Below are 56,000 nucleotides of genomic sequence, written 5' to 3'. Positions count from 1 at the left end.
TCGCTTTTGATATGGTGTATTCGTTAGATTGGCAAGTGCCTGTTGTAATTTCAGTGATCATTGGTATTGTGTTCCCTGTGCTGTTTTCGTTATTTCCGATCTATCATGCAGGGAAAACGTCTGTGCTACTGACTTTAAAATCCACTACCCAAACTTCTACACTGAAAAAACAATCGGTCATTAGAGCGGTGATAGGGATAGGCTTGCTTTCATTTGTATGGGTGGATCATCCGGCTGCTTATCTTGGCATTTTAGCCAGCATGGTTCTGTTATTCCCATTTTTTCTGCTCTTTTTGAACCGGTTGTTGGCGCCTCTTTTGAAGTTTGTCTTTGGTTACCCGGGCCATCTATCCTCGCAGCATGTCACGCAGCAACTGAATCGAAATGCCAATACGGCGGCGATTCTAGCTGTTGGGATTGCTGTGATCTTGCTTTTAAGTGCGGTCATTGAATCGGCTCCAGATGGCTATGAAAAAGAGATCCGTCAAACGTACGGCGGTGATCTCAGGGTTACCTCTGAAGCGCCATGGACGAAAGCGGATCAAGAAAAGCTGTCATCCTATGAGTCTGTTGAGCGGGTGGAACCGATGATGGAAGCGGCTCCTTTGACATGGGAAACGGCCCATGGAGAGAAAAGACAATTTTCTATCATCGGTGTGGATGAGAAAGGACCTTCTTTTATAGAAGGTGACAATAAAGGCGATTTGTATCAACGATTATCAGAAACGCCTTCTATCGTGTTAGGAGAGCGTGCTTTTGATGAATGGGGTGGGCGTATTGGAGAGAGTGTGTATCTCAATGCACCTTCTGGCCGGCAACAGTTACAAGTCATTGATGTGGTCAAAACTTCTCATCATTCGGGTTATGTGGCATTTGTCGATCAGACATTTTTACAAGAGGATTTAGGGTGGGCGCAGCCTCTTGATATCCTGCTTACGTTAAAAGACAAAGGTGCCGGTGAGTCTTTACGAGATCAGCTATGGGAAGACTTTGGACAGCGGCTTTCAAAGGTGAAAACAGTAGAGGATGAGATTAAATCAACGACATCGGCTTTCACTGGTATGAATGAGTTAATTTCTATGATGCTCATTTTCATTATGGGGCTCGCGAGCATTGGAACAGCCAATACACTGCTGATGAACACGCTTGAACGAACATCTGAGATTGGCACCATGCGGGCGCTGGGGCTGACAAAGCAGCAGGTGAGAAAAATGATCGTCGGAGAAGGTGTGCTCATTGGGTTAACAGGTGTGATTGGCGGCATTTTATTTGGTGTGATTCTTCTATATATTTCAAGCCAATCTGATTGGCTCGGTGGATTTGTTTCATTCCAATTGCCGTTTGTGCATCTAATGCTGGCAGTGATCGCAGGAATTGCACTCAGTTTAGCGGCTTCGTGGATTTCTAGTGCGACAGCGAGTAAAATAGAGATGATATCATCTCTCAAAGAAGGTTAAATCATATGTCAGTGAAATACGGAATTTTAACATCGCTCTGTCAGCAGCAACATCATGGATATGAATTAAAGCTAGAGCTCGAGTCATTGCTCGGAATAAAAGGAAAAATCAACCCGGGTCAAATCTACACGACGCTTGATCGGTTAATTCGTGATCAATTGGTGACAGCAGTGGGAATAGATGACCAAGATCGAAAGCTGTACGACGTGACGGAAGAAGGCAGACAAGAGCTGGAATCATGGCTGTTGGCACCTGTTCCATATCATGCTGCAAAGGATGATTTTCACTTTAAATGGGGCTGTGCACGGAAAATCAGATTTCATCAAGAAAAAGAAATGCTTCAGCAGCAGAAAGCCGTCATTATGAAAGATGTGATGGAACTCACGAAGCTAAAAACGGAATGTCTTGTGCAAGGTGATGAGAGTCGGTACTTATTGATTTCTGGCACACTGCTTCATTTAGAGGCGGATTTGAATTGGATTCATCAAATTGAGCATCGGAGCGGGTCATCATTTTAGAGAGGTCTTTCTTATGAAGAAAGGTCTTTTTTTTGCTTCGTTTGGAGCATATGTAGATAGGATGGGAAGAAAGTTTGGTATGATAGGTGTAAGTTGATTGTATTTTCAGAAAAGGGGTTTGATCAATGAAAACATCACGTAATCCTGAGACCATTCATGCGCCAGTTGCACCGTACATCCATCAAATAGAGACAACAGGGCCGCAGCGGTGGTTAACCTTATCAGGGCAAGTGGGGATGGAAGTCGATGGGACCATCCCAGAGAGCCCGATGGAACAGCTCGAGCTAGCGTTAGAGAATGTAAAACGCAATGTAGAAGCGGCAGATATGAAAGTGGAAGATATAACGAAGCTTGTGTTCTATTTAGTAGGGGAGTTTGATGCTGAGAGTAGAAAACGAATCATGGGTCAGTTTTTAGGAGATCACCTGCCTTGTATGACGATGATTTATGTGGTGGCTTTGGCTTCACCTGCTTTAAAGGTCGAGGTGGATGCATGGGCTTGTCGGGATATGGATTCGGTTTGAATTGGTTTGTTTAATAGATAAAAGGTTGGGATTATTGATGCCCAATCTTTTTTGTTTGTTTCTTTTAGTATTTTAAATGATTATAATCCTCTTACCCTTTTATACCTCATATGGTAATATTATGGTAAACAATGAGTGGGTCTAATTACATTTACATTCCATTGTAAAAACACCATAGATCAGCATACATCACTCTAATAAAAGGGAGAGATTTGATGCCATTTATGGAGGTTCAGAATGTAAGCAAACGATATAGCAATGGTGATGGGATAGAGGGCCTTTCATTTTCTATTGAAGCAGGGGAGGTTGTGGCACTGCTTGGTCCTAATGGTGCGGGGAAGACGACAACCATTCGATGTTTAACAGGTCTCTATCAACCTGATCAAGGGGAAATACTCATAGAGGGATTTCCTCCTGGTCATTCCCATGTCCAAAAACAAGTAGCTCTTATTCCAGATCAGCCATATTTGTACCCAGATTTAACGGTTGCTGAACATGTTCAATTCCGTGCAAGAGGCTATCATAAAGGTTTAAAACAGATCAAAGAAAAGGTATTTGAGGCGTTGAAAGAAGTACATATCGAAATGAAGATGAACGAATTGTGCGGAAGGCTTTCAAGAGGTCAAAAACAACGTGTCGTCTTAGCAGGGGCCATTGTGCAAGATGCTTCCCTTTTTATTTTAGATGAGCCGACTGTTGGGTTAGACATCCCTTCGAAACAATGGCTGTCAGATTGGCTGATACAGAAGAGTCTTCAAGGTGGTTCGGTTCTTGTGTCCACTCATAGTCTAGAGTTTGTTCTTGATACGGCTAGTAGGGTGATATTGATTCGAGACGGTGCCATCATGAAAAGTATCGCTGTTCCTAAGCGGCAGGAAGAACAAATGAAGTGGCGGGCAGAAGTCATTCAACTTCTAGGGGAGTGGTCTAGTGAATAACACGCTTTCCCTTTTATGGATGAAATCCCAAAGGCGCTTGATCAGTAAAAATCAAGAAAAGAAAATGCCCTTTCTGATCTTGCTACTTATGATGGCTGCCATCGGTTTTCAGCTGAGCGCAGTCTCAAGTATGGGCGATTGGAATGCAAGTACAGCTGGATGGATCATTGTCGTTTTATTTGTTCTTTATACTGGCTTTGGCTTGTTTTCGAATCGATTGCCTAGTCAGATGTACGATATCATGTGGTTGTATGGAAGTGGTGCTTCTTTATGGACAGTTGTGATGAGTGTATGGGTATATCACATTTTTTGGCGATGTGCTCTTCTCATTGTTTCTGCTGTGATAGCTGATATCCTCCTTCTTTGTTTAACGCAGCAGTACTTTTTTCTACTTGGTAAATCACTCCTGTTAACAGCGCTGTTATGTATGATCGAAACATGGATGATTGCAGTATCTTGTGCAAGAACCATTCAAGTATATAAGCGAGTGCTCTTCATTGGTTTTATACTGATGTTTGGTTGTCTTTCATTGCTTATTATGAATCAATTGATATTGAAACAGTCGTCAATGATGGAGATATCTGCTTCTTTGATGTATCAAGTCGGACACATGATAGTGGAGTTTTCATTCATTTCTGTATTGATATTACTTGGAGTGATGATTTTATCTTTCATGATGATGTACAGGTCGAGTCATCGTATAGAGATGATGGAGTCGTTAGTCAAAGAGGCGGCATTTTGGGAGGAATTTGAGGGGAAACAGGTTCATGTAAATCCAATAAGTCCAAAGAAAAGCAAGACGTGGTGGGGGCTTTCATCATTAACGGGCATCTGGGCTTTCCTTTGGCTAGAAATATTGATGATCAAAAAGTATGCTACCTTCCACCTGTTATCCACCATGCTGTTGATCGGTACTTACTATGTCGTTAGTTCTTATTTTTCAGATTGGTTGACTCTATTCTTTCTGGTCATTGGTGCATCTGTCCTGCTCAGTTCATATTACGCGGGGATTGTAAGACACGGGCAAACGGGAATGCTGTATCTTTTTCCGGGTGCTTTATATCAAAAAATTCTTCTGTTGGAAGTGTTTCAAACCCTTTGGTTGTATGGTGTCTACTTAATTTCTCTTATCTTGTTAGAGATTCATGATGTATTGTATTGGGCCATTTATGGCGTAGGGGTATATATTTGGTTTTTGACTATACGGCTCTTTGCCTTTACGCAGCCTTTGAGACGAGAAGCGAGTCTTTCTTTGGGCATCTATTATCGATCATTGCTCATCGGATCTGTCATAAGTGCTGCGGTCATCATTGGGATTCATCTATTCACTAATGGCTGGTTTACAACGATGACATGTGTATTTGCTGGATGTGTATGTTATGTGACTTGTTATCGATGCCGTGGGACTCATTAAAAAGAGGAGTTGATTGTCATGAAACCAGAAGATAAGCTATCCCAATCGGTTCAACGTTTAGTCAATACCAATGAAGTAACGATCGTTCAAGCCATGGGGGAGTTAAAGAAATCAGGAAAAGAGGCAGTGCCAGTGCTTGTTGAAGCCTTAAAAGAAGAGGGTTCTTTGCGGAATATTGCAGCAGCGGTTCTTGGTGAATTTGGAGCAGATGCAGGGGATGCAGCAGAAGCTCTTGCTAAACTGCTAGAAAGTGAAGAAGAGGAGACAAGAATGGCGGCTGCGATCTCACTCATGAGAATTGGTCAGCCTAGTTTGCCATTTCTTCTGTCTTTGGCAAAGCGTTATGAGGGTCCTACTTGTTTTTGGGCATCGTGGTGTATCTCTTGGATTGACCCATCAAAAATCGAAAAAAATATGTACGAGTGCCTAAAACAGGAACAAGAGAATCCATCAGGAAATGTGGCCCCTTTTGCCGCAGAAGAGGCACTAGGAAAAATCATCGCTTTTCAATTAAAAGAAAAGGGGGATGAGTAGTGGAAACGCAAATACTTAAATGGTCTGAGCACCTTCCTTGGATTCATTCTTCACATCAGCGGTGTTTACCTGAAGGGCATACTCAGCTTCTTTATTTTTGGTCAGTTAACTGTCCGCATTGTGAAGAATTAACCGACCACATTCTACATAGTGTGGATCAGTTGAGTATCCATTTAACCTGTGTCCATGTTCCATATACGGAAGAAGAAAAATCGATAGAGGTTGTTTCGAAATATGCGGAGGAAAAGAATCTCATTGCTCCCATTGTGTTGGATCAAGATTATGAGATTGTCACAAAATATAAAATTCAAGGATTGCCAAGTTTTTGCCTCATAGATAAAGAGGGACAATTAATTGATCGGAAAATGGGAGATACCGGCTGGGAAAAGATATTAAAAAAACTAGAAAAACGATCATAATTAGAGTTATGGAGGGGAGCGTTTTGTTTCAATCAAACCAAGAATTGAAAAAAACGGTGGTCTTTTATGCAGGTGTGGGAGCTGTTTTGCTGATTCTCATGATGTTGAAGTGGCTGCCGATTTCCGCAGACTGGGAGTTGCCGTTGATTTTGTTTGGATTGGGGATTTTGTTTTATATGAAGCGTGTGCTTTGGAAGGATGAAAAAGGTAAGGGCTAAAATGTTTAGCCCTTTTTTACGTAATCAAAGTTTCAACTTAAGTCATTGCCTGAATTTGATTTAAATTATGTTGGTTTCTGAACAGTAAATAGATTTAATGAATGATCATTAGGTATGTTGATAGAAGTTTGTTCTGCTATTCCTTTTGAATACCAATCATAATAATTTTCGGCTATTTCTTTTGGTAAATCATGCATGATAGTTGTTTTTGTTGGTTTTGCTCTGTTAACTATTTTAATTGAAGCCAACCCTAATTTCCTTTGGATAAGTGTTTCTGAGATTATTAATCTTTCTATATTATATTTGTGTGTTATGAGAAGTCTATCTGTAAGGCCGCCTTTTTTTATTTGCAAATAATGATCATTACAACTGTAGGAGCTGTACAAACTGCTAAACAATTGAATGAGTAAAAATACAACACTTATGAATATTGAAATATACCATAAGTCATTTCTGAAAAATAAAAGAAGAGCTGGCGTTAAACACCAAAATATGAATGATCTAAATAATTTAGGTATGATTGAATACCATGGTATTCTCTTCATATTGGTCTCTAGTCTAATGTTAGGAAAGATATCTGAAATTAATTTATTTGCCAAATTTTTATTTATAAAAGGAAATAATATATTTGGTGATTTTACATTTTCGTCATTAACTTCAGTCGAACTGATGATTTTTACTTTCACAATAGAAAGTAATTTTTGTATAAAACTGCTAGTGAAGTATAACGCTTCAATCTTTTCTTTTGGGATAGAGAAGTCAGTAATATTCAATTTACCTTTTTCGATGTACAGTCTAGTTTTGTCCGAAGATAATTTAAATCCTCCATATTGCAAGTATGTCTTTAAAATTCCATATAGAATAGACAATATAATAAGTAAAAAAACACTCAGAATAATTGTCATTGGAGAGGATTTTACAAATGAAATCAAACTATCTATATACTTTTCTAAAGACAAAAATTGATTGATTTCTGAGTAAGCAGAATAGAGAAGAAGTAGAAAGAAAAGTAATCTTAAAGATGTAAGGGAAGCAATAAATATCTCCTTCATTTGGATTTCATAATGAAGTTTCTGAGCACTTTGTTGTATAGGTCTTTCAAATTCACTTTCTACATTAGCATTGATACTGCCTTTTTCTGTAAGGTGCTTTTTTATGCTCAAAGCTTCTGAAGTTGTAATCATATGTAATTTTACTACGTGGTCATTATTGCTTGATCCTACATCAATTAACAAAGAGGTAAGGTCAAAAAAACGATGAAAAAAAGTAGATGTTTGATTCACGCCTTGAATACTGTTAATTGGAAAATGTCTTTTTACAGTAATGAACCTACCCTTTTCTAAATATAACTCCTCTTCGCTTAGGTCATAACCAAAATGTTTCCACTCTAATAATATAGTAATGACCTTGTAAATTATAAAAATAACAATAATTAAAAAACCTAATTTAGAGAATATTGATATGGATGAAAAACCAAATAATACTGATAAAAAAATACAGAAGAAGATGAAACCTTTAATCGATTTTAATAATTCAAATAGCATCCATAATGGATGTAATCTTTTTAGGCGACTATTAGTTTCCATTTATAGAGAGCTTTCCTTTCTAATCTCATTCTTTTTGGTTTGATTATCAGTAATATGCGCTATATAATCACGAATATCTGAAGCTTCTTTTTCTGGAATGCAAGGTATTTCATGTACATAGCCAATCGTACCAATCTTAATAGAAGATAATTTATATTTTTTTAATAAGGGACCTTGATATGTATCTACAAAATATACTTTATTCATAGGAATTATTAGGTGTTTCCTTCTGAAAATTCCTCCATGCTTTAATTGAATCATATTTATATCTATTTCATAACGCCAAGTTTTTTGTTTGTAAATAGGGACTAACATGAGTTCTACAATAGCTGATATAATTAAAATACCCATAAGGCTATAAATAAGCCAAACAATCCATTCTGACCAACTATAATAGTTGTGTAGAACTAAAAGGACAACTAAAACGCTAGTTGATATAATAAAATTTATAAAGTCGACAATCCGCCAAACCTTAATCGCATCTTTAGAAATTTTTTTTGAGGGCTCCTTCAATTGATACAAATATAATCCTCCTTATCCTTTGTAGATTTAGTACCACTTGGATACTAAATCTACTTTTTATAGGATTCTTAATTATTATCTCCAATATTAAGAAATATTTCTTCTAATGATGGCTCATCGACTTCTATTCTAAATACATCAATGTTTTTAGAAATAAAAAGCTTGTTGATTAATGGTATAGATGATTCATCTTCAATGGTTATTTGAGATGATAGTTCACTGATTTCATTTTTTATAGAAAGACTCTTAAGGTCTACTTTTAATGACTCAATCTGTGCAATTGAAGCAACACTATGCTTTATATAAACCGTCATATTCTTTTTGTATGCTGTTCTTAACTCTTTCATACTTCCTTTAATTTGAATGACACCTTTGTTCATAATAGCAACTTCATCACATAATTTCTCAACTTCATCTAAATTGTGTGAGGTTAGAAATACGGTAGTACCGTTTGTGGCGATTTCTTTAATAATAGAATGGATATTTAATACTGAATTTGCATCTACCCCTGAAGTCGGTTCATCTAAAAAAATTAAATCAGGTTTATTTAATAATGCTTGGGCGATCCCTAGTTTTTTTTTCATTCCAAATGAAAAATTTTTAGTCTTTAACTTAGCTGCATCTTTTAACTCAACTTTATCTAGAAGTTCAATTAAATCTTCTTGTTTTAAATCTAATTTCAATATTTGACTAAAGTATTTTAAATGATCTAGTGCGGTCATGTTTTCATAGAATGTAGAATAATCAGGGAGAACCCCTATTTTACCCCAGATTGATTTTTGTTGATTCTTTTTATAGCCCAATACTTCATAAAGTCCTTCAGTTGGTTCAATTATACCTGTAATCATATTTATAAATGTTGATTTACCGGCACCGTTCTTCCCTAGAAAACCAAATATTGTGCCTTTATCGATTGATAAGTTCATTTTATCAACAACAATTTTATTTCCATATCTCTTTGTTAGATTGGTCGTTTTGAGTGCATACACTATAAATCCCTCTTTCTAAAAAGCATTAAACTTACAATTATAAATAAAATTGGGAAAAGGATGACTATATATGTAAAAGCAGTCTGCTCTTGAGTGAAATAATAATAGGGTGTGATATAACTAATCATTTTAATGATAATATTATTTGACCCAATGCTAATCATACCGATAACAGGTAAAATAATCGACAATGTAATACCTAGAAACATTGTAATAGATGGGTTTGAAATGATAGTGGATAGTAATAGAGTTAACCCTAAGAAGTAAGAAATAAATACAATACATTGTATTAATTCTAGAAAATAAAAAGTGTTTGAAAACGGGATAATTAATATTAAGGAAATTGTTAAACATACAATCCAAAAAAGAAGATTACCTAAAAACTTTCCTAATAATATGTTATTTCTAGATGTTTTCGTCACCAAAAATCGAACAGTACGAGAGTATACCTCTTTATTGATTACATTATGGGCTAGACTGGTGACAAATAGTGGGGCAGCAATGAAAAGTAATACCATTAATCCACCCACATATGCATTATCACCTAGACCTAAAGATTTCAATTGGTCACTAAATTGGCTAAGGATTTTTGCCGTACCGGTTGTAATTCCAATTAGGACAATAATAATTAGGATAGAGCGTATACTTTTAAACAGTGCTTTGAATTCATTCAAACCAATTGCAAACATAGTTTCACCTCTTTTAGAATGACTGATCTGTCCCGTTTCTTGCTTTTTTATCTTTCACAATTATAGTAATTCCAGCAATTAGATACGCAATGCCGCCAAGTATGCCTAAAAAGATTGTTAATAAGGAGCCTAAAATAGAGGTAGTTATTAATAGAATACCGGCAGAGCGTGCTCTGTTTTTTAATAATATTAATGAAAAAATTCCTGCTAGTATGCTCAATATCGTTATTGCGATCATATATAAAGAACCATTGGCAAGGATGTTAATTACTTGTTCCGGTGTGATATCTTGTACGTTTTCTTCATCAATAAAGTCTTGGATTAGTTTGTTAGTATCATTGTTATTTTTTGTTCCTTCATAAAACATAAAGCTTCCAATAAGTAAGGCTGTGAATAAAATAACACCTATAATAGTAAAAGTCTTTTCTAAAGTACGTTTCATGCTTAACCTCCACAAAATACAATTTATTGGTTAAATAACCTAAACTTACAATAACATATTTTGGATAGATTTTTCCACATAAATTTTAAAAAAGTTTAAAAAAAATAAACATTATTCATTTTTTTATTCATTTTTTGATTACATTTATTATTTCTGTGTTATAATAATAAAAAAGCGGGGTGGCTGATATATGGAGAAAGATATTCCAACATGGATTTTATCTGTAGATTCTGAGGACAGAGAATTTATAAGAAAATTTATACTTAGTTCAGGTTCATTAAAACAAATGGCGAAAGATTATGATGTTTCTTATCCAACAGTTAGAACCCGATTAGACAGAATCATTCAATTGATTAGATTAAATGAAACTTTAGAGCAAGAAACTCTAATTAAATATGTAAAGAAACTCGCGATTGAGGAAAAAATTAGTTTAGAAGTTGCCAAAAACATTATTGAAAAATATAAAGCAGAAAGGGATGGAGATTAAATGAATGAATTAATGTATTTTATTTTAGTAGTTGTCGTTTTTGCAGTTCAGTATTTCCTTTCAACAAGAAACAACCTTTTGTGGGGAGCTTTAATCCCGATCGTCTTTATCGCTGGAATGTCATGGTTTTATTTCGAAAATAAAGCAAGTAATAATATAGGTTTTCTTATTATTGCGCTAGTTGGATTAGCTCTTTTAATTGAAGAGTGGAACCGCGGTCGTAGAATGCTCCACAAAAAAAGAGTCAAAGAAATTGAAAAGATGAAAACACAAGACATCACTATAAAAAAATAATCACAAAAATTATGATTTTTAGGTTTTAAATGTTTGATTTTTGGCTATAATAAAACAATAGGGATAGAGTGTTTCCACTATCCCTATTGGGCTAACGAACAACTAGCCATTGATGATGCTGTCAATTTTATCGCTGATCCATTGGAACGTTGCACCGTTCTTGATCCAGTTGATAACAGTTGATTTGTTAGCCCAAGCCCATTTAGCGGCTTTAGTACCAAGTTGAGCAACAAGTCTTAAGAAAGCTACCATTATTTATTTCACCTCCTGAATTCGTTTAGCCTGCTAAAGCTCGGATAATTTGGTTTGAAATCCATTTAAAAGAAAAGCCTTGTCCTATCCATTCAAGTACCTTTTTTTTGTTAGCCCAAGCCCAAATCGCCTGTTTAGCTGTAAGTTGAGCAACAAGTTGTAAGAAAGTTGCCATTCTTTTCACCTCCACCAAACTACTTGGAAAGATAATCTCAGAATTAGCCATTGATAATGCTGTCAATCTTATCACTGATCCATTGGAACGTTGCACCGTTCTTGATCCAGTTGATAACAGTTGATTTGTTGTCCCAAGCCCATTTAGCTGCTTTAGTACCAAGTTGAGCAACAAGTTTTAAGAAAGCTACCATATTCTTTTCACCTCCCAAATTCCACTTTTAAAAAATTCAGAATTAGCCATTGATAATGCTGTCAATTTTATCACTGATCCATTGGAACGTTGCACCGTTCTTGATCCAGTTAATAACAGTTGATTTGTTGTCCCAAGCCCATTTAGCGGCTTTAGTACCAAGCTGAGCAACAAGTCTTAAGAAAGCTACCATTGTTTTCACCTCCTGCTAATTTATGTATTAAATATTAAAACAAAATAAGTTTAAACACAACAATATTTTCATATTTTTTCATATTTTACATTAAATTGAAACTAACGAACTATAATTTCTGGGTTTTTCAATATAATTCACCTTCATATAGTAAAAAGGACTTTGTTTTATAGAAATGCGAGTAAGAACTTTAAATTATGTATATTAATTAATCTAATGGTTGTTTAAATTTTAAGGTATATAATTATTTCTAGTCTACAGATTCGATAAACAATGAATTTAGGGTTTTATAACATTCAGGATTATATAACTTTTCTTATATAAATGAGTTATTATATATAGATGTATTTATACTTTCCGAAGGAGCGGTCGTGTTGAAGGGATCTAGGGTTGAGTTTATTGATAGTTTACGTGGTTTTAGTTTATTAGGTATTTTGATTGTGAATATGCTTAATTTTCAATATGATTATGATTTTGAGAAGATGTTTGATCCGAGCATATGGGGACAGGAGTTTGGGGTATATGTGACGGAGATCTTGTTCCAGGGGTCATTTTATCCGATTTTCTCCTTTTTGTTTGGGTATTCTTTTATCAAACTGATTGAATCCACTAAGGCCAAGGGGCTGAATACGAATGCCATCGTCGTTCGCCGCGGCTTTGGTCTTATTGTGCTTGGGATGCTGCATTACATATTCATTTGGAATGGTGATATTCTCTTATATTATGGAGCATGTACGTTTTTCTTGATGATGTTTTTGAGCAGCCGGATCAAAACAGTGTTTATATGGTCGGGTATTTTAGGTGCCGTATCTTTAGTGATTTATCCAACTCTAATGAATTTTATTTATGGAAATTCTGAATTATTAACAAATGTATATGGGACTGGTACATATGGCGATATTGTGTTGAGCCGGATTACAATTGAAGATGATATGGTCATCGTCTCCATCATTATGGCAATTGTAACACTTACTCTGACACCAATTTTAAGTCTTCTCTATGCTCCTATCATGATCGGTCCATTTGCACTGCTTGGCATGGCGATCGGGAAAAAAGGTCATCTGACAGAAGAAGATCGAGGCATGGCTTATCGTAAAGGCTGGGTTTGGATGATTATCATCGGGCTCGCTTTAAAATGTGCGACGTTCAGTGATGCTCCTTGGAGTGAAATGGTGCTGACGTTAGGAGCCTATGTCCTGACGATCGGTTATATTCAAGCTTTTATTGTCTTTTACTATTCAAAGGCTGCACAAGGGTTGAAACGTCTGCTTGCAGGACTTGGCCGATTGTCTTTATCAAACTATTTAGCACAATCTATTATTTGTACAACGATTTTCTATTCTTACGGACTTGGGTTATTCGGACAAATGGGCTCAATGTTTGGACTGCTACTTGCTGTTGGACTTTACACAGCACAGCTGTTCATCAGCTATCTCTATTTGAAAAAGTGGAGAAGAGGGCCTGTGGAATGGCTTATGGGAAAATGGGTATATTGGAGATAAATTGATTTGTTGAGGAACCGCATGGCTGAAGAGCTGTGCGGTTTTTTAGTTGCATTCAAAAAAGTTCATAAAAGGAGTTGAATATTTTTTTAGTGTGTATATAATGTATATATAGTGTATATACAATATTTCATTGCGAATACCAGTACAGAAAAAAGAGGTTTTTATATGCAAATTACGATTTCTAACCATTCTAAGGAGCCTATCTATGAGCAAATTACGACGCAAATCAAATCGTTGATCTTAACGGGTGAGCTTGCAGAAGGTGCGGCCCTGCCGTCTATCCGAAAGCTAGCGAAGGATTTACAAATTAGCGTCATCACAACAAAACGTGCATATGAAGAGTTAGAGAAGGCAGGATTTATTTATTCGATTGTCGGGAAGGGTTCATTTGTTGCCGAGCAAAACCTAGAGGTCATGAGAGAGAAAAAATTGAAGGTGATTGAGGAACAGCTTGGAGCGGTTGTTACAAACGGCAAGGAATTAGGCTTATCTTTTGATGAATTGCAGCAGTTATTAAAGTTCTTGTATGAGGAGTGAGATGAGTGGAGCATGTGATTGAATTCAAAGGAGTATCAAAACGGTTCAAAGATTTTTCTGTGCAGAATCTTGATTTACAGGTCAAAAAGGGCTTTGTTACTGGGTTTATTGGAGAAAATGGAGCCGGTAAGTCGACCACGATTAAAATGATCATGAATTTGTTAAAACCAGATTCTGGTGAGGTTGAAATTTTTGGATTAGATTATTGCACCCATGAAAAAGAGATTAAGGAACGAATTGGCTTTGTTTACGATGCTAACGTTTTTTTCCCAGGATTGAATTTAAAAGACATCAAACGAATTGTGGCACCTGCCTATAAACGCTGGGATGACCAGCTTTTTTATCAATATATTGAACAGTTTGGCCTACCGCTGAATAAAGCGATTAAAACATTTTCAAAAGGGATGCAGATGAAGGCATCGCTTGCGATTGCGCTGTCGCACCATGCAGAGCTGATTATTATGGATGAACCAACTGCTGGTTTAGATCCGGTCTTTAGAAGAGAGCTGCTCGGCACGTTACAAGAATTGATGATTGATGGAAATCGAACGATTTTTTTCTCAACGCATATGACGACTGATTTAGACCGGATTGCGGATTATATTGCGTTTATACAAAATGGAAGATTGGTCTTTCAACAGTCGATTCATGAGGTGGCGGAGAATTATGCGCTGGTGAAGGGGAGCCTTGATTTGCTGGATCGAGACACAGAAAAGGCGTTTATCCATATTCAGCGTACGGCAGCCGGATTTGAAGCATTAACAGATCGGATTGATGAGGTGAAACTTATTTTTGGGGATGCTGTTGTGATTGAACCGGCGTCGCTTGAGGATATCATGTTTTATTTGAAAGGCGGGATTGCGCATGTTTCATTTAATTAAGCGTGATGTGATTTTGCAAAAGAAGCAGTTACTTATTTTTATTCCGTTTATCTTATTTTTCATTTTCATGGATGTCCATCCAGTATTAACGTTTCTAGTCGCTAGTGTCTTCATTCCATTTAACACATATGCTTATGATGAGAAGGCAGAAACGAATATTCTATTAAATTCCTTGCCCTATACACGTAAAGAAATTATCGCATCACGTTATCTTGGCGCCATTTTCTATATGAGTATTGCGATCGTGCTGACAAGTGCTGCATTATTTGTGTTTGGGAAGCTGTTTTCGCTGTCAGATATTGCGATTGGCAGCGGGTTGTTTTTATTGTTCGCAGCATGTACGTTTCCATTGTTTTATATCTTAAAGCCTGGTTATATCACAACGGCAGTGATCATTGGCTTTATCGTATTATCTGCTATGGGACCGCCTGTTGTTTTCTATTTAGCAGAGCAATTCAGTGGGATCACTGATTTTATCATGAATTTATCGATCCCTATTGTATATACGGGATCAACTGTACTGATTATGCTCATCTACTTGCTATCTTGGGGACTTTCTACTGCGATTTACCAGAGGAAAGTGTTTTAAATCAGATGATCACATCATTTATAGAGAATCATTCATTTTGAGGTAGGCCTTTCAAAATGGATGATTCTTTTTTGCATCCGGTGAAATTGACATACAGAAGAAAAGAGGTTATTGTTAATTAACATAATGTTAATTATTTTTAACATATTGTTAAATAAATCATCCTTTAAGAAAGGAATTTGAAATGGAAATTAAAAATAGAATGAAAGTATTACGGGCAGAAAAAGACTGGACACAAAAGGATTTGGCAGAGAAGTTAGGTGTGACTCGTCAAACTGTGGCAGCGATTGAAAATGGTAAATATTCTTTGTCTTTAAAACTAGCATTTCAAATTGCGAGAACATTTGAAGTTGATTTATATGACGTTTTTCAAGAGGTCGACAAGGAGGAACAACAGCGATGATGACAACGATCATACTTTATTCTCTGATTATCCTTTCTATCTTAAGTACGGTCTTTCAATTTAAGAAAAGCCGTGAATATAAACAGGATGAACGGGGCCAATTTATTTTAGCGAAAGCCGGAAGTTTTTCAATTGTAGGTGTGGCATTAGCCTATATATTGGTTGCTGTCATTCAAGCTTTTGTTCATGAATTATCATCTCCAACGGAATGGTTTTATATAGCGATTACGTTTATGTATGTATCAAGTGTTTGCGCAAATACCATTGGCATTATCTATTGTGAAAGAAAATACTAATCTTTTATCTGCGGATGCAAGCTAGGGTACTTCATCATGAAGGGAAGAAGAAATAATGAAAAAATTACTGAAAATAATGCTGATTGCTCTATGTACCATTCTGACTGTCTTGGTTGTATTTGTAGCAAGTGTTTATGTTGTTAATCTAATTAGTAAGGAAAGAGAACAGGGGAAAATAGAAGCTTATGGGCAAAAGGTCTTGGTGGATGGGAAGCAGATGAATGTGCTCATTCAAGGCGATGGGAAAGAAACGATTGTCCTTCTCCCAGGCTATGGAACTGCTTCACCCGTGCTTGATTTTAAACCGTTAGTCAAGGAGTTATCGCCATATTATAGAGTTGTTGTAATTGAACCGTTTGGTTATGGTTTAAGTGACGACACAGATAAAGCAAGGACAAGTCAAAACATTGTGGATGAGATTCATGAATGTTTGCAGAAACTTAACATTAAAAAATATACGCTGATGGGTCATTCGATTGCTGGCATCTATGGATTAGAATATGTGAATCAATACGAAAAAGAAGTCAAAGCCTTTGTCGGCATTGATACAAGTGTTCCTCAACAGGAAACGGAAGAATTGCCGGTTTCTAGCTTGCAGCTGCTCAATCAATCTGGCTTTTACAGATTGTTATTGAAAGTGAATCCAGATCAACTGTTGATGCCTAACGTGGATCAACAAACGAAAGATCAAATCAAAATGCTGACCTTTCGAAATTTCTTGAATGAAAGCCAAGCGAGTGAGGCGGAAAATTTCACAAATAACTTTAAAAATGCAGAGCGTTTACATTTTCCTAAGCGTCTCCCTGTTGTTTTCTACCTAGCGGATCAAACGGAGGAAGAAACACCAAACTGGAAACCAATGCATGAAGAGCTGCTGAAAAATGTAGACCACGGAAAAGTCGTTACTTTCAAAGGCGGCCATTATTTGCATCATACGAAATCAAAAGAAATCGCAGATGATGTGAGGGAGTTTCTATCGAACAACGAGCGCTCACGTTAGCGTTTTTCCTCCTCAGCTGGACAGATGAAACATCGCAATTTTGATCAAAACGAGTGAACTGATTTGTTTTATGATCAAGAAGAGGTGAGGGAGATGATGTATAGTCGGGTGACGCAAGAGGTGATTTCTTATTTGGAGTCGCATTTGATGGATGAGCTGTCGCTGAGACAGGTGCCTGAGAAAGTAGGATATTCACATTTTCATTTGCTGCGTGTGTTTAAACGAGAAACCGGGCTGTCGATGGGGGAATATGTGCGGAAACGAAGATTGGCTACGGCTGCACAGCTTCTTTTGTATACGGATCAGGGGATTTTAGACATCGCTTTTTCGTTACAATTCCAATCGCAGGAAGCCTTTACGCGTGCTTTTAAGCATCTGTATTCCTTACCTCCCGGAATGTACAGGTCGATGATGAGAGACATGCAAATGAAAAAGGAGGAAGATTCGATGACATTACATGAAGCAGTACCTGGCTGGGGTTTGAGTGGTTCACATCCGCATATGTATGAGATGGGTGTTGATACAGCAGAGTTCCATACGGGAAAGCAATCAGGTGTTTTATCATCTAAAGAAGGCGTACAAGAAGGACAGTTTGCGACGATGATGCAAGGGTTTCAAGCAAAAGAGTATGTAGGCAAGCGGTTGAAGCTTTCTGCTTTCTTGAAAACAGAGAATGTATCTTCAGCAGGAATTTGGATGCGGGTAGATGACGGAAAGGGTGATACGGTGCAGTTTGATAATATGCAGAATCGACCTGTGACAGATTCTACGGAATGGAATCAATATGCGATCGTATTAGATGTTCCTACGCGCAGTGAATCCATTCATTTTGGAGTGCTGCTCAGCGGTCATGGAACAGTCTGGGCTGACGGTTTTCGATTTGAGGAAGTGAATGAGAAAACACCTACGACAAATATGGCGGAGGCTTCGGCTTTGCCAGATGTGCCGATGAATTTGCATTTTGAGCTTGAGGAGACCGTGTGAGCGGTCTTTTTTTGTTGTATACAAATCTGCATGAACCGTTTATAATGAAAAATATAAATAAACATACCGTCGGTCGGTATGTAAAAGGGGGCGTTTGAACTGGCGCGAAATAAGTATCCAGAAAAGACGATGCAGCAAATTTTGGACGTGTCGACAAAGTTGTTTCAGGAAAAGGGATTTGAAAAGACAAGTTTGCAAGATATTATCCATGAATTGAATATGTCTAAAGGGGCTATATATCATCATTTTAAATCGAAGGATGATATATTACGCGGCGTGATGGATCGGCAGTTTCGTTATGCAACCGAGAAGCTTGAGGAGTTAATTGAGCATACGGAGGCAGCTCATGCGAAAGAGAAGCTGCAGCTTATCCTGGAGCAACTTGTGGCAGACCCTCAGTCTCATTCGATTGATGGGATCTTGGTTGATCAGATGAAAAATCCGCAATTTGTGATTGAAGGCATGAAGACAGGTGTCAATCAGGATGCTGTGAGAATCAAACAGTTAATCATTGAAGGGATTGAGGATGGTTCGATGGAAACTGCGTTTCCTGGTGAAGTGGCAGAAGTATTTTTGCTTCTTGTGAATATATGGTTGAATCCCACCTTGTTTGTCCGCAATCATGAAGAAACGGTCCAGCGTTTGTGTTTTTTAAAGCAGATGATGAAGGGTCTTGGCGTGGATATTGTGAGTGATCTATTTATTCAAAAGGTGACAGCGCACTATGCTGAAATTGGCGGGTATGATCTGCCCGAAAGATAAAGAATGCCAACTGATAGGAGGATGACGTATGATTCATTTTATGAAGGTTGAGCTAAGAAAAGGCCACATGAAGCAGTATATTCAAGCTAGTTTCATCGCGAGTATTGTGCTGCTAGTATTCATCTATTTTATTGCGTTTGCTGCAAAAATTGAACGCGAACCGGGTTTTCAGCAATATACGAATATTTATTTGTTAACGAGTACAGTATGGATGATCTTTTTTTCTATCATCACAGCTATGCTGTATTGGCGTGTAGGCAAGACTGTTTATCAGGAACGCACATCCAATTCAGTGAGATTCCTTTCTCATATGATATGGATGGTGTGCCTTTCAACGTTTGCGATGATGTGTAGTATCATTCCTTCGTTTGTTGTGTTTAGTGTGACTGAATTGTTTTTCCCTATTGTTCACGATACGCTGACGGCAGGTTCTCTGTTTCAATTGATGAAAACATTCTTTATGTTGATTGTTTGTGTTCAAGCGATTGGCATGATGGCGATGAGAATAGGGTTGAGCAAGAAATCTGTTTTGATGACCGTCCTGACTGCCATTGTTTTATGTGCTGTTTTAGGAAATGTATCGCTCGCCATTTATGGCAATGATCAAATGAACCTCATCCTGTCAGGAGTGATGATTGCAGCAATCCTCATTGTGATCTTGGAATTGTGGAGCCGCATCGGCCGGCTGCAAACGAGGTAATTCATGATGGGAAAAGGGTGGAGACATGTGAAGCATACGGTTCAAATTGAAGAAGCAATAACGGAACTTTCGTTAAACTGGCTGGTGGGAGATGTTCGCCTTTATCACCATGATCATCCTTATTTATTGATGAAGCAGACCACCAATCATGTATTCCCCCATCGGTATTTACTGCATCATCAAGTGCAGGAAGGCAGGCTAGTCATTCAAGATAAAAGAAAACGAGCGATCAGCTTGGGGCTTCATCTTCATCAAACGAATTTGGAGATTTACCTCCCTCAGGCACAGTTACAGTCCTTGTCTATTCATTGTAAAGGAGCAAATCTATTCTTGGATGGACTGAAGGTGAAGGAGGCTGACTGCCAATTGATTTCTGGAAAGTCCATGTTCACGGGAGAAATCAAGCATCTGCGCTTGCAGACAGTGGGTGGACTTATCTCTAGTCAACAGCTCAACACGCAGACATTGAGCCTGCGTACTACTTCGTCAAAAGTGGAGATGGTAGGTGCTTTTTCAGATATTGATCTGAATTTAATAGGCAGAAGGGTACAGATACATTCAAAGGCCATGTTGCATTCGCTCAAATCGACGTCAACTGGATCATCTGTCAAAGTGGCAATTCCGGAAAATGATGGATTTATTTGTTATGTGAAGAAAAGATCAGGTACTTTTCACAATGACTTTCCTTGTGTTGATGATCAGGATAGAATGGTTTATAAAAATGGAGGGAAAAGCTTTGAGGTCGATATAAGGGGAGGTTCTTTTCTATTAAGTGATGGTCATTGAAGCGATGATGATCCTCTGATTCGATATATCAATATAAAATAATTTGAATATCTTTTTATGTCAGAATATTTTGTTAATAGTGTTTTCCTCAAAAAAACAATTGTTTTTTAAGGGTAGATTTATTATGATAATATACATCGAAAGATTGAAGATTTTGAATCAGAATGAAAATTCTGATTTTTTATTTTTTATGTTGTTTGTTGATGAGGGGGAATAGAAGTGGCTCAAAAGGAATTAAAGAGAGGGTTAAGTGCTCGTCATATTCAAATGATTGCGCTTGGCGGCACAATTGGTGTTGGCTTATTTATGGGGTCAGCTAAAGCCATTCAATGGACAGGTCCATCGGTTCTTCTCGCGTACGCAGTGTGTGGTATTTTTATCTTTTTTATTATGCGTGCGATGGGAGAAATGTTGTATCTTGAACCGAGTACGGGATCGTTTGCTACATTTGGGCATCAATATATTCATCCGCTTGCGGGGTATATGACAGCTTGGAGTAACTGGTTCCAGTGGGTCATTGTTGGAATGTCTGAGATTATCGCCGTAGGCGCTTATATGAAATATTGGTTCCCGGAGTTACCGGCGTGGATTCCCGGATTAATCGCCATGATCATTTTAGGTGCGGCCAACTTGATTTCGGTTAAGTCATTCGGTGAGTTTGAATTCTGGTTTGCGATGATCAAGATTGTGACGATTATTTTAATGATCATTGCAGGTTTAGGCATTATTTTCTTTGGGTTTGGCAATGGTGGAACAGCGATTGGTTTGTCTAACCTTTGGGCGCACGGCGGATTCTTTACAGGTGGATTTAGCGGTTTCTTGTTTGCATTATCCCTAGTGATTGCTGCCTATCAAGGGGTAGAGCTCATTGGGATTACTGCAGGTGAGGCGCAAAATCCGCAAAAGACGCTGACAAATGCCATCAAAAGCATCATCTGGCGTATTTTGATTTTCTATATCGGTGCGATCTTTGTCATCGTAACGGTGTATCCGTGGGATCAGCTGAATACGCTCGGCAGTCCATTTGTGGCGACGTTTGCGAAAATTGGAATTACGGCAGCAGCAGGTATTATTAACTTTGTTGTCATTACAGCAGCGATGTCCGGCTGTAATAGTGGAATCTTCAGTGCGGGACGTATGCTTTATACATTAGGTGTGAATGGACAGGCACCTGCTTTCTTCACAAAAATTTCGAAGAATGGTGTACCGTATTTTGGGACATTTGCTGTGCTGATTGGTTTAGCGGTTGGGGTGGTCTTAAATTACGTTTCGCCGCCAAACATTTTCGTTTATGTGTATAGTGCGAGTGTCCTTCCTGGTATGGTGCCTTGGTTTGTCATTTTGATTAGTCATATTGGCTTCAGAAAAGCGAAGGGGGCAGCGCTTGATCAGCATCCATTTAAGATGCCGCTAGCACCAGTTTCTAATTATCTTACGATTGGCTTCTTATTGATGGTTCTTGTGTTTATGCTCATTAATCAGGATACGCGTATTTCTCTTATTGTGGGGATTGTTTTCTTGATTGTTGTAGCGCTTAGCTTCTTCATATTTGGGATTGGAAAGAGAAAACCGATCCAAGCTGCTCCATCTAATCAAACGGTGGAATAATCAAAAGCCTTGCGGAGTGGACCCGCAAGGCTTTTGTCGTTTACAGAGAAGCTTTGACACGCTGAAAGACATCTGGAAAGTTGGTGAAAAGACCGGTGACGCCGTATTGCAGAAGACGTGTCATGTCTGCCTCGCTATTGACTGTATATGGGTGAAGGAGAAGTCCATGGCTTCTGACCTGCTGTACATTTTCAAGTGTCAAAGCTCTAAAATTCGGTCCGATCCCCACTGCATACGATTTGATGAAGTCGAGCTGATCATCTGTAATAGACGTCATTTGCGCTCTATCTAATAGCTGTACTTTTGGAAGCCGAGGGGCGAGTTTCTGCAATTTTAATAGACTTTCTTGGCTGAAAGATTGGATGATGACCTGCCCTTTTCTCGTATGTTTTCCAAGAAGATGATGTTTCTTTAAGACGGCCAATAGCTTTTCTTCCATTTGTGGATAGATGTCTGGTTTTTTGGTTTCAATATAATAATTTTCTCGTTTACCGAAGTAGCGTAATACCTCATCTAATGTGAGGACTTGCTGTCCAATATAGTGGGTATTTTGTTTGTCGGGGTTGGCTTCGTTAAACCATGCACCGGCATCGAGCTGTTTGATTTCGGCAAGTGTGAGGTCTTTGACCCAGCCTGTTCCGTTTGTCGTCCGGTCAACCGTTTCATCGTGCATGACGATGAGGTGTCCATCCTTTGTCATTTGAAGGTCGAGTTCGAGGTAATCTGCATTCATCTTTGTGGCGAGCTTGTAGGAAGCCAGGGTATGCTCTGGGGCATACCCTGATGCTCCGCGGTGTGCAACGGTTAAAATGCGATCTGGAGATAAAAGATGTTCATGTGCCGATATGGTGGTCGGCACCCAACCAAAAGACAGTAAAGCAAAAGAGAGTAACACGAAAGCAAGTAATCTACTTTTCTTCATATTTTATCCTCCTTTTACGGTAACTGCCTCCATCATAAGAAATAGATGTAAAGGGCATGTTGGGCGGAGATGAATCTTTTATGTGATTTTCATTAAGCTTGCTCTACGCGCTTTCCTGTATTCCATGTCATGGCGAGGAACACAATCGCAAGGATACAAGAACCAACTAGTAAAATGAAACCTCCTGTCCAGTCATAGTGATCGACGACGACGCCCATCATGGCATTAGCAAAAGCAGAGCCACCAATATACCCAAAGAATCCTGTCAGCCCGGCAGCAGTGCCAGCGGCTTTTTTCGGAGCGAGATCAATGGCTTGCAGTCCAATGAGCATGACGGGTCCGTAAATTAAAAACCCGATGCTGATGAGGGCAATGTTATCAACCATTGGATTGCCAGCAGGGTTTAACCAGTACACAAGAACCGCAATTAACACGCCAATCATAAAAAGGACGCCAGCAGGTGCGCGGCGGCTTCTAAAGAAGCGGTCACTAATCCACCCGCACAATAATGTACCAGGGATGCCTGCATATTCATAAAGGAAATAAGACCAGCGTGAATGCTCTGGTGAGAATCCTTTTGCTTCTGTTAAATAGGTAGGTGCCCAGTCTACGACCCCGTAACGGACAAAGTACACAAAGACGTTGGCAATGGCGATATACCAAAGGAATTTGTTGTTGAGTACATATTTAAACAAAATCTCTTTTACTGTTAATTCTTTTTCTTGATCTTCATATTGTTGTGCCGGATAGTCATTTCGGTATTCTTCAATTGGCGGAAGACCAGCGGATTGCGGGGTGTCCCGTACGAGAAGAATGATGACGAAGGAGACGATAATGGCAATGATGGCAGGGAAGAAAAAGATACTTTTCCACGTCGCAAACAAAACAATTCCTAATGTAATAAGCGGTGCAAGAATCCCCCCGCCGATATTGTGAGCGACGTTCCAAATCGACATTTTCGTTCCACGTTCACTCACCGAAAACCAATGCGCCATCGTGCGTCCGCATGGCGGCCACCCCATTCCTTGAAACCAGCCGTTTAAGAACATGAATAAAAACATGATCCATACACTGGATGTCACCCATGGAAATGAGACAAATAGAATATTGATAAGAGCTGATAGAAAAAGTCCAGCGGCTAAAAAGTATCTTGGGTTACACCGGTCTGAGATCATCCCCATAATGAATTTACTAAAGCCATAAGCGATTGAAACGGCCGCTAGTACAAAGCCTAATTCACTTTTTGTGAACCCCTCTTCCTGTAAATAAGGGATGGCAAATGCGAAATTTTTGCGCAGCAAATAGTAGCCCGCATATCCGATAAAGATTCCCAAAAAGACTTGCAGCCGCAGCCGTTTATAGGTTTCGTCTGTTTTGGCATCATCGAGCCTGTCGATATGCGGAGCGGGTTTAAACCATTTGAACATAAACATCCTCCTCTTGTAGATATGACTGAAACAAAAGTACGAGGTCTGTCTTTGATCTTGTACTTTTTCAGAGACAAAAGAATTGATAACGCTTTCTTTTGTACTCCCATCATATCGGATGGAGTAGATGTTTATGATGAGGCTTTTGTCATTATTTTGGAAAAACAGTTCATGAAGTGATGAAAAAAATCCGCACAATGGCGGATTTTTAATAGTGGTTAAATCGATACATCAATTTTTGCAGATTTCTTTAGTTGATCAATTTCTTTTTGTACTTCTTTTTGCTTTTCTTGAGATTCTAACTGCTTCTTGATTTGTGATTTGACGTCTTTGAAATCAGGTGCTTTTTGTTTTTGTTTTTTCATTTGTTCGGCGTATTGGTCATAGTACGCTTTGACGTCTTTTTCAGACACAGAGGCTGATTTAATTTCTTTGTCGACATATTGGCTGTATTTGATGCTGTCGGCAATATCACTTTTCAGCTGATCCATTGTCAGTCCGCTCTTTTTGAGTGCTTCTTCAAATTGAGCATTGTCTTTAAATTGTTTCTTTTCTTCTTTTAGCTGCTTATCGACTTGCTTGTCAGAGGCTTTATAGCCCTTCTTCTCAGCATCTTGCAGGATGAGCTCTTGACCTACTAGCGCATCAATGGTTTGCTTTTTGACAGCTTTTGCGCCTTCTTTAGATGTTGGGTCTTGTCCTGACTGCTGAAGCTGACCTTGAATGGTCGATAAGGCGCTATTGTATTCACTTCCTGTGATTTTATCTTTGTTGACGGTAGCAACGACCTTTTGATCATCAATTTTTTGTGCGTCTAATTTCTTTTGCATCTCTTCCATTTGCTTTTGCTGCTCTTTTTGGTCAGCCTGTGTTGTTTCCTTGCTGTTGGCTGAATCGTTTTGCTTATCCTGTTTCGCATCGTTTGATGAGCAGGCTGCAAGCCCCACTGATAACAGACAAGCAATGAGTGTATATGATACTTTTTTCAATTATTTTCTCTCCCTTCGGTATGAGAACATCTAGTGCGCATTCTAACCGTTTTAGAGGAAAAATAAAACCGTACAGACGAATTGTTAGCGGATTGACATTTTTTTTATCTGTTTGTCCTCATTTTGTCTTCTCATAGTCATCATATGACAGCTCAAATTTGAAATAATTGTTCCATCGCTTCGTCGAGATTGGTGATCGGCTGGCGGCAACTGTAGTTCTCACAAATATAGACTGTCGTGCTGTCGTTGATCGTTTTGTAATCTTTTGCAAAAGGTGCGAGCCTTGCTAATTCTTGCCCTGTTTCGGCAGTTAAAATGATATCAAATGGCATGAATCGTTTTTGCAATGCTTGTAGAAGCTGTTCTTTTTGCGGGTCGCCCTTTTTCCCAAGAATAATGATTTCTCGTTTTGCGGCATATTGGCTTAATAGTCCTTGTAAAAAGGCGGTATGTCCGCTTGGATAGGAAGAGACATCGACGTAAAAGGCGCTGAACATCTTCTCTAGTGTTTCGATCCAGTCTTGACGTCCGATCATTCTGCTTAGTTTCAGAAGGTGTTGGAGTGCAGTACTGTTACCAGACGGCATGGCCCCGTCGTATACTTCTTTTTCACGAACGATAAGCGCTTCTGCATCTGAGCCTGAGAAGAAAAAGCCCCCGATTTGCTCATCCCAAAATAGTTCAAACATATTTTCACCAACGGCTCTGGCTTTTGTCAGCCAATCTAGGTCAAAGGTCGCTTCGTATAAAGACATATACGCTGTGAGCATGTGCGCATAATCCTCGATAAAGCCTAGATGCTTTACGTCCCCTTCCCTGTAGCGGACCATGAGCCGTTCCTGCTGGACGAGGTGTGTTTCTAGAAAAGACATTGCCTGTTTTGCTATGCGGATAGCCTCTTTTTCATGAAAGACACTCCCTGCTTTGGCAAGTGCGGAGATCATCAGCGCATTCCACGATGTGAGTACCTTGTCATCGATCAGCGGTGCAGGTCGCTGCTGTCTTACAGTGAGTAAGATGTTTCGAGCGAATTGCAGTTTAGAATAAAGGGTTTGGTCGTCGATTGAATATGCTGCCTTGATGTCATCAAATGAGGTGGAAATGGTATGAGGGATGTTCTGTCCTTCAAAATTTCCTTCCTCTGTGATGTGGTAGACCGCACAAAATAAAGTGCCGAGGTCATCACCTAAATGAGTCATGATCTCCTCTTTTGTCCAAACGTAATATTGCCCTTCCTTTCCTTCCGAATCGGCATCGATTGCCGAATAAAAAGAGCCATCACGATTCATCATGTCTCGTTTGATAAATTGAATGAGGTCTTGGACAAGCTTTTCGTACTCAAGGTGTTGAGTGATTTGATAGGCTTCGGTGTAGGCATCTATCAGCAAGGCGTTATCATACAGCATCTTTTCAAAATGCGGCACAAGCCATTTTTCATCCGTTGAATATCGAGTAAATCCAGAACCAATATGATCATAAATACCGCCGTTTGCCATGCCATTTAATGTTTTTGTGACGGCATATAACGCATTTTCTTGCCCTGTCCATTCAAAATAACGCATGAGAAACGTGAGCATATGAGGTGCGGGAAATTTAGGCGCAGAACCGAAGCCGCCATACAGCGTATCAAAGCTGCTCATGAGCTGATAATAGGCTTTGTGAATCGACTCCTGAGTGAGCGTATTTTCTGTCTGCCCTGCTGCCTTGATCCGTAAATTATTTGTTGCCTTTTCTGCCAATGATTCAATATGATCACGATCGTTGTGATACGCATCCAGCAATTGCGTCAGTGCTTCAATGAAGCCGGGACGGCCGTAAGCACTTCTTTTTGGAAAGTATGTCCCCGCATAAAACGGCTTTTGATCAGGCGTGACAAACACGTTGAGCGGCCAGCCGCCTTGCCCGGTCATCATCTGACAAACGGACATATACATCGAGTCAATATCTGGACGCTCCTCACGATCAACTTTGATTGAAATGAAATGCTCGTTTAGGATGTCAGCGACTTGTTGATCTTCAAAGCTTTCGTGTGCCATGACGTGGCACCAGTGGCAAGTGGCGTAGCCGATGCTGACAAGCACCGGTTTATTTTCACGTTTCGCTTTGTCGAATGCTTCTTGCCCCCACGGGTACCAGTGAACTGGGTTGTGGGCGTGTTGAAGGAGGTAGGGTGATTTTTCCGTGATGAGTGGGTTGGGTGTTTGGTTGTTTGGCATGGGACACCTTCTTTCTAAATGTTTTTTAGTATTTTCTTTTCTCCATTTAATATATCAGATTGCTGAGGCTCGTCATATTTTGTCTGTGAGGTATTCCCATCATGAAAAAAACAAGGGCTATAAACCCTTGTTTTGTCATTATTTCACCTTTTCATCACTTCAATCGTAATGTTTTAACAAGATGGCTGAATTATGTCCTCCAAAACCAAAAGAATTGGATAGCCCATATTTCAATGGAAGCTGTCTCGCTTCCAATACAACATCTAAGTTACAATCTGGATCTTGCTTCTCTACATTAATAGTTGGCGGAATCAATCCTCGTCTCAAACTTTCCACTAAAGCAATCGCTTCTACTCCGCCAGCAGCACCAAACATGTGCCCAGTCATTGACTTGTTCGCCGTTGTTGGAATTTCACCTGAACGATCACCAAATAATTTCTTAATCGCTAGAACTTCTGAACGATCACCTACTTGTGTACTTGTTGCATGAGCACTAATAACATCGATTTCACTTATTGATATATCTGCACTTCTCAATGCTTTCTTCATGGCTAAGTAGGCACCCCTACCTTCTGGGTGTGAAGCGACCATATGATGAGCATCTGAACTAGCTCCGTATCCCACTACTTCACATAATATCGGCGCATCTCTAAGAATTGCGTTGTCTAATGATTCTAATACTAAGATACCTGCGCCTTCACTCATCACAAAGCCATCTCTATCTGTATCGAATGGGCGGCTGGCTCGACTTGGGTCTTGGTTTCTAGTAGATAGTGCGTGTGCGTTTCCAAAACTAGCCAAAGATATCTGGTTGACGGCAGCTTCTGCTCCACCGGCAAATATAATATCTGCTTCATCGTTTCGGATCGCATTGAAAGCTTCACCAATAGAAGTGTTACCGATAGAACAAGCTGTGACTGGTGACAATGATGGCCCTTGTGCGCCTAATTTGATGCTGATTTGGGCCGCAGCTGCATTTGAAATCATCATTGGGACAAGGCTAGGGCTTACTCTCGAGGGACCTCGTTTATCTAATACATTCACCTGATCAACAAGCGATTGTATGCCCCCGATTCCTGAACCAACATATACGCCTAAACGTTCAAGATCTACTTGATCTAACTGTAATTGTGATTGTTCTAATGCTTGTTCGGCTGCTGCTAAGGCAAACTGACTAAAACGATCTAATCGTTTTGCTTCTTTTCTCCCTAATATTTCATCTGCATCGAAATCACGAACGATTCCAGCTATTTTTGTTTTATAATCAGTCGTATCAAAAGAATCAATGTGAGATATTCCCGATTGTCCTTTAATGAGTTGATTCCAAAAGCTATCTATATCATTTCCAAGTGGAGAAATAACTCCCATTCCAGTAATAACAACTCTTTTCATGATCATTCCCTCCTTGTTTTTATTAACTTTAGCCATTGTGTTATCCTATTACAAGTTGTTGTTTATCCTAGTATAATGAATAATATTTTAAAGGGAGATCTGAATGAAACCTGAAACAAGACTTCAAGCATTATCAGAATTTCTAAAAAACCAACGTTCAAAAATTACGCCTCAAATGGTTGGTTTACCTGTAGGAACCCGCCGAAGAACACCAGGGCTCAGAAGAGAAGAAGTAGCTCAACTAGCCGGTGTGAGTCTTACTTGGTATACATGGTTAGAGCAAGGCAGAGATATAAAAGTATCTACTTCGGTATTAGATGCGATTTCTAGTGCGTTACAATTAAATAACGATGAAAGGAGATATTTGTACGCTTTAGCGTTAGAGGAAGGTGTGAAACAATCCTATATCATTGAGAATGAGAAGGAAATCAGTCCGGCTTTAGTGAAAATTTTGCAGGAGCTTCGTTATTGTCCAACGATTATATCTGATAGAAGAAGTCAGATTGTTGGGTGGAATCAAGCAGCAGCTAATGTATTTTTGGACTTTGAACAAATCATCCCGGCAGAAAGAAATATCATCCGCTTACTATTCGCAAGAAAGGAATTTAAAAGTTTAGCCGTGAATTGGGAGCATTTTGTAAGAGGCTATATCGCCATATTTAGAACGTATTATGGACAGTATGTGGCGGATGACTGGTATGAGCAATTTATAGAAGAAATGGAGCAGGCATATCCTGAGTTTCGTAAAATATGGAATGAAAATGAGATCAGCTATGCACCTGAAGTATTAATTGAATTTCGTCATGCTAAGGTAGGGAAAATGTTGTTTAATCTCACTTCATTACAAGTGTATGGGGATACTGATTTAAGATGCAGTGTCTATACTCCAGTTGAGGATACTGAAACGGAGCTTAAGTTAAAACGTTTGATTGAAGGGTAGCTATTGTTTGGAGAGAAGAATAGATTTGAGGTATCCTTCCTTCGTTATAATTTAGATAAATTAAGTATTTATGGTAGAAATTATTTTGTGCTTTTTAAACTTAATCATGACATTTAGCTTCTTCGGGTATCGCTGATTGAGACATGCCGTCTATTCGCTTATCTAGTTCAAATAATATGAAAAAGTTTATGATGTTCTGAAGAGAGGTAATTGAGGAAATTTTGGTTCCTTCAACTACCTCCGTGTTACATTTATATTCGCTTTTCTATTCATAACTTCAATTGATCTTTGCTTAACCAAGGTTACGCTTCTACGATCTCTAATAACACAGCATTTTGATGTAACTTGTCAATTCTCCTCTACCTCTTCACTAGTACATATTGTAAGTTTTCTAATTCAAACATATCAATCAGTTCATCGATCCCTTTAAAATCGATATGTTTTCCAAACCGTTTTTTGCTTAGGTCAATTTCTACATCCAATTGATCGTCCTTTTCTTTCATTTCGAGTTCATTTAGACAAGAATAGATTTCGATGGTTTCTCCTTTTGACAGCTCTTTTTCAATGAATTTAAAAAGTGCACGAAGAGAATGAATGATGTCTAATTCATAAACAAAAGGGTGCGTGAATTTGTTTCTCACCGCTTCATTGACGGGATCTAGATAATCAATGTGAATGCCTTCGAAATCCTCTTCTGTTTCAAATACTTCTATCAAAAGATCTTCTTTTTGATAGATTTTGGGCTTTTTTTGTTTTTTATCAAACATGTTGATATTGAGTTCAGAGAATGGTTTATAGGTAGGATTTTGACCAATGGTACCAAGCGGCAGTTCTTTGTTTGATCCAATATAATGCTGTAAAGTCATGGGTTGCCCTCTTTCCTTGAAATATTCCTTATAGCGTTGATTATTTCCTTTTTACCAATTTAGAGATAAATATGCAATGGCTTGACATATCGGTATTTCTAGATATACAATGTCTGCCATGGAACCTATTGATGTGTTTAAGGCATTATCGAATGAAACAAGGTTGAATATTTTAAAGTGGCTCAAGGAACCAGAGAAGCATTTTCCTAAGCAAGGCGCTCATTTACCGAAGGAGGTTAGTTATAAGGGAGGCGTTTGTGTTGGGGATATTCAAGAAAAGGCGCAAATTTCTCAATCAACGGTCTCTAGCTACTTACATTTGATGCAAAAGGCTGGTCTGCTCGAATCGGTACGGCATGGACAATGGACATACTATAGACGAAATGAAGAATTTATCCAACAGATCGGACAATATATGAAAACAGAGATCTAAAGGATGTGTGATTTCTGTTTTTTTCTATTCTATATATCTGTTTATCTAGATATCTAAATATATGAATCAAAGGAGATTTAATGATGCGTTTAATTTTTTATGTGCTTGCACTATTAGCGGGTGCGGCACTTAGTTTTGAAGGAGCCATCTATGCGGAACTTGGGAAGTCGATCGGACAGTTAGAAACGAGTTTTTATAACTTTTTTGTCGGTTCAATTATCATGGGGCTATTGTGGCTCTTTGTTGGCAAAGGTGACCTTTCCTATACGTTGAAGGCACCGAAATGGTCGCTACTTGGCGGAGCGATGGGGGTTGTGTATTTAACGTCTATTGTGGTGAGTGTTCCATTTGTTGGTGTGGGGGTAACGATGGTTGCTGTCATTATTGGTCAGCTGATGATGAGTATGGTGATTGAGCATTTTGGCTGGCTTGGGAGTCAGAGAACGAGAGTAAACAAAGAGAAGGTATTTGCGGTCATTTCGATGATCATTGCCCTTATTCTTATTCATTAGGAGGAAACTCGATATGGCATTATTGTTAATTTTATTTACTTTCATCGGAGGCATTACGTTAAGTGCGCAATCTTCCATAAACGGTACGTTTAGCAGGAGAGCGGGTACGATTGAAACGACCTTTTTGACCTTTTTAACGGGTACGATGTTTTTGACCATTCTGATTTTATTCTTTGGGAGCGGCCATCTGTTGAATCTCTTGCATGCACCAAAGTGGCAGTTGAGTGCGGCTTTTCTTGGAACGGCTTATTTAATCCTGACAGTGGTCGCTGTTCCGAAAATCGGTGTCATTGCTGCGAATATTGCGGGGATTGCTGGGCAGCTTGTCATTGGAATGGTCATCGATCATTTTGGCTGGTTCCATAGCCTAATGATTTCACTTGATCTCAAACGCATATTGGCATTATTTTTTATGCTGATCGCTCTTTATTTTATTTACAAAGGAAATAAGCGCTCTAGAGAGGAAGCGAGTGCTTAAAGAGAACGGGCTGCTGCGACATTTGCTCTCAGTAGCTCTTTTGTAATGATTCATCATGTTTGACTAAATACCTGTCAGGGTATACTATCTGATCATAGGGAAAAGAGAAAGGAGTGTTAAACGTGGAGTATAATCAGCAGATGAAGAATCGTCTTCGCCGGATTGAAGGGCAGATTAAAGGGGTTCTTGCCATGATGGAGCAGGGAAAGGATTGCCGTGAGGTGGTGACGCAGCTATCTGCATCACGCAATGCCATTGATCGGGCGATGGGTGTGATTGTGAGTACAAACCTTGAACAATGTGTCCGTGAAAGTCTTGAACAAGGCAAGGATACAGAGGGGCTTGTCAAAGAAGCGGTTGAACTCTTGGTGAAAAGCCGGTAAGAAATTCCTCAGCCTTTGGAGGTTGACGAATTTTTTTACTTGTTATAATATACCCTTACCGGTATGTGTATATATTTTTTGTTTTCAATATACCCCCACGGGTAATTTATATATAAGGAGGATCATGATGGAGGAACAGAAAAAACGAACAACAATTGTTTTATTTAGTGGAGATTATGATAAAGCGATGGCCGCTTACATTATTGCAAATGGCGCAGCAGCTTATGATCACGAGGTGACGATTTTTCATACTTTTTGGGGGCTGAATGCCTTGCGTCAGGAAGAGATGGTGCCACTGAAGAAGGGATTTTTAGAAAAAATGTTTGGCAAAATGATGCCGCGTGGCGCTGATCGAATGGGGCTGTCAAAGATGAATTTTGCAGGAATGGGACCGAAGATGATCAAGCATGTGATCAATAAACACAATGCCATGACCCTGCCGCAGCTCATTGATATGGCGAAGGAACAAGAGATCAACCTCGTGGCATGTACGATGACGATGGATCTTTTAGGGCTGCAGGAGAATGAATTACTAGAAGACATTCAATATGCCGGTGTGGCAGCGTATTTAGCAGAGGCAGAAATCGGGAATGTGAACTTATTTATCTAGGGAGGTGTCCATACATGATTCAAACGCTTTTGCTCATTATTGTGATCGCTTTGCTTGTGAGCCGTTTTCTTCCCGTACGGGGTGTGAAACAAATGGACGCAGCTCATCTGAAACCTACATTGCATAGTCGGCATCAACAGCTGATAGACGTGCGATCACCTTTAGAATTTCAAACAAATCATATAAAAGGTTTTCAAAATATCCCCTTACCACAGTTAAGGAATCGAGCGCATGAGCTTGAGAAAGACAAAGAAGTGTATGTGATCTGCCAAAGCGGGATGAGAAGTATGCAGGCGGCTAAATTGTTAAAAAAACAGGGATTTACCCACATTACGAATATCAAGGGTGGCATGAATGCTTGGCAATTATAGGTATCAATAGGCTTTGTAATATACCCCCACCCCTATAAAAGGAGGAAAAACAATGCAGCAACCAACAGCAATTCTAGATACAAAAGGATTGGCATGCCCAATGCCCATTGTCAAAACGAAAAAACAAATGAATGAGCTCTTGCCAGGAGATGTGCTTGAAGTGCAAGCAACTGACAAAGGGTCTACAGCGGATTTAGCAGCTTGGTCAAAAAGCGCCGGTCATGAATTTTTAGGCACAAAAGTAGAAGGACAGGTGCTTCATCATTTGATTCGTAAAGGCGGAGCGAAACAGGAGGAGCAGTCAATGATTTCGGAAATGTCGTTGAACATGTTTCAACAGAAGGTAAAAGAAGATCAGTCATTGTTTATTTTAGATGTACGAGAGCCAGATGAATACGAAGCGGGTCATATTCCAGGAGCTGTTCACATCCCTCTTGGCGAGGTGGAACAACGTGCTGAAGAATTGAACCGAGAGACGCTCATTTACCTCATCTGTCATTCAGGCAGAAGAAGTGAATTAGCCGCACAAAAGTTAAAAGAAAAAGGATTCCATCAATTGATCAATGTAGTGCCAGGCATGAACAGCTGGACAGGAGAGATTGAAAAATAGGAGCTGAATGAACCAATGACTGTAAAAGCAATGACAGCAGAACAGTTAACAAAAAAGATCATCAACAAAGAGCCGATCTTTTTGTTGGATGTACGAAACGAAACAGATGTGCAGGACTGGAAAATTGAAGGGAAAGCCGTTGAATATTTAAATGTGCCTTACTTTGAGCTTCTTGATGGCGTAGAGGATATGGTGGAGAACATACCGGATGACCTAGATGTACTGGTCGTTTGTGCGAAAGAGGGCTCTTCTATTATGGTGGCAGAGATGCTGTCAGAGGCAGGCAGAACGGTCCATTATTTGCAAGGCGGCATGAAGGCATGGAGTGAGCATTTAGAGCCAGTGAAGATCGGTGATTTAACTGGCGGTGGAGAGTTGTACCAATTTGTGCGAATGGGCAAGGGGTGCTTGTCCTATATGATCATGTCGAATAGGGAAGCTGCGATTATTGATGCGGCTAGAATGACGGAGGTCTATACGCAATTTGCCAAAAAACATCAAGTCACAGTGACGCATGTGTTTGATACGCACCTTCATGCGGACCATATATCTGGCGGGAAAAAGCTGTCTGAACTGACTGGTGCTATCTATTGGCTACCGCCAAAAGACGCCGAAGAGGTGACATTTGATTACAATCACCTTGAAGAAGGACAGCGTGTGACGATTGGAGCGACGGAGATTGATATTCATGCCCTTTATTCACCGGGCCATACGATTGGTTCAACCTCTTTTATCGTAGACGGCCGTTATCTCCTTTCAGGTGATATTTTGTTCATTGATTCGATCGGAAGACCTGACCTAGCCGGTATGGCGGAGGACTGGGTAGGTGATTTGAGAGAAACCCTTTATACACGATATACGGCGCTTTCGGCAGAATTGATTGTGCTGCCTGCACATTTTATGATCGTGGATGAGCTGAATGAAGACGGGAGCGTTTGGAAGGAACTAGGCGCTTTGTTTGAAGAAAATCACGGGCTGAACATTGAAGATGAAGACGTATTTAGACAAATGGTCACGCAGCATCTACCTGCACAGCCAAACGCTTATCAAGACATTCGGTCTACCAATATGGGGAAGCTGCATCCAGACGAGGAAGCGCAGCGAGACATGGAAATTGGTCCAAACCGTTGTGCGATTCGATAATGTTCAATAAAATAAAGAAGCGAGGGATGATCAGATGACATCAGATCACATTTTAGACGTAACCGGGCTTGCATGCCCAATGCCGATTATTCGGACGAAGAAAAAAATGAACGACTTGGCAGAAGGCCAAGTATTAGAAATACATGCAACAGATAAAGGGGCCAAAGCTGATTTGGCTGCATGGGCTAAGTCAAGCGGACATGAATTGATCACGCAGACAGATGAAGGGCATGTGCTGAAGTTCTGGGTGAGAAAAGGGTCCTAAAGGGGAGAGGGGTATCTATGAGGGAGCCCCTTTTCCTTTTGCAAAGGAGGAGACCAGCGTGGATTTTGCATTTTTCATTACTTTATTTATCATCGGATTTATTGGTTCCTTCTTATCAGGAATGGTCGGAATAGGAGGATCGGTGATCAACTATCCTATGCTGCTTTATATCCCGCCTCTAGTCGGAGTGATGGCATTATCGGCACACGAGGTTTCAGGGATTGGTGCCATTCAAGTACTATTTTCGACACTCGGCGGTGTGCTGGCGTATCGAAAAAGCGGATTTTTACATCGACCATTGATTTTATATATGGGGAGCAGTATATTGGCAGGGAGTTTATTAGGCAGCTATTTATCACATTTCCTTCTAGAGAAAGGCATCAATGTGGTCTATGGTCTGCTTGCCATTGTCGCTGTCATTTTAATGCTTGTTCCGAAAAAAGGTCAGCAGGCAGAAGCGGATGGAGAGGTGACCTTTCATAAAGGATTGGCGGCTGGTATTGCCTTTGTGATCGGAAGTGTATCCGGTGTATTAGGTGCAGGCGGTGCCTTTATTTTAGTGCCGGTGATGCTATCGATTCTCAAAATCCCTGTGCGGATGACGATTGCCTCGTCTCTGGCGATTACGTTTCTCTCTGCGATCGGCGCATCGGCTGGGAAAGTGCTGACTGGTCAAGTCATGTTCATGCCTGCGCTTGTCTTAATGGTAGCCAGTTTGATGGCCGCGCCGATTGGGGCGAAAATTGGCCAGAAAATCAATGCCGTTTATTTGCAATGGGCGCTTGCCGTGATGATTACAGCCACAGCGATCAAAATCTGGGTGGATTTATTATAAGAAAAAGACCAACAACTGAGAGCAAGGGCTCTTTTCCATGTGTTGGTCTTTTTTATTTCATGTTATCGTGCTCGATATACGTTTCAAGTGCAGGGTGGTACTCTTTTTGATAATGAAGATTTGGGCATGTTTTCACGACTTTGCCTTGCAAGGCATTGGACTTCGAGACATCTAATGCTGTTTTACATTTTGGACAGCGTTCGTTAAAAATTGAGAGCCAGCGCTTCATAGATCACCACTCCAGTTAAAGTCTTAAAAACCGATTATATTAATATGAATTATAGGGGATTGTGTGAAGGAGGTCAATGGATATTTGGCTCTTTTTAACAAAAAAGAAGCATCTTATAAGATGCTTCAGCGTGTAGACAAATCCCTGCATCATTTGTAAAAAATTTGAAATATGATTAGTAGGCTTTTGCCCAGAACACCATATCAGAAGCTGGTTTCCCGCAGCAGACACATGTGTCAGAAACGGATTCTTGTTCAAACGGGATACAGCGTGATGTCGCCCCTGTTCTCTCTTTGATGTCGTTTTCACAGTCTTCATCGCCGCACCACATGGCTTTGATCAACCTGTTTTCTTCGGCAAGAAGCTGCTCGATGTCTTCGATTGTGTGGGCGTTTGATGTTTTTTCATGTAATCGTTCTTTTGCTTTTTCGTACATCGTCTGCTGAATGTCTTCAAGCGTGGACGTGATGGTTTGTTCAAGTGCATCTAATGTGACGGCTTGCTTTTCACCAGTGTCTCGTCTTGCGAGCATCACCTGACCTTTTTCCATATCCTTTGGTCCTACTTCTACGCGTAATGGGATGCCCTGCATTTCGCATTCGTTGAATTTCCAGCCAGGCTGTTTATCACTTGCATCGATGTCAGCGCGTGCGATGCGGGCGAGTCTATCCTTTAATTCATAGGCATGATCGAGGACACCTTCTTTATGGGAAGCAATTGGCACAACACGTACTTGGGTTGGCGCAATGTTTGGCGGCAGGACAAGTCCTCTGTCATCGCCATGCACCATGATCATAGCGCCAATAATTCTTGTGGTGAAGCCCCATGATGTTTGCTGGACATGCTCTAATTTTCCTTCTCGATTTAAAAATTCAATGCCAAACGCCTTGGCAAATCCGCTGCCGAAGAAGTGAGAAGTGGCGGTTTGCAGGGCTTTTCCATCATGCATCAAGCTTTCAACCGTATAGGTGAAGCGGGCGCCAGCGAATTTTTCTTTCTCTGTTTTTCTTCCTTTAATGACAGGGATCGCTAGAAGCTCTTCACAAATAGACGCATAGACATGGAGCATTTTTTCTGTTTCTTCAATCGCTTCTTGCTCTGTCTCATGACAAGTGTGCCCTTCCTGCCAGAGGAATTCAAGGGTTCTAAGGAATGGACGTGTTGTCTTTTCCCAGCGGACGACATTGGCCCATTGGTTATATAGCTTTGGTAAATCACGATAGGAGTGAATGATGTTTTTATAATGCTCAGCGAACAGCACCTCAGATGTTGGTCTGACGCAGAGTCTTTCTTGTAATTCCGAATCACCGCCATGTGTCACCCACGCCACTTCAGGAGCAAAGCCTTCGATATGATCTTTTTCCTGCTGGAGAAGGCTTTCAGGGATAAAGAGCGGCATATAGACATTCTCGTGACCCGTTTCTTTGATTTGACGATCAAGTTCGTCGCGAATATTCTCCCAAATTTTAAAACCGTATGGCTGAATGATCATACTGCCTCTAACGCTTGAATAATCGACGAGACGCGCCTTTGTGACAACATCTGTATACCACTGGGCAAAGTCGTCTTCCATGCTTGTAATTTTCTCAACAAATTGTTTCTTTGACATCGTCTTTTTCCTCCTTTTAAAAAACAAAAAAGCTGTGCTTTAAGTTAGGGACCATTCCTGGTGGTACCACCCTAATTTAAAGCACAGCTTTACACTCGATCATGATAACGGTATGAACCGCTGTATGAAACAGAACTAAATCGGCAGGTTCACTTGAAGATGTCAGTAGGAACTTCTCAGCACCGTTCCCTCTCTGTTAAAGATCGATTCAAGCTACTATTCCAGATCTACGTTGATCCTTGTTCGTTGATTTTTCATCAGTTTACCTGTAAATGGGGGAGAAAGCAAGTTGGTCCGCAAGTTCATTTCATGCCTTTCTAAGGTCGTTTATGTTGCTGAGCCATTGGCAGATATTTTCTATTTTTGCAGCTTGCACGTTATGGAAGGCTATGCTAATATATTTGAAGAAAAAAATAGACTTGTATAACCTCAATAATATGGTTTGAGGGTTTCTACCAGGATCCGATAAATCCTGATTACAAAAGCGCGCTTTCCTTTTTTGTAATCAGGGTTTTTTTGTTTGTCTACACCCTGTATCAAAAGTGAAAGCCATGATATAGAGAAGGGATGTTAGACATGAACTGGAGAGTTTATTTATTAGCTGTTTCTACTTTTGCGGTTGGATTAGTTGAGCTTGTGGTCGGGGGCATTTTGCCAAGTTTAGCAGAGGATCTCAATGTGTCTCTTGCGACAGCTGGGCAGCTGATCACGGTATTTGCGATTGTGTATGCTATTTCAGCACCGGTGCTACTGACCGTCACAGCCAAAATCGAACGAAAGCGTCTTTATTTAATCGCATTATTGGTCTTTACATTAGGCAATGTATTCACATATTTTAGTTCCACCTTTGCCCTTGTCATGATCTCTAGGGTCTTGATTGCCATGAGTACAGCGCTTGTTGTGGTGTTATCACTAACGATTACCGCCAAGCTGGTGGAACCGGCGCATCGAGCGAAAGCATTAGGTCTGATTTTTATAGGGATTAGCTCATCACTTGTTCTCGGTGTACCGATCGGTATTTTTATTACAGAGAGCTTTGGCTGGAGAGTGATGTTTTTAGGAATCAGTATTCTGTCAGCTATATCCATGGTACTCATTTATTTTCTTTTGGAGAAAATGCCTGTTGAAAAAGTCACACCGCTTAAAGAACAAATTCGTTCTTTAGGGCATCCGAAAATTTTCAGTGCACATTTGATTAGCTTGTTCATGCTTGCTGGTCATTATATGCTGTATTCTTATTTCACGCCATTTCTGATGGAAGTTTTGCATATGACTCCGTTTTGGATTAGTATTTGTTATTTGGTCTTCGGACTTGCGTCGATTGGCGGGAATGGGTTTGGTGGCTGGCTGAGTGACAAACTAGGATCAGGAAAAGCCATTTTGCTTGTGACCATGGCGTTTGCCATTGTGATGTTTATCCTTCCTTATACAGCGGGAGTGTTTATGCTCTTTATGGTGATGGTTGTCCTATGGGGTGCTCTTAGCTGGGCACTGACACCTGCTTTGCAGAGCTATTTGATTCAAACAGACCCTGTGACGTCTGATATTCAGCAAAGTTTAAATACATCCGCTTTGCAAATTGGGATTTCCATTGGATCAGCAGTGGGTGGCGTCATGTTTACAATGACCGGTTCATCTGTTGATTTGGCTAAATTCGGTGCTGTTTTTGTGCTGATTGCCTTTAGCTGTGCAGTGATTTCATTAAAGAGACCGCCGCTTTATATGGATCGTCAGCATCATGCTGAATAGAAGGGAATAAGAACGTTTTCGTGTTAGTTAGCTGCCTCATCATAGGCAGCTTTTTATTTTTTGAAAACCACACCTTCACTTTTACCAGTAATGACTTCTTCTCCATGCTGATTGATATACCGGGAAAAAAGGTGGACACGATGGTATTTTTCAAGGGGTTCTACCTTGGTGACGGCCATCTGACAGGTAATGGTGTCACCTGTATAAACAGGGCGTATGAAGGTACATGTCATCTCTTGACCGATAAAATGAAACTGCCCGCCAAGTTTCGTGGCTAGACTTGCTGTGAGAAAGCCGTGTACCATGAGCCTGCCTTGATCATCTAGCTCGGTATGATGTTTGCCAAGATCACCTGTCATCTCGCCAAATTGAATCACATCTTCATGCGTATAGGTTTTGCTTGTTTGAAATTGATCGCCTGGTCGAACCATCTGTTTTTCAGCTCCTTTTTTTAAATGTACCAAAGGAGTGAATGAATGTACATTCATTTTTATGGTGAGATGTTGGAGGCAAAGAAGAGACAGGCTACCTTTCTTTGCCTTTGATACCTCAGGAAAAATATCATCTTCTATTCAAAAATAACCATTTCTCCAATTGGTTGAAATCCGGCACGCTGATAGATATGTTTGCCGTCATTTGAGGCTTGTAACATCACACACTTTTGTTTGTTATCTGTCTGGGTCAGAAGGTAATGAAACATGTCACTGCCAAGTCCTCTTCCGCGGTGTTCTGCCTTTGTGATGACATCATAAATACCGTAGCTGTCTGCTGTTTCAATCAATAAGCCCGTTGTGACTGGTTTGTTGTGTTCATATCCAACGAACATGCGGGTACTCGGGTGTAATCGTTCAATCGAGAAGCGCTGGAAATAGCTGTTTAAAGCGATTGCTTCAGGTGATCCTTCGAAAAGTTCGATAAATAAATGTTGATAATCGAGAAAAGTTTGATCGTCCGTCACTTCCTTGATCGTAAGCGATTGAGAGGTCCTTTGATCGATGTCGTTTGTATGTTCAAGCATCATGATGGTATTGCGTTCCACTTCTTGAAGCCCATATTTCTGCATGGTATTCGACCAATCGGGGTGGAGCAGGCTTTGAGTGATCCATGTGCTGAATGCTAGCTGCTGTTGCTGCATTTGTTCGATGGCAGCTTCCACTTTTTGTTGATCTTGTATGTGCGCTGAAATGGGTAATAATAAATTGAACGTGTCAGTTGATATATGCGTGTTTGATAGAACGAAATCTTCCGCTGATAGGATCGATCCGTTGACAACAGAAGAAAACAAATTTATTTTTTCTTCTAACTGGCGAATGGCCATTTGCTGCTCTGTTTTCACTCTCTCACCTTCTTTTTTTGATTGAGGGGTACCTATCATAAATAATAGCAAAGAAAAGGAAATTGTGTCGTCTCTTGCATTCTAGTAAAAAAGTTCTTTTATTTATCAGGTCTGATGACCCATTCTTTTCATCATCCCCACATTTCTTTTGACTCCTTTATTGATTATTAGTACCATTTTATTAACCAGTTAAGAGTGGAGGTTCAGATGGAAACAAACGAGCAGATTGTCTTAAAAGCGATTCAAGATTTGATTATGCATAGGGAAAAGAAACGGAACGATCCAACAGATCCACTGATTACCACGACTGATACACTCAAGCAAGATTGGACACTTACACAGCTTCATATTTTATCTATGATTCAAGCAAACCCTAACGAATCCAATAATACATTTCTTTCACAACAACTAAAACTATCAAAACCAGCTATTACAAAAGCTGTGAAAAAGCTCATCGAAAAAGGCATGGTCGACTATCGCCACCGGCAAGGTGACAAGAAATCCGTCTATTATTCACTCACAGAGGAAGGCACACAGCTTGCGGCACTGCATGATGAGCTTCATGAACAGGCAGTCTCCTCCTATTTAGAATTCCTCCATGAATTTAATGAAGACGAACTACAGGTTATTGAGCGCTTCTTAAAGGCTTGGAAGGAAAAGATATAAATAACGGACCGAAAGATTTCTATAAACTAGATGCTTTCGGTTTTTTTTATGGTAAAATTAACATATATTGACGTTATTCGTGATGATGATTGAGGAAGGGAGCCGTGTTGGTGAAAGAGATGATGGAAAATTTCAAAAAATATGTATTTATCATGCCGTTCGTCGGATTGTTTGTCAGCTTGCTATTATTTGTTTATTTTTTTGGAGTGACAGGAGTTGAAGGGTCCATGTGGGCGGCTGTTTTGTATTGTGCTCTGCCCTTTCTGATGTACACGATACTCTGTTTGCCTTTATGGATTTATTTTAAAGTCAGCAAAAAACGTTCAATACATAGAAATGAGGAACATACATGATCGTTGTCAGCGCTTGTCTTGCGGGATTAAAGGTCCGTTATAATGGCAGCCATCGATTAGATCAACGTATCGAGGAGCTTGTGCAGGAAGGAAAGGCGGTAACAGTTTGCCCTGAGCTGCTTGGCGGTTTCTCTACACCAAGACCTCCCGCAGAAATTATTGGTGGAGATGGTCATGATGTCTTACGGGGGCAGGCTGCTGTTGTTGATGTTCATGGAACGGATGTGACAGAGATGTATGTAAATGGTGCACAAGCCACGCTTAAGCAGGTTCAGACTCTTGGCGCAACATCCGTCGTGTTAAAAGAGTACAGCCCTTCTTGCGGAAGCCGGATGATCTATCGGGGAGAGTTTAACGGGAAGACAAAGGCTGGGGACGGTGTGACGTCTGCCTTGCTGAAACAGCATGGGATTCAAGTATTCTCTGAGGAGGATGATTGGACCTCGCTGTTTGTATAGGGATAAGTAGAAATCTATTTAATATAAAAACAAATATATTCACATAAAAATTTTGTGTTGTTAGTATGGGACTAAATGAAATTAGATCATAGTAGCCCTTGCATGGTCTATTTTCATGCATGATCTTTCGCACATTCGGGTATAGTGCATGGTAAGCAAAAATGAAGCGGAGGTTTGTTTGATGAGTGGATTAACAGATACAGTCACATTAGCAAACGGAGTGAAAATGCCGAAGCTTGGCTTTGGTGTATGGCAAGTAAAAGATGGGGATGAGGCTGTAAATGCAGTCAAAGACGCACTTGAAGCTGGCTACCGCAGTATAGATACAGCAGCGGCCTATCAAAATGAAGAAGGTGTTGGCAAAGCCATTCAGCAATCAGGCATCTCTCGCGATGAGCTGTTCATTACGACAAAAGTCTGGAATAGTGATCAAGGATATGAGTCAACGCTTGAAGCCTTTGAAACAAGTATGAACAAACTTGGTTTGGATGTATTGGATCTTTATTTAATCCATTGGCCGGTTGAAGGCAAATATAAAGAAACGTGGAAGGCGCTAGAAAAGCTTTATAAGGATGGCCGCGTGAAAGCCATTGGCGTGTGTAACTTCCATCAGCATCATTTAGAAGATTTATTAGAAGAGGCAGAAGTGGTGCCAATGGTCAATCAAATTGAACTGCATCCGAAGCTGACGCAAGAGCCTTTACGTGACTACTGCAAGGCAAAAGGCATTCATGTAGAAGCATGGTCGCCATTAGGCAGCGGGAAACTTCTTAATCATCCGGTGCTTCAAGATATTGCGAAAAAACATGAGAAGTCAGTGGCGCAAGTCATTCTTCGCTGGGACTTGCAGCATGGCATTATCACCATTCCGAAATCTGTGACGAAGAGCCGAATCATCGAAAACACAAACGTATTTGATTTCGAGTTGTCCGCCCATGAAATGAGTGTCATTGATCAGCTCAATGAAGATGAGCGCACGGGTCCAGACCCAGATAACTTCGATTTTTAATAAAAAGAAAGCACGGGCGGGATGCCTGTGCTTTTTTTGCACCTATGTTCAGACCGTCTTTTGAGGCTGATAGGTCTCAATGATTTGAATGGCGTCGACAATTTGCTCTTTCGTATAGTCTCCAATCAAACAAAAGGTTTCATCTTTACGTGCAGCATGGTTTGCCACTGTATGTGCTGCTTCCTCTAGCTGAGCTGTGATGCCAAGCTCACGCATCGTTCTAGGTAATCCGAGTGTTTGATAAAGCTCAAGTAATTCTTCTACTTCCGTCATACGGTTTTCTGCGGCAAGCTGAACGAGAATGCCATAGGCCACTTTTTGTCCATGTAACACATGATGTGTTTCATCAATAAATGTTAATCCATTATGAACAGCATGGGCTCCTGCCATTCTGCCATAACGTCCTCCATAGCCGCCGACTGTTCCCGCTAACGTAATGATCGTATCTGTTACATCTGCAAAGGCTTGAGAAAGCTGACCTGTTTTTAAACTGCTAACGGCTTCTTCACTATGAGTCAGAAGAATGTCACGAACGTACACTGCCTGCTTTAATGCAGCATGTACCATGAGCGGCAAGGTGCCTTTTGTGTTACGAATAATGGCTTCCGCTTCATACCATTTTGCCAGCGTATCCCCAATTCCGCTTTGGAGATAGGAAAGAGGAGATGAAAGCAAAAAAGTATGATCAATTAACGTGAGATAGCTGGACCGCTTATGATAGTCGACCCTCATAAAATTTCCCTTGTCATCATAAATGACGCTGAGCGGTGTAGAAGCCGCACATGTCCCAGGAATCGTCGGCACCATGATCACTTCAATTTGGAGAGCGTCGGCAACAGACTTCGCTGTATCTAAAATCGTGCCGCCACCGATCCCTATGATCACGTCTGAACTCTTGAGTTCTTCCGCAATTCGTGTGATCGCATTTGGTGAACTGTAACCTTTATGCTGAACAACAGGCCACTCGGATGGAAGCTTTGTGTACTGTGAAAAGGCTTGATATGAGTCATATCCTGTCACTATAGCTGGTGACTGAAAGGGAGTAACAAGTGACTCGATTTCATGATAAATCCCCTTTTGAGAAATAAACTGGTTAGGACCGCTTCTGACGATCTCTTCTGGTTGGATCATGGACTTATGCTCCTTTATGAAATCATATAGTTCTTAAATCATCTCATTTTACAGAAAGTTCTGTCAAATAATTGGACAATATGAGACCATAGACCCTTCCGTTTTATGGAATTGAACTACTGACATTGCCTTAAGGTATGTATTTCCTGTATGATATAAAATGGTATGTTTTGATTAAATTTAAGAGGTGTTTATATATATGGAAAAACAATATCGTGTATTACTTTACTATCAATATGTCCCCATTGAGGATCCAGAAACGTTTACAGCAGAGCATCTAGCATTCTGTAAGGAACTTGGTTTGTTAGGTCGTATTCTTGTTTCATCTGAAGGCATAAACGGAACCGTTTCTGGTACCATTGAGCAAACGGACAAGTACATGCAAGCATTGAAAGAAGATCCACGCTTTGCGTCCATGCCAATTAAAATTGACGAAGCAGATGGTCATGCGTTTAAGAAAATGCACGTCCGTCATCGAAATGAATTGGTGAATTTAAGTCTTGAAGATGATGTGAATCCGCTAGAATTAACGGGGAAACATCTCAGCCCAGTTGAATTTTACGAGCAAATGCAATCACCTGATACGGTCGTGATTGATGCACGTAATGATTATGAGTTTGATGTCGGTCACTTCAGAGGTGCTGTGCGCCCTGACATTGAGACATTCCGTGAATTGCCTGAGTGGATTCGTGACAATAAAGAGATTCTTGAAGGGAAAAAAATTCTGACGTATTGCACAGGCGGCGTACGCTGTGAGAAATTCTCAGGATGGTTAAAGCGTGAAGGCTTTGAAGATGTATCCCAGCTTGACGGTGGAATTGTCACGTACGGAAAAGACCCAGAAGTTCAAGGAAAGCTATGGGATGGTCAATGTTATGTGTTTGATAACCGCCTAACGGTTCCAGTCAATCAAACAGAGCACGTTGTGGTAGGAAAAGATTTCTTCACTGGCGAACCTTGCGAGCGTTATGTGAACTGTGCGAACCCTGCATGTAACCGCAAAATGATTGCAACAGAAGAAAGCGAGCATAAATATATGCGCAGCTGCAGCCATGAATGCCGCACAAGCGAACGTAACCTTTATGTGAAACAGCATAATTTGTCTGAGGAAGAAGTTCAAGAAAGACTAGCTGTCATTGAAAAAGAACAAGCAATCTCACAAGGATAAGAGGGTTTCCCTTTTATCCTTTTTTCTTTGGATGATATGTGTTCAGAGGGAAGAGGAAGTCATTTCCTCTTTCTTTTTTGTTTTGTTTTTTTCAAAATAAGGGTAAAGGTAGTTAATCAGTCTAATAGATTGAACAGTTGAAAAAGCGCTTTCTTTTGAAATAAGCATGTTCGACTATTTCAGAAAATGGAGAATTGAGAGATAATATAACAGGCAAAAAAATGAACAAAGATAAAAGTTCAGATCAGAAAATATTTGCCAATGGAATGAAAGGTGAGCTGCTATAAAAGAAAGGCGCTTGCTCGACACATGCTCTGTATTTTAATCGAAAGGTGTTATGAACATGAATCATTTGCATCGTAGGATGGGAACTTTCGCTTTAATGATGGTAGGTCTTGGCTCAATCATTGGTTCAGGATGGCTCTTTGGTGCGTGGCGGGCTGCTCAAATCGCCGGCCCTGCTGCTATTTTGTCATGGTTGATCGGGATGGTTGTTATTTTATTTATCGCATTGTCTTATAGTGAACTCGGGTCGATGTTTCCAGAGGCAGGCGGAATGGTCAAATATACGCAATATTCACATGGCTCTTTTATTGGATTTATCGCCGCTTGGGCAAACTGGATCGCCATTGTCTCAGTGATTCCTGTTGAGGCAGTTGCCTCCGTTCAATACATGAGCTCATGGCCTTGGGAGTGGGCAAAGTGGACAAGCCATTTGGTCACAAAAGGGGTTTTGACGACTGAGGGGCTCATGGTGGCAAGTGTGCTGCTGGTGATTTATTTTCTGCTCAATTATTGGACAGTTGGGTTGTTTTCAAAGGCGAATACATTCATTACGATTTTTAAAATCGTCATTCCAGGATTAACAATTGGTGCGCTCTTATTCGTAGGTTTTCATAGTGAGAATTTTACTTCTGGAACAAGTATTGCGCCGAACGGCTGGGCAAGTGTGCTCACAGCTGTGGCAACATCGGGGATTGTGTTTGCTTTTAATGGCTTCCAAAGCCCGATTAATATGGCAGGAGAAGCGAAAAATCCAGGGCGTTCGATTCCAATCGCCATTGTTGGATCGATTTTGATTGCAACGGTCATTTATGTGCTGCTGCAAATCGCTTTTATTGGCGCTGTCGATCCATCAATGATTGTGAATGGCTGGGGGCATTTGAATTTCAACTCGCCATTTGCTGACCTTGCCATTGCGCTAGGGATCAACTGGCTTGTCCTTATTTTATATGCAGATGCGTTCGTTTCTCCTTCTGGAACAGGGATTACGTATACGGCGACGACGTCTCGTATGATTTATGGGATGGAAAAAAACAAGTACATGCCGAGTGTACTTGGTCGTCTGCACCCAATTTATGGTGTGCCTCGTCCAGCGATGTTTTTTAACTTAGGCGTATCGTTTATCTTTCTGTTTTTGTTTAGAGGATGGGGGGTTCTCGCTGAAATTATCTCTGTGGCGACCCTGATTTCCTATTTGACAGGACCTGTGACAGTGATGACGCTGAGAAAGACGGGCACAGATTTATATCGTCCACTGCGAATTAAAGGACTCAGCATCATTGCTCCGCTTGGTTTTGTCTTTGCATCATTGACACTGTACTGGGCGAGATGGCCACTGACGGGTCAGGTGCTGTTCATTATTCTCATCGGTCTGCCAATCTATTTTTACTATCAAGCAAAAGCGAAGTGGAAGGGCTTTGGCCGTCACTTTAAAGCAGGTGCTTGGATGGTTGTGTATTTGCTTGTGATGATGACGATTTCTTGTCTCGGCAGTGATAAATTTGGCGGGTATAACGTCATTCATTATGGTTGGGATATGGCGCTCATTGCAGTTGTGGCGTTGTTATTTTATATGTGGGCACTCAAAAGTGGATTTGAAACAGAGTTTTTAGAAGATGCGAAAAAAATTAATGATGAACTGCGTGCTTCTCAGAAAGAAGCCGCCTCATCTAAGGAATAACGGAAGGGCTGCCTGAATACGGAGGGCAGCCTTTTTATTTGGATAGATGATGCATGACATGCTGCTTTAGCCAAGTGGTAACGCCGTGTAGAACGGTGGCTGTCACAAGACAGATAAGCGCATATCTCCATAGCTGATCTAAGCCTTGTCCACTAAGCCAAAAAACAATACCTAGAATAAAGAGAGTCAGAATGAACATGAATAAAAAAGATGCTGACCAGAAAAAAGCCTTCATCGAAGGTCACCTCCTCGGGGTATTGTATGCAGGCCGAGGGAGGATCAGACCAGCAAGAAAGAAGTGAAAATATCGTTAAATCTATTTCAAAAGTCAGATAAAAACGCCAAGTGATTTGACAGTTGTGTTAAGATGAGAGCATATTTTGAGTGTAGATGGCTGGTTATAGACGGAGGTGTTTGGAGATGCAGATTCAAAAGGTTCTAAACAATAATGTCATTAGTGTGATAGATGAACAAGGAAAAGAAATCGTCGTCATGGGCAGAGGCATCGCTTTTCAAAGACGTCCCGGCGACCCGGTGGACGAGGCGTTAATTGATAAAGTGTTCCGCCTAGAAGATCATTCCGTACATGAGCGGATGAAAATGTTGCTTCAAGAGGTTCCGTATGATGTCGTCAAGGTGACCGAGGAAATGATCCAATACGCACATACAAAGCTGAACCGAAGATTAAACGAAAGTCTGCATGTATCGCTGGCAGACCATATTCATTACGCCATCGAACGATTAAAGAAAAACCACTTGATTGAGAATTCGCTGATTTGGGAGATTAAACGTTTATACAAAGATGAATTTCTCGTGGCGAAGGAATGCCTTGAGATGATTGAAGATCGTCTTGATATTGAACTGCCCGAAGATGAAGCGGGCTTTATTGCCATGCATATCATTAATGCAGAGCTCAATGAAGACATGAATACAACGGTCAATATCACAAAAGAAGTGAATGCCATACTGACCATTGTGAAATATCACTTGAACATGGAATTTGATGAAGACTCGCTCAACTTTTATCGTTTTCTCACACATTTACGCTTTTTCGTACAGCGTCTCATCAACGAAACGTTACTCGTCAGTGAAGATCAAGATTTATATCAGCTGATTAAAGTGAAATATCCGAAGGCGTACGAATGCGCAAAGAAAATCGCGGAATATGTGTATCAAACATATCATCGCGATCTAACATCAGAGGAGATGCTCTATCTATCGATTCATTTGAATCGACTCATCAAACGAGAAAAATAAAGATAGAATTTTAAAAGAAAGCGTTGACATCATAAAAAGTGAGTGGTACTATTTGCTCATAAACATAAAAGAATACGGTTTCACAATGATCGTCTTAGAGGATTGTGACTGTTCGGCAGGCAAAACCTAAACGTTCACTGAAAAAGCGCAATAGCAAGTTGCGACTATTTTTGGTGCCCGTTTAGGTTTTTATTTTGCCTAAAAACGTATTTTTTTGAAAAAAAGGGGGTTTTTGTATGAGTCATCGTCAATTAGCAGAAGACATTATCAAACATATCGGGACAGAGAAAAATGTTCATTCATTGGTTCACTGTGCCACAAGACTTCGCTTCACATTAAATGACAGATCAAAAGCAGATAAAGCGGCCATTGAAAAATTAAATGGTGTGGTGACTGTCATGGAAAGCGGCGGCCAGTTTCAGGTGGTCATTGGCAACACCGTACCAGAGGTATATCGAGAGATTGGAGAGTTTACGAATCTATTAGAGGATTCCACTTCTTCATCTGCTAGATCAAGTGAAGAAAGTACAAGTCTTTTCGGAAAATTCGTCGACATTGTTTCTGGAATTTTCACACCGCTTCTAGGTGTCATGGCGGGTGCCGGTATTTTAAAAGGACTTCTAGGCATCTGTATCAATGCAAAATGGTTATCTCCTGAAGATACGTCGTATCAAATTTTATTTGCCGCATCAGACAGCTTGTTCTACTTCCTGCCGCTGCTGCTCGCATTCACTTCTGCTAGGAAGTTTAAAGCGAATCCATTTGTCGCTGTGACGATTGCAGGTGCACTGATCTACCCGACTATTCAAGAGCTCACAAAAGGCGGCGGAGATGTGTCGTTCTTCGGTATTCCGGTTGTCTTAATGTCTTATACATCAACGGTTATCCCGATTATTTTGGCAGTGTTTGTGATGGGATATATCGAACGTTTCTTTAACAAAGTCATTCATGAAAGTGTGAAAAACTTTATTACACCACTGATTTTACTGGTCACGGTCGTTCCACTGACACTGATCGTATTTGGACCATTTGGTGTGTATGCAGGGAACGGAATTGCAGCCGTCCTGCTGAAAGTATTCTCCTTTAGCCCTACACTTGCCGGTGCTTTAATTGCGATGGCATGGCAGGTTCTTGTCATCTTCGGTATCCATTGGGGGCTTGTGCCAGTCATTTTAAATAATATTGCGGTCCATGGAAAAGATCATATTAAGCCGGCCACTGCGCCAGCTGTATTTTCACAAGCCGGTGCTTCAATCGGTGTTATGCTGAAAACAAAGAACAAAAAGCTGAAATCATTAGCTGGATCGACAGCGGTTTCTGCTGTATTTGGAATTACAGAGCCTGCTGTATACGGCGTCACACTTCGTTTGAAAAAACCATTTATTGCAGCGGTTATCTCTGCCGGTGTCGGTGGTGCCATTATTGGTTATTCACAAAGTATTGCGATCTCATCAGGTCTTCCGAGTTTACTGACACTTCCGATCTTCTATGGTCAAGGGTTTACAGGATTCTTAATCGGAATTTCCGTTTCATTTGTCCTTTCAATCGTCTTAACCTATTTGATTGGATTCAAAGATCCTGTGGATGAAGAAGATGCTCCTGCAGCTAGTTCTGCACCAGCATCTGAAAATGAACATGGTGTCAAAGCAGCTCATGTGAAAAGTCCTTTATCTGGCGAAGTCATCAAGCTAGAAGAGGTGCAAGATAAAGCCTTCTCATCTGGCGCATTAGGTAAGGGTGCAGCCATTATTCCATCAGAAGGTAAGCTGTTTGCACCAGTAACTGGGGTCGTGACAACGGTATTCCCAACAGGACATGCATACGGTCTCACCTCTGAAAGCGGAGCAGAAGTACTCATTCATATTGGACTGGATACTGTACAACTTGGGGGCCGTCATTTTACGCCGAAGGTTGAGCAGGGCCAAACCATTACAGAAGGTGAACTGCTTGCGGAGTTTGATATTGAGGCCATTCAAGCAGCAGGTCTTTCTGTCACAACACCTGTGATTATTACCAATTCCGGTGAATTTAGCGATATCATTGAGACAGAAGAAAAACAAGTGACACCAGGACAATCATTTTTACACTTAGTTTAAGAAAAGGGAGGACATAATCATGAGATATTCAACACTAGCACCATTTCCAAAAGACTTTTTCTGGGGCGGATCGACTTCCGCCTATCAAGTAGAAGGTGCGTGGAACGAGGATGGCAAGGGACCTTCAGTCATTGATATGAGAGAAAGCTATCCTGAAGGAACAACTGATTTTAAGGTAGCCAGCGATCACTATCATCGATATAAAGAGGACGTGAAGATGTTTGCAGAAATGGGCTTGAAGGCTTATCGTTTCTCTATTGCATGGACACGTATCATTCCAGATGGAGATGGGGAGATCAATCAAAAGGGAATTGACTTCTACCATTCTCTCATTGATGAATTACGCCGCTATGACATTGAACCAATTGTGACGATGTATCACTTTGATTTACCTCATGCGCTTCAAGTGAAAGGCGGCTGGTCAAATCGTTCGACAGTCGATGCGTTTGAACGTTATGCGGAGGTTTTGTTCCAGGAGTATGGCGAGAAGGTAAAATATTGGCTGACGATTAATGAACAAAACATGATGATCTTACATGGATCAGCTCTAGGTACACTGGATCCAAATTTAGAAAATCCGAAAAAAGAACTATATCAGCAGAACCACCATATGCTTGTGGCACAGGCGAAAGCCATGACGCTTTGTCATCGTTTGCTGCCTGAGGCAAAAATCGGACCAGCGCCAAACATCGCCCTTATTTACCCGGCATCTCCCAAACCTGAGGATGTCATTGCTGCGGCTAATTACAATGCAATCCGCAACTGGCTATATCTTGATATGGCGGTATTCGGTCGTTATAACAACCTTGCATGGGCATACATGAAGGAAAAAGACATTCTTCCTGTGATTGAAGAGGGAGATATGGATATTTTGAAAAGTGCAAAACCAGACTTCATTGCCTTTAACTACTACACATCTCAAACGGTTGAAGCGAGTAAAGGAGATGGCAATGATGAATTTGCCCGTGGCGGAGATCAGCATTTAAAATCCGGTGAAGATGGCGTCTACAAAGGCGGCAACAACCCGTTTTTAAGTAAAAATGCATTTGGCTGGGAGATTGACCCTACCGGTTTCCGATCAACGATGCGTGAGATTTACGATCGCTATCAGTTGCCTCTTATTATTACGGAAAACGGGTTAGGCGCTTTTGACAAGTTAGAAGCGGATGGATCGATTCAGGATGATTATCGAATTGATTATTTAGAAAAACATATTGAACAAATCAAATGGGCGATCACTGACGGTGTAGAGGTATTCGGGTACTGCCCGTGGTCAGCCATCGACTTAATCAGTACACACCAAGGCTGCTCAAAACGCTACGGTTTTATCTACGTCAATCGTGATGAATTTGACCTGAAAGACCTGAAGAGAATTCGGAAAAAGAGCTCTTATTGGTATGAAACATTAATCGAGCAAAATGGAGAGAACATCGGGAAGTAACAATTTCACACTAAAAAACCCCTAATTTTTAGGGGTTTTTTTCTCTTCATGACTTGTAACTATATCAACTGGATGTATCAAGTTTTCATCATCATTATCCTCATCAGTGTAAGGCATAATAAGTGAATCCAACTCTTCTTTATCATCAACTAAAGCAACGTAAGTTGTATAATCCTCTAAATCTGATGGAAACAATTCAGCTTGACCAACATTACTTTTCAATGCTTGGTCAATAGCACTCTTTAATTCAATTAAACCCTCACGATTACCAATAATATAAGAATCCATATGCCAACTTTTTTGTGCATATATATGGCAAATCTTATCTCTATCTTTCATTATCTCATTACACCCTTCCTGAAGAATTTAATTGATTATGTGCCAACACGCCAACCACATAAAACGTCAAACGTCTCTTTGGCTTTTATGGCGTCTAACAGCTTTTTATCTCTTTCAAGAAGACTGCTTTGTATGTATGTATGCTTGCTGTTTTTTCAACTTGCTGGAGTTTACCGATCACATCTTACTCTCTACTATCATTATACCCCGAATTTAATCTCATTTATAGACTGTTTTCCGCCCGCATCAGGCCGTATACTGTTATACGCAAGTCAAAAACGATAAGGGATGTGGCTGTATGAATGACAAGAAAGATGTTTTAGATCCTGGGCCGTTTTTTCATGGGACGAAAGCAGAATTGAAGATTGGGGACCTGCTTGAACCGTTGCATTTATCCAATTATCAGGATAAACAATCGAACCACATCTATTTTACTGGAACATTAAACGCAGCCAAATGGGGAGTTGAATTAGCCCGGTCTGATTCCAAAGAGAGAATTTATGTTGTAGAACCGACAGGCGAGTTTGAAGATGATCCGAATTTGACGGATCAAAAGTTTCCAGGGAATCCGACCCGTTCTTATCGATCGACATCCCCTTTGAAAATTGTCGCAGAATTAGGCGCTTGGGAAAGACACTCCAATGAAGAAATTAATCATATGCTGACGTTGTTAAAAAAGTTAAGGGAAGAAGGAAAAAATGTCATATACGATTGATTCGTATGTAAGGAATAGATGAATAAAAGGCCGCCCGATCTCAATTGGGCGGCCTTTAGTGCTATTGAAACAGGACATGCATCAGCTCATCAAATGTCTTTGCATGTGTCAAGGATTGAAGGCGGTCAGGACTGTCTAACAAATCGACAGCTTGTTCAAAAAATTGATTCATGCAGGCAGCGTCATCTTTCTGAATGGCTAATAAGAAAATCAGAGATACTTGATCTCCCTGCCAATCAATCGGCTGTTTCAATCGTGCAATTGCCACGCAGGAGGTGCCTTCATTTGTGATGAGCGGGTGAGGCATCGCAATCCCCTTGCCAAGATAAGTTGATGACATTTGCTCCCGCTCCAGCACGGAGGAACGAAAAGAAGATGAAACAAGCTGATGCGCCTCCAGCCGGCTGCAAAGCGTATCTAATACCTCTTCTTTGCTTGAAAGGTTCACATCCAACAAGGTCAATCGTTCTTGGAAAAAAGCCATCAGCTCCTGCGAAGGGGCACCGTGTCCGTTTAACAGGTGAATGACCTCACTCACACGCTGGACATCATGATGTTCAAAAAAAGCATTCACTTGAATGATTGGTTTCCCCTTTGGTGCGAGAGGTACGGTTGTAATAATCACATCACATGGCAAAGTCGTGCTAAAAGCGTAATCCTGATAAGAATAAAGCTCAACAATCTCAAGCTCATGTTGAAAGGCCGCCTTCAATTTAATTTCAAGTAGCCGTGCCGTTCCTAGTCCAGATCCGCATACAATAATGGCCCTCTTTTTTTGCGAGGTGTCAAGATGGCTTCTTTCAAATGAAGCAGCAATATGTAAGGCAACATATGCCGCTTCATCTTCATTTGGCGTCCGTACCAGCTGTAAGGCATTGAGTCCGCTGACGGCCAAATCAAACGGATAAGGGTAAGATGTTTTGATCTCATGCAAAAGCGGATTTTGTAAAGACACGCCGTATTGAATTCGATTTAATAATGGCTTCATATGCAGCATCAAATCTTGACGCAGGATATCGTCATCTACAAAACGATGACCGCTTGTTTTTTCAATGTGCTGGAGAAATCGTGTCACCGCCTGACGTACTTCTTCTGTTGTTTGGTGCTCATCGATTTCTTTCCACGTTTGATTCGCCAAGAGATGCATCACCAAGTAATCTGTTTCATCCTCTGATAAGGTGACATGAAACGTGTCGCTTATTTGATGCGTGATCTTTTGAGCGATTCTTGTTAACACTGGCGGTCTTTGTGTGTGAGTAGTACTGGTGGGTATCCGCTGTTTTTTTTGCGTTTGTTGAATGGCAATCGCTAAGTGAATCACTAAATTCTTTAGGGCAATATCTTTAATGAGCAGTGATTCTTGATATAGATTTGTCAGCACAATGGATCGAATGGTTTCAAGTGAAATGTCAGGGAAATGAAGCTGTTCCCGCTCAGTTATATGAGATAGGGCGGGTTCTTCTTCAAGCAGTAAGTCTGCGTAGCACGTCCTTTTTTGCAATTCGTCTCCGTCTACTTTTAAGCCAAATCCAGGCTTTGAGACAAGGGTCATACCGTAACGGGCTAACAGCTCCCGTCCTTTTTTTAAATCACTGCTGACCGTCATACGGCTGATGAACAATTCTTCTGCTAATTGATCAATTTTTAAGTAGTCTGATTGAAGCAATAGTTTTCTCATCATAAATCGTATGCGCTCTTCTGGCATGACGGGAACGAGAGAGCGAGCAGGAAGCTTTTGCTGATGAAGCCAAAGCAGGAAAGCGTCTTGGTCACTTGTTAAGAGCGTATACCCTTTCCCGCGGATGGTCTTGATCATGGCTCCAGCTTGCGTTAACAGCTCATTTGCTTCTTTGATTAAATTGCGGATGGAGCGGTCAGATAAGCGAAAAGAGGCAGTGAGCTCCTCCAGCTTCACGAACCCTTTCGTTTCAAATAGCCGCTGAATGAGCTGGTAGGTTCGAGTATCTGCCGTCATCATCATTGCGCCGCTCCTTGTTCCTTTAAGGCATCAGCTCCAAGGGCGATGGCTCCCATTAAACCAGATAATCCGTCAAAGGAAGGCTTTGTGACGATTTCATTTAATGGCTTTGGTAATTGTAAGTAACCATGAAGGCGCTTGTCTGTTTCTTCAAGGATGAGCGGCAGCAAGGCCGGCTGTTTCATGACACCTCCACCAAAAATAATGCGTTCTGGTG

The 56,000-nt window shown here is 40.5% G+C and carries 67 protein-coding genes and 1 riboswitch (2 of these 68 only partly in view); of the genes, 43 read left to right on the top strand and 24 right to left on the bottom strand.

The window, feature by feature from the left end; all coding sequences use genetic code 11:
• The 8 genes from N521_RS07190 to N521_RS07155 all read left to right on the top strand — a co-directional run.
• Window positions 1-1,457 carry the 3' portion of an FtsX-like permease family protein gene (locus N521_RS07190; protein ID WP_035390662.1) on the top strand. It extends 1,009 nt beyond the left edge of the window, so only the last 1,457 of its 2,466 coding nucleotides appear in the window; its start codon lies beyond the left edge, outside the window; its stop codon occupies window positions 1,455-1,457.
• Between the two features lie 5 nt (window positions 1,458-1,462).
• Complete coding sequence (locus N521_RS07185; protein ID WP_007498534.1) at window positions 1,463-1,975, top strand: PadR family transcriptional regulator; 513 nt, start codon at window positions 1,463-1,465, stop codon at window positions 1,973-1,975.
• A gap of 125 nt (window positions 1,976-2,100) precedes the next feature.
• Window positions 2,101-2,499 carry a RidA family protein gene (locus tag N521_RS07180; RefSeq protein WP_025206640.1) on the top strand — a complete coding sequence of 133 codons (399 nt, stop codon included), beginning with the start codon at window positions 2,101-2,103 and terminating at the stop codon, window positions 2,497-2,499.
• 215 nt (window positions 2,500-2,714) lie between these two features.
• Entirely contained in the window at window positions 2,715-3,437 is a 723-nt protein-coding gene (locus N521_RS07175; RefSeq protein WP_019744076.1) for an ABC transporter ATP-binding protein, read from the top strand.
• Entirely contained in the window at window positions 3,430-4,851 is a 1,422-nt protein-coding gene (gene skfF, locus N521_RS07170) for a sporulation killing factor system integral membrane protein (protein WP_035390658.1), read from the top strand. Before N521_RS07175 ends, skfF begins: the two co-directional genes overlap by 8 nt.
• Before the next feature lie 18 nt (window positions 4,852-4,869).
• Window positions 4,870-5,385, top strand: coding sequence for a HEAT repeat domain-containing protein (locus N521_RS07165; protein WP_035390657.1), 516 nt, complete (start codon window positions 4,870-4,872; stop codon window positions 5,383-5,385).
• Window positions 5,385-5,804, top strand: coding sequence for a TlpA family protein disulfide reductase (locus N521_RS07160; RefSeq protein WP_035390653.1), 420 nt, complete (start codon window positions 5,385-5,387; stop codon window positions 5,802-5,804). Before N521_RS07165 ends, N521_RS07160 begins: the two co-directional genes overlap by 1 nt.
• 23 nt (window positions 5,805-5,827) lie before the next feature.
• Window positions 5,828-6,022, top strand: coding sequence for a hypothetical protein (locus N521_RS07155; protein ID WP_035390647.1), 195 nt, complete (start codon window positions 5,828-5,830; stop codon window positions 6,020-6,022).
• Between the two features lie 65 nt (window positions 6,023-6,087).
• Here the strand turns inward: N521_RS07155 and N521_RS07150 are convergent, their stop codons facing one another.
• From N521_RS07150 to N521_RS07130, 5 genes are all read right to left on the bottom strand, one after another.
• Entirely contained in the window at window positions 6,088-7,608 is a 1,521-nt protein-coding gene (locus N521_RS07150) for a PH domain-containing protein (RefSeq protein ID WP_051632375.1), read from the bottom strand.
• Window positions 7,609-8,130, bottom strand: a complete 522-nt coding sequence (locus tag N521_RS07145) for a PH domain-containing protein (protein WP_035390645.1) — start codon at window positions 8,128-8,130, stop codon at window positions 7,609-7,611.
• A 68-nt stretch (window positions 8,131-8,198) separates the two neighbouring features.
• The gene (locus tag N521_RS07140) at window positions 8,199-9,119 is read right to left on the bottom strand and encodes an ABC transporter ATP-binding protein (RefSeq protein WP_035390643.1); all 921 of its coding nucleotides are present in this window, start codon (window positions 9,117-9,119) and stop codon (window positions 8,199-8,201) included.
• Window positions 9,119-9,808, bottom strand: a complete 690-nt coding sequence (locus tag N521_RS07135) for an ABC transporter permease subunit (RefSeq protein ID WP_017358891.1) — start codon at window positions 9,806-9,808, stop codon at window positions 9,119-9,121. Before N521_RS07135 ends, N521_RS07140 begins: the two co-directional genes overlap by 1 nt.
• Before the next feature lie 13 nt (window positions 9,809-9,821).
• The gene (locus tag N521_RS07130; RefSeq protein WP_017358892.1) at window positions 9,822-10,250 is read right to left on the bottom strand and encodes a DUF4064 domain-containing protein; all 429 of its coding nucleotides are present in this window, start codon (window positions 10,248-10,250) and stop codon (window positions 9,822-9,824) included.
• Between the two features lie 190 nt (window positions 10,251-10,440).
• Here N521_RS07130 and N521_RS07125 point away from each other — a divergent pair, with 190 nt between their 5' ends.
• Window positions 10,441-10,737, top strand: coding sequence for a DUF2089 family protein (locus N521_RS07125; protein ID WP_017358893.1), 297 nt, complete (start codon window positions 10,441-10,443; stop codon window positions 10,735-10,737).
• Window positions 10,738-11,031 carry a hypothetical protein gene (locus N521_RS07120; RefSeq protein WP_035390640.1) on the top strand — a complete coding sequence of 98 codons (294 nt, stop codon included), beginning with the start codon at window positions 10,738-10,740 and terminating at the stop codon, window positions 11,029-11,031.
• A 102-nt stretch (window positions 11,032-11,133) separates the two neighbouring features.
• Here the strand turns inward: N521_RS07120 and N521_RS07115 are convergent, their stop codons facing one another.
• The 4 genes from N521_RS07115 to N521_RS07100 are packed head-to-tail and all read right to left on the bottom strand — an operon-like array spanning window position 11,134 to window position 11,843.
• Complete coding sequence (locus tag N521_RS07115; RefSeq protein ID WP_017358895.1) at window positions 11,134-11,283, bottom strand: aureocin A53 family class IId bacteriocin; 150 nt, start codon at window positions 11,281-11,283, stop codon at window positions 11,134-11,136.
• A 25-nt stretch (window positions 11,284-11,308) separates the two neighbouring features.
• A complete protein-coding gene (locus N521_RS07110; protein ID WP_017358896.1) occupies window positions 11,309-11,458 on the bottom strand; it encodes an aureocin A53 family class IId bacteriocin in 150 nt (49 codons plus the stop codon).
• A gap of 43 nt (window positions 11,459-11,501) precedes the next feature.
• Window positions 11,502-11,651: an aureocin A53 family class IId bacteriocin gene (locus tag N521_RS07105; RefSeq protein WP_035390639.1), complete on the bottom strand. Its 150-nt coding sequence runs from the start codon at window positions 11,649-11,651 to the stop codon at window positions 11,502-11,504.
• Window positions 11,652-11,693: 42 nt separating this feature from the next.
• Entirely contained in the window at window positions 11,694-11,843 is a 150-nt protein-coding gene (locus N521_RS07100) for an aureocin A53 family class IId bacteriocin (protein ID WP_035390638.1), read from the bottom strand.
• A 374-nt stretch (window positions 11,844-12,217) separates the two neighbouring features.
• On the opposite strand from N521_RS07100, the gene N521_RS07095 reads away from it, so the two are divergent.
• The 12 genes from N521_RS07095 (at window position 12,218) to N521_RS07040 (ending at window position 21,894) form a co-directional block, all read left to right on the top strand.
• A complete protein-coding gene (locus N521_RS07095; protein WP_035390637.1) occupies window positions 12,218-13,345 on the top strand; it encodes a DUF418 domain-containing protein in 1,128 nt (375 codons plus the stop codon).
• A gap of 168 nt (window positions 13,346-13,513) precedes the next feature.
• A complete protein-coding gene (locus N521_RS07090; protein ID WP_017366490.1) occupies window positions 13,514-13,885 on the top strand; it encodes a GntR family transcriptional regulator in 372 nt (123 codons plus the stop codon).
• Window positions 13,886-13,890: 5 nt separating this feature from the next.
• Window positions 13,891-14,766 carry an ABC transporter ATP-binding protein gene (locus N521_RS07085; RefSeq protein ID WP_035390636.1) on the top strand — a complete coding sequence of 292 codons (876 nt, stop codon included), beginning with the start codon at window positions 13,891-13,893 and terminating at the stop codon, window positions 14,764-14,766.
• A complete protein-coding gene (locus tag N521_RS07080; RefSeq protein ID WP_035390634.1) occupies window positions 14,750-15,355 on the top strand; it encodes an ABC-2 transporter permease in 606 nt (201 codons plus the stop codon). The genes N521_RS07085 and N521_RS07080 overlap by 17 nt, the downstream gene beginning before the upstream one ends.
• A 184-nt stretch (window positions 15,356-15,539) precedes the next feature.
• Window positions 15,540-15,758 carry a helix-turn-helix transcriptional regulator gene (locus N521_RS07075; RefSeq protein WP_017358703.1) on the top strand — a complete coding sequence of 73 codons (219 nt, stop codon included), beginning with the start codon at window positions 15,540-15,542 and terminating at the stop codon, window positions 15,756-15,758.
• Window positions 15,755-16,054 carry a hypothetical protein gene (locus N521_RS07070; protein ID WP_017366494.1) on the top strand — a complete coding sequence of 100 codons (300 nt, stop codon included), beginning with the start codon at window positions 15,755-15,757 and terminating at the stop codon, window positions 16,052-16,054. The genes N521_RS07075 and N521_RS07070 overlap by 4 nt, the downstream gene beginning before the upstream one ends.
• A gap of 55 nt (window positions 16,055-16,109) precedes the next feature.
• Window positions 16,110-17,054: an alpha/beta fold hydrolase gene (locus N521_RS07065; protein ID WP_035390633.1), complete on the top strand. Its 945-nt coding sequence runs from the start codon at window positions 16,110-16,112 to the stop codon at window positions 17,052-17,054.
• Between the two features lie 93 nt (window positions 17,055-17,147).
• A complete protein-coding gene (locus tag N521_RS07060; RefSeq protein WP_035390632.1) occupies window positions 17,148-18,038 on the top strand; it encodes a helix-turn-helix domain-containing protein in 891 nt (296 codons plus the stop codon).
• A gap of 129 nt (window positions 18,039-18,167) precedes the next feature.
• On the top strand, window positions 18,168-18,800 hold the full coding sequence (locus N521_RS07055) for a TetR/AcrR family transcriptional regulator (protein WP_035390631.1): 633 nt from the start codon (window positions 18,168-18,170) through the stop codon (window positions 18,798-18,800).
• Between the two features lie 28 nt (window positions 18,801-18,828).
• Complete coding sequence (locus N521_RS07050) at window positions 18,829-19,500, top strand: hypothetical protein (protein ID WP_035390630.1); 672 nt, start codon at window positions 18,829-18,831, stop codon at window positions 19,498-19,500.
• 6 nt (window positions 19,501-19,506) lie between these two features.
• On the top strand, window positions 19,507-20,286 hold the full coding sequence (locus tag N521_RS07045) for a DUF4097 family beta strand repeat-containing protein (RefSeq protein WP_231493302.1): 780 nt from the start codon (window positions 19,507-19,509) through the stop codon (window positions 20,284-20,286).
• Between the two features lie 219 nt (window positions 20,287-20,505).
• Window positions 20,506-21,894, top strand: coding sequence for an amino acid permease (locus N521_RS07040; protein WP_035390629.1), 1,389 nt, complete (start codon window positions 20,506-20,508; stop codon window positions 21,892-21,894).
• A 40-nt stretch (window positions 21,895-21,934) separates the two neighbouring features.
• Here N521_RS07040 and N521_RS07035 read toward each other — a convergent pair whose 3' ends face one another.
• The 5 genes from N521_RS07035 to fabF form a co-directional block, all read right to left on the bottom strand.
• Complete coding sequence (locus N521_RS07035) at window positions 21,935-22,816, bottom strand: glycerophosphodiester phosphodiesterase (RefSeq protein WP_008343900.1); 882 nt, start codon at window positions 22,814-22,816, stop codon at window positions 21,935-21,937.
• A gap of 92 nt (window positions 22,817-22,908) precedes the next feature.
• Window positions 22,909-24,243 carry a glycerol-3-phosphate transporter gene (gene glpT, locus N521_RS07030; protein WP_008343899.1) on the bottom strand — a complete coding sequence of 445 codons (1,335 nt, stop codon included), beginning with the start codon at window positions 24,241-24,243 and terminating at the stop codon, window positions 22,909-22,911.
• Between the two features lie 218 nt (window positions 24,244-24,461).
• On the bottom strand, window positions 24,462-25,232 hold the full coding sequence (locus N521_RS07025; RefSeq protein WP_017358711.1) for a SurA N-terminal domain-containing protein: 771 nt from the start codon (window positions 25,230-25,232) through the stop codon (window positions 24,462-24,464).
• A gap of 152 nt (window positions 25,233-25,384) precedes the next feature.
• Entirely contained in the window at window positions 25,385-27,448 is a 2,064-nt protein-coding gene (locus N521_RS19940; RefSeq protein ID WP_035390628.1) for a thioredoxin domain-containing protein, read from the bottom strand.
• A 159-nt stretch (window positions 27,449-27,607) separates the two neighbouring features.
• A complete protein-coding gene (fabF, locus tag N521_RS07015; protein ID WP_035390627.1) occupies window positions 27,608-28,840 on the bottom strand; it encodes a beta-ketoacyl-ACP synthase II in 1,233 nt (410 codons plus the stop codon).
• Window positions 28,841-28,943: 103 nt separating this feature from the next.
• Here fabF and N521_RS07010 point away from each other — a divergent pair, with 103 nt between their 5' ends.
• On the top strand, window positions 28,944-29,780 hold the full coding sequence (locus N521_RS07010) for a helix-turn-helix transcriptional regulator (RefSeq protein WP_008359338.1): 837 nt from the start codon (window positions 28,944-28,946) through the stop codon (window positions 29,778-29,780).
• 359 nt (window positions 29,781-30,139) lie between these two features.
• Here N521_RS07010 and N521_RS07005 read toward each other — a convergent pair whose 3' ends face one another.
• Window positions 30,140-30,646: a hypothetical protein gene (locus N521_RS07005; protein WP_035390626.1), complete on the bottom strand. Its 507-nt coding sequence runs from the start codon at window positions 30,644-30,646 to the stop codon at window positions 30,140-30,142.
• Window positions 30,647-30,764: 118 nt separating this feature from the next.
• On the opposite strand from N521_RS07005, the gene N521_RS07000 reads away from it, so the two are divergent.
• The 10 genes from N521_RS07000 (at window position 30,765) to N521_RS06955 (ending at window position 36,286) form a co-directional block, all read left to right on the top strand.
• Window positions 30,765-31,079, top strand: coding sequence for an ArsR/SmtB family transcription factor (locus N521_RS07000; protein ID WP_008343888.1), 315 nt, complete (start codon window positions 30,765-30,767; stop codon window positions 31,077-31,079).
• 83 nt (window positions 31,080-31,162) lie between these two features.
• A complete protein-coding gene (locus tag N521_RS06995; RefSeq protein ID WP_035390625.1) occupies window positions 31,163-31,591 on the top strand; it encodes a DMT family transporter in 429 nt (142 codons plus the stop codon).
• A gap of 13 nt (window positions 31,592-31,604) precedes the next feature.
• Complete coding sequence (locus N521_RS06990; RefSeq protein WP_035390624.1) at window positions 31,605-32,069, top strand: DMT family transporter; 465 nt, start codon at window positions 31,605-31,607, stop codon at window positions 32,067-32,069.
• Window positions 32,070-32,191: 122 nt separating this feature from the next.
• On the top strand, window positions 32,192-32,452 hold the full coding sequence (locus tag N521_RS06985; protein WP_003217059.1) for a metal-sensitive transcriptional regulator: 261 nt from the start codon (window positions 32,192-32,194) through the stop codon (window positions 32,450-32,452).
• Between the two features lie 127 nt (window positions 32,453-32,579).
• Window positions 32,580-33,062 carry a DsrE/DsrF/DrsH-like family protein gene (locus N521_RS06980; protein ID WP_035390623.1) on the top strand — a complete coding sequence of 161 codons (483 nt, stop codon included), beginning with the start codon at window positions 32,580-32,582 and terminating at the stop codon, window positions 33,060-33,062.
• Window positions 33,063-33,076: 14 nt separating this feature from the next.
• The gene (locus N521_RS06975; RefSeq protein ID WP_035390622.1) at window positions 33,077-33,433 is read left to right on the top strand and encodes a rhodanese-like domain-containing protein; all 357 of its coding nucleotides are present in this window, start codon (window positions 33,077-33,079) and stop codon (window positions 33,431-33,433) included.
• 52 nt (window positions 33,434-33,485) lie between these two features.
• Entirely contained in the window at window positions 33,486-34,043 is a 558-nt protein-coding gene (locus N521_RS06970) for a sulfurtransferase TusA family protein (protein WP_035390620.1), read from the top strand.
• 15 nt (window positions 34,044-34,058) lie between these two features.
• Window positions 34,059-35,186, top strand: coding sequence for an MBL fold metallo-hydrolase (locus N521_RS06965; RefSeq protein ID WP_035390615.1), 1,128 nt, complete (start codon window positions 34,059-34,061; stop codon window positions 35,184-35,186).
• A gap of 34 nt (window positions 35,187-35,220) precedes the next feature.
• The gene (locus N521_RS06960; RefSeq protein WP_008343881.1) at window positions 35,221-35,451 is read left to right on the top strand and encodes a sulfurtransferase TusA family protein; all 231 of its coding nucleotides are present in this window, start codon (window positions 35,221-35,223) and stop codon (window positions 35,449-35,451) included.
• A 58-nt stretch (window positions 35,452-35,509) separates the two neighbouring features.
• Entirely contained in the window at window positions 35,510-36,286 is a 777-nt protein-coding gene (locus tag N521_RS06955) for a sulfite exporter TauE/SafE family protein (protein WP_035390613.1), read from the top strand.
• Window positions 36,287-36,338: 52 nt separating this feature from the next.
• Here the strand turns inward: N521_RS06955 and N521_RS19650 are convergent, their stop codons facing one another.
• Window positions 36,339-36,515, bottom strand: coding sequence for a hypothetical protein (locus tag N521_RS19650; protein ID WP_008343879.1), 177 nt, complete (start codon window positions 36,513-36,515; stop codon window positions 36,339-36,341).
• A 175-nt stretch (window positions 36,516-36,690) separates the two neighbouring features.
• Window positions 36,691-38,124, bottom strand: coding sequence for a proline--tRNA ligase (gene proS, locus N521_RS06950; protein ID WP_035390611.1), 1,434 nt, complete (start codon window positions 38,122-38,124; stop codon window positions 36,691-36,693).
• A 399-nt stretch (window positions 38,125-38,523) separates the two neighbouring features.
• Window positions 38,524-38,623, top strand: a riboswitch (purine riboswitch).
• 77 nt (window positions 38,624-38,700) lie between these two features.
• Between proS and N521_RS06945 the strand changes: the two genes are divergently transcribed.
• Entirely contained in the window at window positions 38,701-39,873 is a 1,173-nt protein-coding gene (locus N521_RS06945; protein ID WP_017358727.1) for an MFS transporter, read from the top strand.
• A 53-nt stretch (window positions 39,874-39,926) separates the two neighbouring features.
• Here N521_RS06945 and N521_RS06940 read toward each other — a convergent pair whose 3' ends face one another.
• Together N521_RS06940 and N521_RS06935 are read right to left on the bottom strand one after the other, a co-directional pair.
• A complete protein-coding gene (locus N521_RS06940) occupies window positions 39,927-40,304 on the bottom strand; it encodes a hotdog domain-containing protein (RefSeq protein ID WP_008343876.1) in 378 nt (125 codons plus the stop codon).
• A 137-nt stretch (window positions 40,305-40,441) separates the two neighbouring features.
• Window positions 40,442-41,209: a GNAT family N-acetyltransferase gene (locus tag N521_RS06935; protein WP_035390609.1), complete on the bottom strand. Its 768-nt coding sequence runs from the start codon at window positions 41,207-41,209 to the stop codon at window positions 40,442-40,444.
• A gap of 207 nt (window positions 41,210-41,416) precedes the next feature.
• Here N521_RS06935 and N521_RS06930 point away from each other — a divergent pair, with 207 nt between their 5' ends.
• The 3 genes from N521_RS06930 to N521_RS06915 all read left to right on the top strand — a co-directional run bounded on the left by N521_RS06930 (window position 41,417) and on the right by N521_RS06915 (window position 43,695).
• Window positions 41,417-41,875 carry a MarR family transcriptional regulator gene (locus N521_RS06930; protein WP_017366520.1) on the top strand — a complete coding sequence of 153 codons (459 nt, stop codon included), beginning with the start codon at window positions 41,417-41,419 and terminating at the stop codon, window positions 41,873-41,875.
• A 349-nt stretch (window positions 41,876-42,224) separates the two neighbouring features.
• The gene (locus N521_RS06920; RefSeq protein WP_007498468.1) at window positions 42,225-42,686 is read left to right on the top strand and encodes a 2-thiouracil desulfurase family protein; all 462 of its coding nucleotides are present in this window, start codon (window positions 42,225-42,227) and stop codon (window positions 42,684-42,686) included.
• Between the two features lie 181 nt (window positions 42,687-42,867).
• Entirely contained in the window at window positions 42,868-43,695 is an 828-nt protein-coding gene (locus N521_RS06915; RefSeq protein WP_017358734.1) for an aldo/keto reductase, read from the top strand.
• Between the two features lie 48 nt (window positions 43,696-43,743).
• Here the strand turns inward: N521_RS06915 and N521_RS06910 are convergent, their stop codons facing one another.
• Complete coding sequence (locus N521_RS06910) at window positions 43,744-44,826, bottom strand: iron-containing alcohol dehydrogenase family protein (protein WP_035390603.1); 1,083 nt, start codon at window positions 44,824-44,826, stop codon at window positions 43,744-43,746.
• A gap of 199 nt (window positions 44,827-45,025) precedes the next feature.
• On the opposite strand from N521_RS06910, the gene trhO reads away from it, so the two are divergent.
• Window positions 45,026-45,994 (top strand): oxygen-dependent tRNA uridine(34) hydroxylase TrhO, encoded by a 969-nt coding sequence (trhO, locus tag N521_RS06905; protein ID WP_007498459.1) that lies wholly within the window; start codon window positions 45,026-45,028, stop codon window positions 45,992-45,994.
• A 343-nt stretch (window positions 45,995-46,337) separates the two neighbouring features.
• Entirely contained in the window at window positions 46,338-47,957 is a 1,620-nt protein-coding gene (locus tag N521_RS06900) for an APC family permease (protein ID WP_008343861.1), read from the top strand.
• A gap of 34 nt (window positions 47,958-47,991) precedes the next feature.
• On the opposite strand, the gene N521_RS06895 is transcribed toward N521_RS06900, so the two are convergent.
• The gene (locus N521_RS06895) at window positions 47,992-48,192 is read right to left on the bottom strand and encodes a hypothetical protein (protein WP_035390601.1); all 201 of its coding nucleotides are present in this window, start codon (window positions 48,190-48,192) and stop codon (window positions 47,992-47,994) included.
• Window positions 48,193-48,377: 185 nt separating this feature from the next.
• Between N521_RS06895 and licT the strand changes: the two genes are divergently transcribed.
• The 3 genes from licT (at window position 48,378) to N521_RS06880 (ending at window position 52,751) form a co-directional block, all read left to right on the top strand.
• A complete protein-coding gene (gene licT / locus N521_RS06890; RefSeq protein ID WP_035390599.1) occupies window positions 48,378-49,214 on the top strand; it encodes a BglG family transcription antiterminator LicT in 837 nt (278 codons plus the stop codon).
• Window positions 49,215-49,450: 236 nt separating this feature from the next.
• The gene (locus tag N521_RS06885; protein ID WP_035390598.1) at window positions 49,451-51,310 is read left to right on the top strand and encodes a beta-glucoside-specific PTS transporter subunit IIABC; all 1,860 of its coding nucleotides are present in this window, start codon (window positions 49,451-49,453) and stop codon (window positions 51,308-51,310) included.
• Window positions 51,311-51,329: 19 nt separating this feature from the next.
• Window positions 51,330-52,751, top strand: coding sequence for a glycoside hydrolase family 1 protein (locus N521_RS06880; protein WP_008343856.1), 1,422 nt, complete (start codon window positions 51,330-51,332; stop codon window positions 52,749-52,751).
• A 21-nt stretch (window positions 52,752-52,772) separates the two neighbouring features.
• On the opposite strand, the gene N521_RS06875 is transcribed toward N521_RS06880, so the two are convergent.
• Window positions 52,773-53,090, bottom strand: a complete 318-nt coding sequence (locus N521_RS06875; RefSeq protein WP_035390595.1) for a hypothetical protein — start codon at window positions 53,088-53,090, stop codon at window positions 52,773-52,775.
• Window positions 53,091-53,388: 298 nt separating this feature from the next.
• Here N521_RS06875 and arr point away from each other — a divergent pair, with 298 nt between their 5' ends.
• Window positions 53,389-53,805, top strand: a complete 417-nt coding sequence (arr, locus tag N521_RS06870) for an NAD(+)--rifampin ADP-ribosyltransferase (protein WP_035390592.1) — start codon at window positions 53,389-53,391, stop codon at window positions 53,803-53,805.
• A gap of 61 nt (window positions 53,806-53,866) precedes the next feature.
• On the opposite strand, the gene N521_RS06865 is transcribed toward arr, so the two are convergent.
• Both N521_RS06865 and N521_RS06860 read right to left on the bottom strand, forming a co-directional pair.
• Window positions 53,867-55,786, bottom strand: coding sequence for a BglG family transcription antiterminator (locus N521_RS06865; RefSeq protein ID WP_035390590.1), 1,920 nt, complete (start codon window positions 55,784-55,786; stop codon window positions 53,867-53,869).
• Window positions 55,783-56,000, bottom strand: partial view of an ROK family protein gene (locus N521_RS06860; RefSeq protein ID WP_008342179.1) — the end only. Its footprint extends 667 nt past the window's final position; 218 of the gene's 885 nt are visible here — the last part of the coding sequence; its start codon lies beyond the right edge, outside the window; it ends in the stop codon at window positions 55,783-55,785. The genes N521_RS06865 and N521_RS06860 overlap by 4 nt, the downstream gene beginning before the upstream one ends.

The organism is Bacillus sp. UNC125MFCrub1.1 (assembly GCF_000701305.1).
Classification (GTDB): Bacteria; Bacillota; Bacilli; order Bacillales; family Bacillaceae; genus Bacillus; species Bacillus altitudinis.
This window is presented reverse-complemented; position numbering and strand designations above follow the sequence as displayed.

What these genes read in the sequence shown, in the direction of transcription:
- N521_RS07070 (WP_017366494.1), top strand. Translation starts at nt 15,755, where the DNA reads ATGATGACAACGATCATACTTTATTCTCTGATTATCCTTTCTATCTTA.
- N521_RS07065 (WP_035390633.1), top strand. Translation starts at nt 16,110, where the DNA reads ATGAAAAAATTACTGAAAATAATGCTGATTGCTCTATGTACCATTCTG.
- proS (WP_035390611.1), bottom strand. Translation starts at nt 38,124, where the DNA reads ATGTCAAAGAAACAATTTGTTGAGAAAATTACAAGCATGGAAGACGAC.
- N521_RS07080 (WP_035390634.1), top strand. Translation starts at nt 14,750, where the DNA reads ATGTTTCATTTAATTAAGCGTGATGTGATTTTGCAAAAGAAGCAGTTA.
- N521_RS06980 (WP_035390623.1), top strand. Translation starts at nt 32,580, where the DNA reads ATGGAGGAACAGAAAAAACGAACAACAATTGTTTTATTTAGTGGAGAT.
- N521_RS06990 (WP_035390624.1), top strand. Translation starts at nt 31,605, where the DNA reads ATGGCATTATTGTTAATTTTATTTACTTTCATCGGAGGCATTACGTTA.
- N521_RS07075 (WP_017358703.1), top strand. Translation starts at nt 15,540, where the DNA reads ATGGAAATTAAAAATAGAATGAAAGTATTACGGGCAGAAAAAGACTGG.
- N521_RS07125 (WP_017358893.1), top strand. Translation starts at nt 10,441, where the DNA reads ATGGAGAAAGATATTCCAACATGGATTTTATCTGTAGATTCTGAGGAC.
- N521_RS06875 (WP_035390595.1), bottom strand. Translation starts at nt 53,090, where the DNA reads ATGAAAGATAGAGATAAGATTTGCCATATATATGCACAAAAAAGTTGG.
- N521_RS07035 (WP_008343900.1), bottom strand. Translation starts at nt 22,816, where the DNA reads ATGAAGAAAAGTAGATTACTTGCTTTCGTGTTACTCTCTTTTGCTTTA.
- N521_RS07180 (WP_025206640.1), top strand. Translation starts at nt 2,101, where the DNA reads ATGAAAACATCACGTAATCCTGAGACCATTCATGCGCCAGTTGCACCG.
- N521_RS06930 (WP_017366520.1), top strand. Translation starts at nt 41,417, where the DNA reads ATGGAAACAAACGAGCAGATTGTCTTAAAAGCGATTCAAGATTTGATT.
- fabF (WP_035390627.1), bottom strand. Translation starts at nt 28,840, where the DNA reads ATGAAAAGAGTTGTTATTACTGGAATGGGAGTTATTTCTCCACTTGGA.
- N521_RS07050 (WP_035390630.1), top strand. Translation starts at nt 18,829, where the DNA reads ATGATTCATTTTATGAAGGTTGAGCTAAGAAAAGGCCACATGAAGCAG.
- N521_RS07150 (WP_051632375.1), bottom strand. Translation starts at nt 7,608, where the DNA reads ATGGAAACTAATAGTCGCCTAAAAAGATTACATCCATTATGGATGCTA.
- N521_RS06900 (WP_008343861.1), top strand. Translation starts at nt 46,338, where the DNA reads ATGAATCATTTGCATCGTAGGATGGGAACTTTCGCTTTAATGATGGTA.
- N521_RS07010 (WP_008359338.1), top strand. Translation starts at nt 28,944, where the DNA reads ATGAAACCTGAAACAAGACTTCAAGCATTATCAGAATTTCTAAAAAAC.
- N521_RS06975 (WP_035390622.1), top strand. Translation starts at nt 33,077, where the DNA reads ATGATTCAAACGCTTTTGCTCATTATTGTGATCGCTTTGCTTGTGAGC.
- N521_RS19650 (WP_008343879.1), bottom strand. Translation starts at nt 36,515, where the DNA reads ATGAAGCGCTGGCTCTCAATTTTTAACGAACGCTGTCCAAAATGTAAA.
- N521_RS06910 (WP_035390603.1), bottom strand. Translation starts at nt 44,826, where the DNA reads ATGATCCAACCAGAAGAGATCGTCAGAAGCGGTCCTAACCAGTTTATT.
- N521_RS19940 (WP_035390628.1), bottom strand. Translation starts at nt 27,448, where the DNA reads ATGCCAAACAACCAAACACCCAACCCACTCATCACGGAAAAATCACCC.
- N521_RS07135 (WP_017358891.1), bottom strand. Translation starts at nt 9,808, where the DNA reads ATGTTTGCAATTGGTTTGAATGAATTCAAAGCACTGTTTAAAAGTATA.
- trhO (WP_007498459.1), top strand. Translation starts at nt 45,026, where the DNA reads ATGGAAAAACAATATCGTGTATTACTTTACTATCAATATGTCCCCATT.
- N521_RS07110 (WP_017358896.1), bottom strand. Translation starts at nt 11,458, where the DNA reads ATGGCAACTTTCTTACAACTTGTTGCTCAACTTACAGCTAAACAGGCG.
- N521_RS07105 (WP_035390639.1), bottom strand. Translation starts at nt 11,651, where the DNA reads ATGGTAGCTTTCTTAAAACTTGTTGCTCAACTTGGTACTAAAGCAGCT.
- N521_RS07165 (WP_035390657.1), top strand. Translation starts at nt 4,870, where the DNA reads ATGAAACCAGAAGATAAGCTATCCCAATCGGTTCAACGTTTAGTCAAT.
- N521_RS07005 (WP_035390626.1), bottom strand. Translation starts at nt 30,646, where the DNA reads ATGACTTTACAGCATTATATTGGATCAAACAAAGAACTGCCGCTTGGT.
- N521_RS06920 (WP_007498468.1), top strand. Translation starts at nt 42,225, where the DNA reads ATGATCGTTGTCAGCGCTTGTCTTGCGGGATTAAAGGTCCGTTATAAT.
- N521_RS06940 (WP_008343876.1), bottom strand. Translation starts at nt 40,304, where the DNA reads ATGGTTCGACCAGGCGATCAATTTCAAACAAGCAAAACCTATACGCAT.
- licT (WP_035390599.1), top strand. Translation starts at nt 48,378, where the DNA reads ATGCAGATTCAAAAGGTTCTAAACAATAATGTCATTAGTGTGATAGAT.
- N521_RS07000 (WP_008343888.1), top strand. Translation starts at nt 30,765, where the DNA reads ATGGAACCTATTGATGTGTTTAAGGCATTATCGAATGAAACAAGGTTG.
- N521_RS06945 (WP_017358727.1), top strand. Translation starts at nt 38,701, where the DNA reads ATGAACTGGAGAGTTTATTTATTAGCTGTTTCTACTTTTGCGGTTGGA.
- N521_RS07060 (WP_035390632.1), top strand. Translation starts at nt 17,148, where the DNA reads ATGATGTATAGTCGGGTGACGCAAGAGGTGATTTCTTATTTGGAGTCG.
- N521_RS07055 (WP_035390631.1), top strand. Translation starts at nt 18,168, where the DNA reads ATGCAGCAAATTTTGGACGTGTCGACAAAGTTGTTTCAGGAAAAGGGA.
- N521_RS07090 (WP_017366490.1), top strand. Translation starts at nt 13,514, where the DNA reads ATGCAAATTACGATTTCTAACCATTCTAAGGAGCCTATCTATGAGCAA.
- N521_RS06865 (WP_035390590.1), bottom strand. Translation starts at nt 55,786, where the DNA reads ATGATGATGACGGCAGATACTCGAACCTACCAGCTCATTCAGCGGCTA.
- N521_RS06970 (WP_035390620.1), top strand. Translation starts at nt 33,486, where the DNA reads ATGCAGCAACCAACAGCAATTCTAGATACAAAAGGATTGGCATGCCCA.
- N521_RS07120 (WP_035390640.1), top strand. Translation starts at nt 10,738, where the DNA reads ATGAATGAATTAATGTATTTTATTTTAGTAGTTGTCGTTTTTGCAGTT.
- N521_RS06995 (WP_035390625.1), top strand. Translation starts at nt 31,163, where the DNA reads ATGCGTTTAATTTTTTATGTGCTTGCACTATTAGCGGGTGCGGCACTT.
- arr (WP_035390592.1), top strand. Translation starts at nt 53,389, where the DNA reads ATGAATGACAAGAAAGATGTTTTAGATCCTGGGCCGTTTTTTCATGGG.
- N521_RS07130 (WP_017358892.1), bottom strand. Translation starts at nt 10,250, where the DNA reads ATGAAACGTACTTTAGAAAAGACTTTTACTATTATAGGTGTTATTTTA.
- N521_RS07100 (WP_035390638.1), bottom strand. Translation starts at nt 11,843, where the DNA reads ATGGTAGCTTTCTTAAGACTTGTTGCTCAGCTTGGTACTAAAGCCGCT.
- N521_RS06960 (WP_008343881.1), top strand. Translation starts at nt 35,221, where the DNA reads ATGACATCAGATCACATTTTAGACGTAACCGGGCTTGCATGCCCAATG.
- N521_RS06965 (WP_035390615.1), top strand. Translation starts at nt 34,059, where the DNA reads ATGACTGTAAAAGCAATGACAGCAGAACAGTTAACAAAAAAGATCATC.
- N521_RS07185 (WP_007498534.1), top strand. Translation starts at nt 1,463, where the DNA reads ATGTCAGTGAAATACGGAATTTTAACATCGCTCTGTCAGCAGCAACAT.
- glpT (WP_008343899.1), bottom strand. Translation starts at nt 24,243, where the DNA reads ATGTTCAAATGGTTTAAACCCGCTCCGCATATCGACAGGCTCGATGAT.
- N521_RS06915 (WP_017358734.1), top strand. Translation starts at nt 42,868, where the DNA reads ATGAGTGGATTAACAGATACAGTCACATTAGCAAACGGAGTGAAAATG.
- N521_RS07175 (WP_019744076.1), top strand. Translation starts at nt 2,715, where the DNA reads ATGCCATTTATGGAGGTTCAGAATGTAAGCAAACGATATAGCAATGGT.
- N521_RS06880 (WP_008343856.1), top strand. Translation starts at nt 51,330, where the DNA reads ATGAGATATTCAACACTAGCACCATTTCCAAAAGACTTTTTCTGGGGC.
- N521_RS07115 (WP_017358895.1), bottom strand. Translation starts at nt 11,283, where the DNA reads ATGGTAGCTTTCTTAAGACTTGTTGCTCAACTTGGTACTAAAGCCGCT.
- N521_RS06895 (WP_035390601.1), bottom strand. Translation starts at nt 48,192, where the DNA reads ATGAAGGCTTTTTTCTGGTCAGCATCTTTTTTATTCATGTTCATTCTG.
- N521_RS06885 (WP_035390598.1), top strand. Translation starts at nt 49,451, where the DNA reads ATGAGTCATCGTCAATTAGCAGAAGACATTATCAAACATATCGGGACA.
- N521_RS07045 (WP_231493302.1), top strand. Translation starts at nt 19,507, where the DNA reads ATGGGAAAAGGGTGGAGACATGTGAAGCATACGGTTCAAATTGAAGAA.